Source organism: Streptomyces sp. NPDC006335, assembly GCF_040612795.1.
GTDB lineage: Bacteria > Actinomycetota > Actinomycetes > Streptomycetales > Streptomycetaceae > Streptomyces.
The window spans coordinates 287,093-343,911 of sequence record NZ_JBEXQX010000006.1; the positions used below are offsets into that span (position 1 = coordinate 287,093).

The window sequence follows — 56,819 nt, forward strand, 5'->3', positions numbered from 1 at the left end:
CACGATTCCCAACCCGTGGGACGGGGCGCACGAACTGCTGCGGCAGGGGACGTACTACGCCATGAAACGGCGTGCGGGCACGATCGGTGAACGCGGACTCGGCCGGGTGGTCGGGCAGCTCGCCGCGGCGGCGCCCGGAGTGCGGGTGCATCTCGTGGGGCACAGCTTCGGCGGGCGGCTGGTGTCGTTCGCGCTGCGCGGACTGCCGCAGGGGGTGCGGACGGTCAAGTCCGTCACGCTGCTCCAAGGAGCCTTCTCCCACTACGCGTTCGCCACCCGGCTGCCGCACGACGCGCGGGCGGGCGGGGTGCTCCAGGGACAGCAGAACCGTGTCGACGGGCCGCTCGTGTGCTGTTTCTCCCGCCATGACTCGGCGCTCGGCACCCTGTACCCGCTGGCCTCGCGCATGGCGGGGGACGCGCAGGGGGTCGCGGCCTTCGGCATCGGCCGGGTGCTGGGCGACAAGTGGGGCGCGATGGGATACGACGGGGTGCGGGCGGTGCCGGGCACCAAGGCCCTCACCCTCGCCGACGCCCTCGAAGCGAGGCTGCCCGCGAAGGGCTGTGTGAACGTCGACGCGGCGGCCGTCGTCAGACGCGGCGGACCGCCCGCGGGCGCGCACAGCGACATCTGCCACCGCGAGCTGGCCCGGCTGGTGCTGGCGGCGGGCCGTATCCACTGACCCGCCGCCAACAGCCGTACTCTCCGTCGGTGTTACCGGTGGGAGGTGAACTCCACCACCTGCTGGTAGGTCGGGCGGTTCTGCCAGCTGATGTTGTAGTGCTTGATGCCGCCCAGGGTGCGCTGCACGATCGAGTCGGCGCACCACTGGTCGCCCGCCGAGCACAGGTCGTCACCGGGGTAGACCTGGGCCGCGGTCTTGCCGGCCGCGGTCTTCAGGGTGCTGATGAGGATGTCCCGGCAGGCGGTGAGACTGCCGCCGCCGCAGTACTTGTCCGCCAGCGGCCCCTGCACGCTCTCACCGAGCACCGCGCGGACGTCCTTGTCGACGTAGCTCCACCAGCCGTACTGGAAGGAGCTGCCCGCGTGGGCGCCGGTGGGGCCGTGCGCGGCCGACGGGGACTCGTCGACGGGCAGGTTGGCCTGCATGGCGGTGTACAGGCCGGTGCCGAGGCCCGGTTCGAAGATGCCCTTGGCCAGCAGCGGCCACCACGCGTCCAGGATGCGGATCGCGTCGGCGTCGGCGTACTTCTTCGAACCGGCCGACGTCTCGGTGCGCTTGCCGCCTGCCGTCAGCCAGGTCTGGAGCTTGCTCACCGCGGCCGCGGCCGTGGAGTCGGTGACCGTGGAGCTGTTGACCACCTTGAGCAGGTCCGGGAGGACGTCCTCGGCACGCAGGTCGGCGAGGGAGGCGTCCGCCATGGCCTTCACCAGCGAGGCCCGGGTGACCCCGCCCGCGGCGACCAGTTTCTTGACCCGGTCCTCCAGCAGGTTGCCGCGGTGCACGGACCCATCGCCCCAGGACGCGGTCGTGTAGTCCTTGGCCTGCTTGTTGTTCCAGGAGATGTAGTAGTCCTGGTCGATGGAGTTGGGGTGCGCGGAGGCGGGGGTGTAGTCGGCGGTGTTGGTCGCCGGGTTCCAGTTCTTCCAGTCGTACGCCGACCGCGCCCACACCGGGAACTCCGCGTCGACGCCGGACGCGCGTACCGGGTTGTCCCCGCTGTTGTAGTACGCGGTGTGCGTGGAGTCGGCGTAGAACCAGTTGAAGGTGTAGTTGATGTGCTGCACCGCGCTCTGGAAGGTCTGCGGGCTCTTGACGTAGTCCGGGTCGTTCAGCATCTGGAAGCCGATGATCGAGTCGGCCTCGTGCATGAAGGAGGAGCGCAGGGTGGTGTAGGCGACCTTCTTGCCGCCGACGGTCGCCCGGTACTCGACGGGACCGTACTTCGTGCGCCAGACCCTCATCGTGTACGACCCCGCGGCGGTGCCGTCGGCCGTGGTCGGGGTCCAGGAGTTCTTCTGCTCGATCTTCTCCATGGCCGTGCAGGTGCCGTGGTACAGGTAGTGGTAGTCGTCCTGGCACAGTTCGACGGCGTAGGTGTCGATGATGTCCTGGCCGGAGGTGGTGGCGGACCACGAGTAGTCCTGGCCGCGGCCGAGTTCGACGTACATGCTCAGGCCCGCGAAGGAGGCACCGCGGGCGCTGAGGCCCGGGCCCTGGATCTCCTGGAGCATCAGGAGCTGGGGGGCGAAGTAGCCGGTCTGCGGACCGAAGACGGCGACGGGGTGACCGCTGGCCGTGTACTTCCCGCTGACGACAAGGGCGTTGGACATGCCGCGCTTGGCGGAGGTGAGGGCGTTCGCGGTCGCCTTGGCGGAGGCCGCGTTCGCGCTCTGGTCGGCGCCGGTGCCCGTGGGGTCGTGGACGAGTGGCTCGGTGGTCACCGAACCGGCGTCGGGCAGCGCCTGGCCCTGCGCGTTCGCGGGCTTGGCCGCGTACGGGAAGCTCTCGCCGTTGTGGACGGTCAGTACGGCCTCGGGGTCGTTGCGCTCCCGGAAGGACTCCCAGACCTCGGTGCCCTTCGTCACGCCGTACCGCTCCTGGGCGGCCATCAGCGAGATCGCGTTGTTGACCTCGCCGCCGCCCCCGGAGCCGAACAGGGCGCCGATGACGGAGGCCAGCGCGACCAGGTCGGTGAGCTTGAAGTGGTCGATGGTGCCGGCGTTGGTGACCGAGTCCTTGTGGCCGGTCAGGACGTACTCGCCGGGGAAGTAGCGGCCGCTGTCCGAGGCGTCGATGTAGGCGTTGATGCCGGCGAGGTAGGCGTTGGCGTCGGCGAGTGCCTGCTGGCCGCGGGCGCCGTTGGTCGCGACCGCGTTGTCGATCTGCGCCTGGAGGTCGGCCTCGCTGTAGGGCGCGTTGCGCCAGAACTGCTGCTCCAGGCCCTGGTTGGAGGGGGCGCCGCCCGCGAAGGCGGTCAGTTGGCCGCGGCCCACGTGCCGGAAGACGTCCATGAGCCACAGCCGGTCCTGGGCGGCCGCATAGCCCGCGCCGAACTCGGTGCCGTATCTGGTGGTACCGGTGATGTGCGGTACGCCCGTCTTCTTGTCACGGACGATCGTCACGTCGGTGCGGCCCGCGGGCTTCAGGGTGGAGGCCACTTGATCGGAGGGGACCCCGAACGACGCGTCGTTGAAGAAGGTGTTGATGGTGGAGTTGGTGAGGGTGGGGTACCCCTTGGCCAGGTTGGCGTAGGGGCCGAGCTGGTCCTCCGCGTGGTCGGGCTGGGTGCCGAAGGCCTGGTTGAGGAGGATCTGTGCGAGGGTCGCGTTGCCGTTCTGGCCCGGCGGCAGGATGTCGGAACACTGGCCGCCGCAGTAGTCGTTGGCCGCCGCGGTCTCGGCGGCCGAGGCCGTCTGGGCAAGCGGGGACAAAAGACCGGCAATCAGGACGCATATGGATGCGGACTTCAGGAACCCGGTGAGTCTGCCGGGAGTTCTCAGTCTGTCGAGTGCGGTGCGTGAGGTGCGCCGTGGCATGGCAGCTCCAACCGACGGGGGGTGTGGCCGGACGTTACCGCCGGTATCCCCGAGATTGAAGATGAACATGCGTCAAGTTTTGGCAGGGGTTCTCGAGCTTATGGGGGGCATCGGAAATCGGATGGAGCCAAATCGCTTGTCGATACGTCTATTCGGCAACGCCGCGCGAAGTCCGTGCGACGACGCCGAAGTGACCGAAGTACAGGTGCAGGTGTGACGGAGGTGCAGGGCGATGGCCGGTTTCCGGAGTCTGGCGAGACAGGTGCGGGATCCGCGGTGCGATCTGGCGCTTCGGCGCTACTCGCTGCGCAAGTGCCTTGAGCGGTTCGCCCCTTACGGGCACAGGGCGACCTGGGACCACTTGTGCTCCCGGGCGGGATTCGGTCCCGAGGACCGCTCCCCCGATCCGGCGCGGCTCGTGGCCGCACTGGAGGAGTTGGAGGAAGCGCGTTCGGTCTGGCTGGCCTATGAGGTCGAGTTCGCCGAGCGGCGCAAGAAGGAGAAGCACGACGGGTTGCGCAGGCCGGGCAGTGTGGACGACTGGCACCGGCTGACCTGGGGCGGCTTCGGTGTCGCCTGGTGCGACGATCCCCGGGTGCACCCCGACGATTCGCTGGCCGAGGTGCTGCGCAGGCTGATCTCCGCGCTGGAGCGCGAGCCGGGCGCGGTGTGCCCGGTGTGCGACGGGGAGCGGCTCGTCTGGAAGTACGAACTGGACCATGAACCCTCGACCGGCCCGGTCTGCGTGGACTGCGGAATCCTGGTGCCGCGGCCCGTGCTCACACCCGAGGCCCTGGCGGACGCCAGGCGCGGACGGTTGCTGATGTCGGCCTAGAGCGTACGAGCGCGCCGGGGGTGCGCCGGGGATGCCGCACCCCCTGTTTGGACGGGGTTGACCTGTCGGTGCCGCCTGGCACCATCGAGGAATGGTGCAGGTGTGTCTCAACGGCCCGCGCGGGGCCGCCGACGGTTCGGCGGTGCCGCTCACGCCCTCGGCGATGGCCGAGTCGGCGGCCGCGGCCGTGGCCGCGGGCGCCACGGACATCCATGTCCACCCCAAGACGCCGTGCGGGCGGGACAGTCTGTCGCCGCGGGTGGTCGCGGAGACGCTGGAGGCGATCCGTGCGCGGGTGTCGGTCCCGGTCGGTGTGACGACCGGTGCCTGGGCGGAACCGGACCCGGCGGCCCGGGTCGCCCGGGTCCGGAGCTGGACCGTGCTGCCCGACCACGCCTCGGTGAACTGGCACGAGCCGGGGGCCGAATCGCTCGCCGCTGCACTGATCGCCCTGGGCGTGGGCGTGGAGGCCGGCATCTGGTCCGGTACGGACGCGGCCGAGCGGTTCGCGGTGTCCCCGCTCGGGCCGAAGGTGCTGCGTGTCCTGGCGGAGGTGATGGACACCGAGGCACCGGAGGCCACCGCGCGCACCCTCCTCGCCGAGCTCGGTCCGGCCCACGGCCGCCCGGTGCTGCTGCACGGCGAGGACGCCGGCGCCTGGCCGGTGCTGCGGCTGGCCGGTCGGCTGGGTCTCGCGACGAGGGTCGGCCTGGAGGACATGCTGGTCCTGCCGGACGGCCGACGGGCCTCGTCCAACGCTCAGTTGGTGGCCGAGGCGCTGGTCCAGTACGGGTGGTCCCAGCGCTCGTCGTAGGGCAGGCCGAGGAGGTGGGCGCGGGTCGCGAGGTCGGGTTCGCCCTGGGCGCGGAGCCTGTCGGGGGCGTGGCTGGAGAGCCAGGTCCGCAGTTCGGGCACGGCCGCCTCCTCGCCGTGGAGGAACCAGCCGAACGGCGTCCGGTCGACGAGCAGTTCGCCCAGCCACCAGTCGACGCACCGCGCGAGGTGCGCGTCGGCGACCGGGCTCGGGTGCCAGCGGTCCAGCAGCGGGGTGACCGAGCGCAGGATGGAGGCACACAGCTCGAAGATCTCGAGGATCGAGTACGGCGGCTCCGGATCCGTGAGGACGTCCCGCCACCAGGCGAGCACGAAGGCCTCCACGGCGGCGGACTGCTCGGCGGGCCAGGCTCGCCAGTCGACGACGGCGAGCCCGTGGAAGCCGAGGCCGAGCGGCTCCATCTCCCCCGCCACCAGCGCCCGCGCACCCTGCGGCAGCAGTCGGCGCATCGCGGCGTCCTGGTCGTCGAAGTGATTCGACACCTGGAAGGTGTACTGCCGCACCACGTCCACCGGTATCCGGACGTACGGGGTGCGCAGATACGCGACCTCCTCGGGAAGGTCACAGACACTGCAGGCGGTCTCGCCGGGGCTGGCGAATCCGTTGAAGACGGTGTCGATGTCCGCGAGGGCGGTCTCAAGGGCGGTTGCGTGCATGGGAGTTGATCCCGTCAGGACTCCGGACGCGGTGTCGCCACCGGCCGAAGATCGCGACGCTACCAGGCACGGGCCGGCCCGAACCAGCGGTTTGCGGAGCCCGCCTGTCTTGACCTAGCGGCCTCCCGGCCGTTCCGCGAACAGCCGTGAGCCCGTCAGCCGCTCACCGAAGACGTCGTCCGGGTTGGACAGGACGCAGGTGTCGAGGGACAGGCAGCCGCAGCCGATGCAGTCGGTGAGGTGGTCGCGGAGGCGGTTCAACTGCTTGATGCGTTCGTCGAGTTCGGAGCGCCAGGCCTCGGAGAGGCGGGCCCAGTCCTCGCGGGTGGGGGTGCGCTCCTCGGGGAGTTCGGACAGGGCGTCGCGGATCGTGGCCAGCGGGATGCCGACGCGTTGGGCGGCCCGGACGAAGGCGACCCGGCGCAGCGCGTCACGGGAGTAGCGTCGCTGGTTGCCCGTGGTGCGACGGCTGGTGATCAAGCCCTTGGACTCGTAGAAGTGCAGGGCGGAGACGGCGGCGCCGCTGCGGGCGGCGAGCTGGCCGACCGTGAGTTCATGGATCTTCTCAGGAATCTGGGGCACCCCTCGAAGCCTACCCATGCCGTCACTGTCGCGGTCCGTTGACAGGGGCTTCCCGGCCGACCATGCTAAGCAGTCGCTTAGACATCATGTGCGAGGAGGCCGGGACATGGCAGGACCGAGGATCTTCACGGGCGCCGACGACCTGAAGGCGGCGGTGGGCGAGCAGCTCGGGTACACCGACTGGCTGGAGGTCGACCAGAAGCGCGTCGACCTGTTCGCGGACGCCACGGGTGACCACCAGTGGATCCACGTCGACCCCGAGAAGGCCGCCGCGGGTCCCTTCGGCACCACCATCGCGCACGGCTATCTCACCCTGTCCCTGCTGCCGCTGTTCGGACCGCAGCTCATCAAGGTCGAGGGCGTGAAGATGGGCGTCAACTACGGGACGAACAAGGTGCGGTTCCCCGCGCCGGTGCCCGTGGGCTCCCGTCTGCGCGCCACCGCGCGGATCACCGGCGTCGACGATGTGGCGGGGGGCGTCCAGGTCACCGTCGCCTTCAGCGTGGAGCGCGAGGGCGGCGACAAGCCGGTGTGCGTGGCGGAGTCGGTGTCCCGGTACTACCTGTAGGCGGTACTACCTGTAGGCGGTCACTTGGACGCCCCCACCATCCGCAGCACGAGGTCGGCGTCGAGCGCGCCGACCTCGTCGGGCGTCCAGGGGCCGTCGACGTTGAACCAGCGGGCCACGTCGATGCAGAGCGACATGACGGCGAGCGTGGTGCCCCGCACGTCGAGCACGTCGAACTCGCCGGAGGCCACGCCGTCCTCGATGATCCCGCGCACCTCGGCGTCGCACTGCCTGCGCAGGGCGAGGATCTCGGCGCGGGCGTCGGGGCCGAGGGAGTCGAGTTCGTACTGGACGACCCGGGCGGTGGTACGGCCGCCGGCGTGCCAGCGCACGAAGGAGCTCACCGCGTCCGCGAGCCGCTCGGTCGCGGTGCCCTCGCGGCGGGCCGCGACCTGGAGGATCTCCAGCGCCTTGGCGTGACCGATCCGGCTGATGCGGTGCAGCAGCTCTTCCTTGGTCTTGTAGTGGATGTAGAGCGCGGCGGGGCTCATCCCGGCCCGGCCCGCGATGTCCCGGGTCGTGGTGGCGTGATAGCCGCGCTCGGCGAACGCCTCCACCGCGGCTACGAGCAGCCGCCGCGCCGCGTCGGGCGTGACCTCGCCCCACGCCGACGTCTCGCCGTCGGCCGTCTCCTCCGCCGTACTCATCGCACGCCCCTCTCCACTGTTCAGAACCCCCACCATACCGCCGAACCTGAGCGAGCGCTTAGCTTCCCCGCTCAGGGGGGTGCGGGATGCGGGCCGCAGCGGGGCGAAGGGGGCGGTGGGGTGGGAGTTGTTCGGGGCGGGGCCGGGGAATCTGCTGCTCGGAAGTACGGCCGGGGTATTCGTTCGGAGCCGGGGCGAGGAATTCGCGCAGGCGGCGGCCCCGGCACTCCGCCCGGGACGGGTCTGTGGGGACCTCCCGGGACAAGGCCCTCAGGGATCCGATCGGAGCGGGCCGAGGCGGACTGCTCGGGTCGGGCCCGGGCGGGGCGTGGTCGACGGCCCCGGTTGCCGAGGCCGGCCGACCCTGGGCGCCGCCGACGTCGACCAGGCCCCGGATCACCTCTCGCCCGTCGAGGTCGGCCGGGCATGATCGAGGCAGCTCAAAGGCCGGGTGCAGCCGAGGGGTACGAAGCCGCTGGGCGTCGGACCTGGCAGACGACCGGGCCGGAACCTCACCCGCAGAACCGACCCACGGCCTGGGCCGGAACCTTGCCCACAGAACCGACCCACGGCCGAGCCCTCTCCCCGGCCGTTCCCGTCACAGCTTCTCGAAGGGGTCGTGTTCGGCGAGGAGTTTCTCCAGGCGGGCCTGGTCGACTCGGCTGACGATCTGGCCCGCCTCCTGGCGGTCGCGGATGACCTTGGCGAGGGTGAAGGCGGACGTGACCAGGTACAGGACGGCGATCGCCAGGAAACCCCGTACCCAGGCGTCGGCGTTCAGACGGAAGATGCCGACGGCCGTGGCGGCCATGGCCACGGCGAAGGAGGCGACGGCCTGGCCGTAGAAGGCGGCCGTGTTCTGCTGCTTGACCGGTGTGTCACTCATGGCCAGAGTCTCGGCCACGAGTGGCACGGGCCACATCCGCTCAGGTACTCAGACGGTACTCAGAACGCCGAGACCCCCGTCAGCGCCCGTCCGATCACCAGCTTCTGGATCTGGCTCGTGCCCTCGTAGAGGGTCATCACGCGGGCGTCGCGCAGCAGTTTGCCCGCCGGGTACTCGTCGATGTAGCCGTATCCGCCGAACACCTGCAAGGCGTTGTTCGCGGCGCGCACCGCCGCCTCCGAGGCGAACAGCTTGGCCTTGGAGGACTCGACGGCGAAGGGCTCGCCGCGGTCGATCAGGTCGGCGACCCGCCAGGTCAGCAGCCGGGCCGCGTCCACGTCGACGGCGATGTCGCTGATCAGCTCCTGGACGAGCTGGTGCCGCGCGATCGGCTTGCCGAACTGCTCGCGCTCGCCGGCGTACCGGACGGCCGCGTCCAGCGCGGCCTGGGCGATGCCCACACAGCCCGCCGCCACCGACATCCGCCCCTTGGCCAGCGCGGACATGGCGATGGAGAATCCCTTGCCCTCCTCGCCGACCATCGCGGAGGCGGGCACGCGCACGCCCTCCAGGACCAGTTCGGCGGTGGCCTGGCCGCGCAGCCCGAGCTTGCCGTGGATCGTGCGGCGCGTGAGCCCTGGGGTGTCGGTCGGTACGAGGAAGGCGGAGATCCCCTTGTGGCCGGGCGCGTCCGTCGAGCGGGCGAACAGCAGCACCACGTCGGCCCACGTGCCGTTCGTGATGAACATCTTGGTGCCGTCGATGACGTAGTCGTCACCGTCCCGCACCGCGCGCGTGGCGAGGTTGCCCGCGTCGGAGCCGGTGCCGGGCTCGGTGAGGCCGAAGCAACCGACGTACGCGCCGGAGGTGAGCCCTGGGAGCCAGCGCCGCTTCTGCTCCTCGTTCCCCCACGCGGCGACCGTCTTGGCGACGAGCCCCAGGGAGACGGACACGATCCCGCGCACGGACGAGTCGCCCCGCCCCAGCTCCTCGGTGACCAGGCAGTACGCCAGGTGGTCGCCGCCCGAGCCGCCGTACTCCTCGTCGATCGTCAGCCCTAGGAAGCCGACCTCGCCGAGCTTCTTGACGATGGACCGGTCCACCTCCTCGGCGCGGTCCCAGGCGATGACGTGGGGGGCGATCTCCCGGGTCACGAAGTCCCGCGCCAGTTGCCGGACGGCGGTCTGCTCCTCGCTGAGCCCCAGGTCGACCACGAGATCACCTCACTTGAGAAGGACAGCTTTAAATTAGCACTGCTAGTTTCTTGCTCGCAGCCCTACTATGTGCGCCATGGCCCGACCGCGCAAGCCCCTCCTCAGCACCGACCGCATCGTCGAGACGGCCCGCGCGCTCGTGGACGCGGAGGGCCTCGCGGCACTCTCCACGCGCCGGCTGGCGGCGGAACTCGGCGTCAGCGGCCCGTCCCTCTACAACCACTTCCGGACGAAGGACGAGATCCTGGAGGCGGTCGCCGACTCGGTGAGCGCCCAGGTCGACCTGTCGATGTTCGAGGACGGCCGGGCCTGGCGGACCGCCCTGCACGACTGGGCCCTTTCCTACCGCACCGCCCTGCGCGACCACCCCAACATCGTCCCGGTCCTGGCCCAGGGCCCCGGCCGCCGCCCCGCCGGGCTGCGCCTCGCCGACGCGGTCTACGGCGCGATGGTCGAGGCGGGCTGGCCGCCGGCGCAGGCCACGTCGATCGGCGCGCTGATGCGGTACTTCATCATGGGCTCGGCGCTCGGTTCGTTCGCCGGGGGCTTCGTGGACGACAAGAGCGCGTACGACCCGGCGGATTACCCCCATCTCGGCCAGGCGCACCTTCTCGCCGAGCGGCAGGAGAAGATCGACGAGCGGGCGTTCGAGACGGGCCTCAGGGCTCTGCTGGACGGTCTCGCGCAGCAGTACGAGCAGGTGGGACGGCCCGCGTAGCCATATTTCGGTGGGCACCGAAGCGTCCCTGCCGCATGCTGGAACGCATGACCAAGGACCCGCAGGCGCCCCGACTGGCGAGGCTCGCCGCCCTGATCGCCGACGACACCCGGGCCGCCTGTCTCCTGGCCCTCCTCGACGGCCGGGCCTGGACGGCGGGCGAGCTCGCCCGCCACGCGGGGGTCGCCGCGTCGACCCTGAGCGAGCACCTGGGCAAGCTGGTCGCGGGCGGGCTGCTGGTGGAGGAGCGCCAGGGCCGCCACCGGTATGTGCGCCTCGCCGACGCCCGGGTGGCCCACCTGGTGGAGGACCTGGCGGCACAGATCGCCCCGGAGGCGGGTCAACGTCCGCGGAACCTACGGGAGTCGAGCGCGGGGTCCGCGATGGCTCGGGGCCGCACATGCTACGACCACTTGGCGGGCCGCCTGGGCATCGCGGTGACGGACGCGTTGACGGCTCGTCGACTCCTGGTCCAGGACACGGGTTTCGCTCTCACGGACGCCGGCCTCACGTGGTTCGCGACCACCGGCATCCCCCTCGACCGCACAGGCCGCCGTCCCCTGGCCCGGGCCTGCCTCGACTGGACGGAACGCCGCCCGCACCTGGCGGGCGTGGCGGGAGCGGCCCTCTGCCGACACGCGCTGGACGCGGGCTGGTGCGTACGCATCGGTTCGGAGCGGGCGGTGAAGGTGACGGGGGCAGGTGAGCGGGCCCTGACCGACCTCTTGGGAATCGACGTGACCACGCTGCGATAGACGCGCCCCGCAAGACCGCCCCCTCCCCTCCCTGACCTCAGGAGCATGATGAACCCCCGCCGCACCGAACTCCTCGCAGCCGCCGCAGCCACCGTCACCGTCGTCCTGTGGGCCTCCGCCTTCGTCTCCATCCGCAGCGCGGGCGCCGCCTACTCCCCCGGGGCGCTGGCCCTCGGCCGGCTGCTCTCCGGCGCTCTCGCCCTGGGCGTGATCTGCCTGATACGCCGGGAAGGGCTCCCCCCACGCTCCGCCTGGCGCGGCATCGCGATCTCCGGCGTGCTGTGGTTCGGCTTCTACATGGTCGTCCTGAACTGGGGCGAACAGCAGGTGGACGCGGGCACCGCGGCCCTGGTCGTGAACATCGGCCCCCTTCTGATCGCCCTGCTCGGCGCGCGTCTGCTCGGAGACGCTATGCCACCGCGTCTGCTGGCCGGGATGGCGGTGTCCTTCGCCGGCGCTGTCACCGTGGGCCTGTCGATGTCGGACGACGGCGGCGCCTCGGTGCTCGGCGTGGTCCTGTGCCTGCTCGCGGCGATCGCCTACGCCGCCGGGGTGGTCGCGCAGAAGCCGGCCCTCGCCTCCGGGACCCCGTTGCAGGTGACGGCGTTCGGCTGCTTCGTGGGAGCCGTCGTCTGCCTCCCGTTCGCCGGGCAACTGGTGTCGGAGGCGGCCGAAGCCCCCGCCTCGGCGACCCTCAACATGGTCTACCTGGGCGTGTTCCCGACCGCTCTGGCCTTCACCACCTGGGCCTACGCCCTCGCCCGTACGACCGCCAGCCGCATGGGCGCGACCACGTACGCGGTCCCCGCGCTGGTCGTCCTGATGTCGTGGCTGGCGCTCGGCGAGGTTCCGGGACTGCTCACGCTCGCGGGAGGGGCGCTGTGCCTGGCGGGCGTGGCGGTGTCCCGCTCCCGCCGCGCCCGGGCTGCGGCTCCGGTGACGGCACCGGAGCCGCAGCCCGAGAAGACCTCAGACCCCGCGTGAACGCGCCCTGCCGGCGAGCACCTTGATGCAGAGCAGCGCGATCACCGAGAGCCCGATGATGTACCCGGACACCGCCATCGAGGTGCCGGTGGCCTCCAGCAGCAGCACCATGAGGAAGGGCGCGAGCCCTCCGCCGAGCACGGCGGCGATCTGATAGCCGAGGGAGGCGCCCGTGTACCGCATCTCGGGCGTGAACAGCTCGGCGAACAGGGCGGCCTGGGGGCCGTACATGATGCTCAGGAAGCACCCGGCGACGAACGTGCCGACCGCCAGCCACAGCAGCGACCCGGTGTCGATGAGCAGGAACATCGGTACGGCCCACAGGGCGATGCCGACCGCGCCGAGGGCGTAGATCCGGATGCGGCCGAGGCGGTCGGAGAGCGCGGCGGCGGCCGGGATCAGCACCAGCTGGGTGAGGCTGATGCAGAGCGAGACGGTGAGAACGGCACTGCGTTTCATGCCGAGTTCGCGGGTGGTGTAGTCGAGGACGCCGGTGATCAGGATGTAGAAGGTCGCGGTGTTCACGGCGAAGGAGCCGCCCGCGAGCAGGACCGTGCCGAGGTGGTGGCGGAGGATCGTGCGCAGCGGGGAGTTCTGCGCGGTCTTCTCCTGCTCGGCCAACTCCCGTTCCGCCTGCCGGAATTCGGGGGTCTCCTCGACCTTGGCGTGGATGTACCAGGCGAGCGCGAGGACGAACAGGCCGATCAGGAACGGGACGCGCCAGCCCCAGGCCGCGAAGGCGGTGTCCGTGGTGAACGCCCCGGCCAGCAGGAAGACCGTGTTGGCGGTCACCACGCCGATGGGGACGCCGAGTTGGACGACGCTGCCGTAGAGGCCGCGCTTGCCCTCGGGGGCGTACTCGGTGGCCAGCAGCATCGCGCCGCCCCACTGCGCGCCGACCGCGACGCCCTGTACGACGCGCAGGAGGACGAGCAGGATCGGGGCGGCGACGCCGATCGTGTCGTAGGTGGGCAGGAGGCCTATGCCGGTGGTGGCGATGCCCATGAGCGTGAGGGCGAGCACCAGCATGGGCTTGCGGCCGCGCTTGTCGCCGATCTGTCCGGCGACGACGCCACCGATCGGGCGGGCCAGGAAGCCGACGGCGAAGGTGGCGAAGGCGGCGAGGACGCCGGCGGTGGAGCTGCCCGCCGGGAAGTACAGATCGCCGAGGACGAGGGCGGCGGCTATGCCGAAGACGAAGTAGTCGTACCACTCGACGGCGGAGGCGAGCGCGGCCGCGGTCGCGACGCGACGGCGGTGGGGAGACGCCGGCGCGGCTACGGAAGTGGGGTGAGCGGAAGGAGCCGTGTCCATGTGGTGCACACTCCGGTGGGTGCGTGGGGACCTTGGCGGCTGAACATACTGACCGGACGGTATGGGGTCAACGGTTGTACGGGAAGGTTGCCCGGAGCACCTGTGGCGGGGCTCCGGGCGACCGTCGGTCAGAACACCACCAGTGCCCTGCCGCCCTTGCCCGCCAGCATGTTGTCGAACGCCGCCGGGATCCCGTCGAGTGCGATCCGCTCGGTCACCAGCATCCCGAGGTCCAGGCGGCCCGCCCGGACGTGCTCGGCGAGCACCGGGAGGTCCTCGGCCGGGTTCGCGTTGCCGTAGACGCAGCCCGCGAGGGTGCGGCCCCAGTGGAAGATCTCCAGGGCGTTGAAGGTGACCTGCTGGTCCTTGCCGCCGATGCCGACGACCGTCGTACGGCCGCCCCGGCGGGTGGAGTCCCAGGCCGTGCGGATGGTCGAGGCGCGGCCGACGCACTCGACGGCGACGTCGACGCCCTGCTTCCCGGTCAGGCCCCTGATCTCGCGGGCGGTGTTCTCGGAGGCGATCACGTAGTCGGTGGCCCCGGCGGCACGGGCCAACTCCTCCTTCTCCGGGGAGACATCGACCGCGACGATCCTCGACGCGCCCGCGATCCGGGCGGCCTGGAGCGCGGCGAGGCCCACTCCCCCGACCCCGTACACCGCGACCGTCTCGCCCTCCCGGACCCGGGCCGAGTGGTGGACGGCGCCGTAGCCGGTGAGGACCGCACAGCCCAGCAGGGCGGCGTCGGTGAGTGGGACGCCCTCGGGGAGGGGCAGGAGGCAGGACTGGGACACGACCGTCTCCTCGGCGAACGCGGCGACGTTCAGGCCGGGATGGAGGTCGGTGCCGTCGGCGCTGCGGGCGTAGACGTCGGCGGCGCCGTTGAGGGCGTTGGCGCACAGCCAGACCTCGCCGAGCACGCAGGCGTGGCAACTGCCGCAGGAGGGTGCCCAGTTGAGGACGACTTCGGCGCCGGGCGCCACGCTGGTGACCCCCTCGCCCACGGCGACGACCGTGCCCGCGCCCTCGTGGCCGAGGACGGCCGGGACGGGGACGCGCATGGTGCCGTTGGACAGGGACAGGTCGGAGTGGCAGACCCCGGCGGCGGCGAGGCGGACGCGGACCTGGCCGGGGCCGGGGTCCGGGAGGTCGATGTCGGTGACCTCCAGGGGAGCGCCCACGGCGGGAAGGACGGCGGCACGAACCACGGGAAGGCTCCTCAGAACTGGAGGGACTTGGTCTGGAGGTACTCGGCGAGACCGTGCGAGCCGAGCTCGCGGCCGACGCCGGACTGCTTGTAACCGCCGAACGGGGCAAGGGGGTTGAAGCGGCCGCCGTTGATGTCGACCTGCCCGGTGTCCATGCGGCGGGCGAAGGCCACCGCCTCCGCCTCGTCACCGGCCCAGACGGCGCCCGCGAGGCCGTAGACCGTGCCGTTGGCGATGCGCAGGGCGTCCTCCTCGTCCTCGTAGCGCAGGACGGACAGGACCGGTCCGAAGATCTCCTCCTGGGCGATCGTCATCTCGGGGGTCACGTCGGCGAAGACGGTCGGGGCGACGAAGTAGCCCTGCTCGCGCGGGGATTCGGGCCCGCCGGCGACCAGTCGGGCGCCCTCGGCCACCCCCTTCTCGATGTAACCGCGCACCCTCGCCTGCTGCTTGGCGTTGACGACGGGTCCGATGCGCTCTCCGTACTTCGCGGCGGCGCCGGCGGCGAGTTCGACGGCCTCGTCGTACTGGTCCGTGTGCACCAGCATCCGGGTCCAGGCACTGCATGTCTGGCCGGAGTTGGACATCACGTTGGCGACGCCGACGTTGACCGCCTTGGCGAGGTCGGCGCTCGGCAGGATGACGTTGGCGGACTTGCCGCCCAGTTCCAGGGCTACCTTCTTCAGTGCGGCACCGGCGGTGGCGCCGATCCGCCGACCGACCGCGGTGGAGCCGGTGAAGGAGACCAGGTCGACGTCCGGATGCTCGGCGAGCGCCTGTCCCGCGACCGGGCCGAGGCCGGTGACCAGGTTGAAGACACCGGCCGGGACGCCGGCCTCGTGGACCGCCTCGGCGAAGAGCTGGGCGACCAGCGGGGTGTCCTCGGCGGGCTTGAGGACGACCGTGCAGCCCGCGGCGAGGGCCGGGGCGACCTTGGCGACGATCTGGTGGAGCGGGTAGTTCCAGGGCGTGATCGCGGCGACCACTCCGATCGGCTCCTGGTGGACGGTGGAGTTGCCGACCTTCTCCTCGAAGGGGTGGGTCGCGGCGAGCTCCGCGTAGGAGGCGGCGACCGCGACGGGGACGGCGGCGTGGACGTTCTGCGAGAACTTCAGCGGCGAGCCGAGCTCGGCGGTGACCGTCTCGGCGATCTCGTCCTTGCGGGCGGCGAGGACGTCCCGGAGGGCGGCCAGGCGGGCTGCCCGCTCGGCCGGAGCGGTGGCGGCCCAGGCCGGGAGGGCGGTACGGGCGGCCCGTACCGCGAGGTCGACGTCCTCGGCGGTGCCGGCCGGTACCCGCGCGATGACCTGCTCGTCGGCCGGGTTCACGACCTCGATCACGTCCGGGCCGGTGGCCGGGCGCCACTCGCCGTCGATGTACATGCCGTCGTGCGCCTTCATGGTGCGTCCTCCCGGGCTGGGCCGTGACGTGCTTGTCGTCCGGCTCATAAACTAGCGGCGATAGTTTTCTGGCGCCAGAGCAGGGCCGGACCGGCGGAAGCCGAGCCCGACTCCCCTGTCGACGAAGGCCATGGTGCCCGTCGGTCACGGCCCTTTGCCGTCCCGCCACTGCGTGCCGCGGAAGAGCCGCGTCGCGATGTACGACGCCCCGCGCTCCGGCGCCGAGGAGCCGGCCTCGGCGAGGGCGACGTGGGCGTCCTCACTCGTCCAGGTCCGGCAGGTGGTCCGGGGACGGGCAGATGCGTTCGCCGTGCTGGTCGAAGACGAAGAGGTGGGAGATGTCGACGAGGAGGGGGATCTGCATGCCGCGGCGCAGGTCGATGTCCGGGGTGGTGCGGACGACCAGGTCTCCGGGGAGGCGGGGGTCGGCCGTCGGGGGCTCGGGGTCCGGCGGGTCCTCCAGGACCACGACGGGGCCGGCGCGGAGGGAGACCGCGCGTTCTCTCAGGCGGTCCAGGACCGTGCCCTCGCGGCGCCGGCGCCGGGGCGGGCGGACGGCGGGGCGCGGGGCCTCCAGGTCCGGGACGAAGGCGGGACGGGAGCCGGTGTTGAAGTGGACGAGGACCTCGTGGCCCTGGAACTCCACGTGCTCCACCAGACCGGTGATCGGCATCTCCCCGGGCCGCGCGGCAGTCCGCTGGGCGATGCGGATCGCCTCCGAGCGCAGGCCCACGATCACCTCACGGCCCTGCTGGACGCGGAGCAGCTGGTGGTCCAGGGAGAGGGGTTCGGGCAGCCGCAGGTACTGCTTGCCGAGGCTGATGGTCATCGCGCCGTCCAGCGGGGCCCGGACCACCCCGCGCAGCAGGTTGATGCGCGGGGTGCCGATGAAGGCGGCGACGAAGACGTTGCGGGGCAGCGCGTACACCGAGCGCGGAGAACCGACCTGCTGGAGGACTCCGCCGCGCAGGACGGCGACGCGGTCGCCGAGCGACATGGCCTCGGCCTGGTCGTGGGTGACGTAGACCGTGGTGACGCCCAACTCCCGGGTCAGTGCGGCTATTTCGGCCCGCAGGTGGTTGCGGAGCTTGGCGTCGAGGTTGGACAGCGGCTCGTCCATGAGGAAGGCGGAGGGGTGGCGGGAGATGGCCCGGCCCATCGCCACGCGCTGGCGTTCACCGCCGGAGAGCTGGGCCGGGTAGCGGTCGAGGAGGTCCTCGATGCCCAGCATGCGGGCGGTGGCGTCCACGCGGGCCCGGGGGTCCTCGCCGGGGGCCTCGATGCGCAGCGGGAAGCCTATGTTCCCGCGGCTGGTCATGTTCGGGTAGAGGGCGAAGTTCTGGAACACCATCGCCATTCGCCGCTCGGCGGGCAGCAGGTCGTTGGCGTACTCGCCGTCGAGCCTGAGCTCGCCCTCGGTGATCTCCTCCAGTCCGGCGATCATCCTGAGCACGGTGGATTTTCCGCAGCCGGAGGGGCCGAGCAGGACGAGGAACTCGCCGGGCGCGATGTCCAGCGAGAGCCGGTCCACCACCCGGTTGCCCCGCGTGTAGGTCTTGCTCACGTGGTGCAGAGATATGGCGCGTGTCATGACGGTGCCCCCGGGGGCTGGATCAGGCGCTGGTGCTCCGCGGTCAGAGGCCCCGTGCGGGTCGTACGGGGCTGTGAGTCACGGAAGTTAACGGAATGCACGCGGCCGGGGGAAGAGACCGGGCGGGATCGGGTGCTTCGGTCCAGCCTGCGAGATGACGGCCGGCCGGATCCAGCACGCCGACGCCGTCTCCGGAACGCCGTCAAGCCCTCCGGGACGCCCTCACGCCCTGCCGCCTCGCGCACCCCCAAGCCCTCCGAGACGCCCTCACGCCCTACCTCCTCAGCGCACCGTCACACCCTCCGGGACGCCCTCACGCCCTGCCGCCTCGCGCACCGTCACACCCTCCGGGACCCCCTCACGCCCCTCCGCTTCAGCGCACCGTCGTGCTCTCCGAGGCGCCCTGGCTCGCGGGCGGGCTCTCGCTCCTCGGCGGGACACCCTGACTCACTGGCGGGCCCACGCTCTCCGGCACTCCCTGGCTCACGGGCGGGCTCTCGCTCTTCGACGCCCCCTCGCTCCAGGCCAGGCCTTCATTCCTCGGCGCTGCCTCGCTCCCGGCCAGGGCCGCGCTCTTCGGCGCCCCCTGGCTCGCGGGCACGCCCTGACTCCCGGCCAAGCCCTCGGTGTTCGGCACCCCCTGACGCGCGGGCACGCTCCCGCTCCCGGTCGGCCCCTCGCTCTTCGGCGCGCCCCCACTCCCGGGCAGGGTCCCGGTCCCCGGAGCGGCCTGGCTCGGGGGCGTCCCCACGCTCTTCGGCGACGGCACGCTCTTCGGCGCCCGCGCCTCGCGGGTCCGGGTGAGGTGGGCGAAGACGACGACGTTGCTGGTGTAGCCCGTACGCCGGTTGAAGAGCCCGCCGCAGGTGATCACGCGGAGCTCCGGGCGCCGTGCCGGGCCGTAGACCTCCTTGTCGGGGAAGCCCGCCTTGTCGAAGATCTTCACGCGGTCCACGGTGTAGACGGCGGTACGGCCGTCCGCGCGCGCCGCCTCGATCACTTTGCCGGGCTTCACCTGGGCGAGCGCGGCGAAGACGGCGGGGCCGGTCCTGGTGTCGCGGTGGCCGACGGCGATCGCGGTACCGGACTCGCCGGGCGTGGCGCCGCCCCGGTACCAGCCCACGAGCTTCGGCTTGTCGACCGGCGGGGTGGCCAGCTCCCGGCCCTTGGTGAGCCCGAGGCCGGTGACCGGGGCGTCGATGCCCAGGGACGGGATGCGGAAGGCCGTCGGCCGGGACCGGGGCAGCGGGCGGGGTGGCGGTGTGCGGGTGGGCTTGGGGCGGGCGGAGGGGGCCGGTTCGCCGGCCGCCTCCGCTTCGGGACCGGCGGCCACCACGGTGTCCGGACCGTCGGGCCCGTCCGGAGCGGTCGACTCGTCGTCACCCGTACACCGGACCCCCACCGTCACCAGGACGACCGTGAGCAGGGCCGTCCTGGTGAGGCGGTAGGCGCGGGTCCGGTACCAGGGCCTGCGTCTGCGCCTACGCGGCGCCATTGGGCCGACGGCGGTTCATCCGGAAGTACGCGACACCGCCGACCGCCACCAGGCCGACGGCCCCCGCGGCGGTGACCGGCGCGAACGCGGCCGCGGTGTCGACGAGACCGCCGCCACCCGCGTGCACACCGCCCTTCGGGCCGCCGCCCTCGTTGTGACCCCAGCCGGCGCCCTGCTGGTCCTCGATCTGGTCGCCCGCCCGGCGCTCCCCGTCCCGCTTGCCGTCGTGGCAGTTGACGCGGAAGACCTTCTCCTTGGGGGCGCCCGCCACGATCCAGGTGAGCTTGTACTGTCCGTCCGCCACACCCAGCGGGTCGGTGTGACCGGCGCCCCCGGCGAGCTGGATGGTGCCGGCGACGGTGGCGGCGGTGGGCAGCGGGGGCTGGGGCGTGATGGTGTAGGCGATGGTCGTGAGGACGTCGAAGTTGACGGCGTCCAGGTAGAACTTGCAGACCCGCGGATCATCCTTCGAGACGCCAAAGGGCACGCCCACGTGGTGGATGCGGATGTCGCCGTTCTCGCCGGCGGCCGACGCCGTCGGCGCAGCCACCCAGGACGCGCCGGCCGCGGCGAGGGCGGTGAGGACGACCGTGGCGCCCGCTCGGACGCGGAAGGTACGTGGGAGTGTCAGGGTGGGCATGCGCGCTCCTCCGAATTCAGACGATTTCCATACAAATCGCTCTTTCGGCAGCACTCTCCTTCATGCGCGCGACGGTCGGCCGCATCGGTGCCCGGCGCGCCGTCAGATATCGCTCGTGCGGCGCAATCCCGGGCGCTCGGGCCGCTTGCCCGTGGCCGGACCGTCCCCTTCGGACCGCCCCGGCGACCGCAGCGCCACCCCGGCCGACAGCAGCAGCAAGGTCCCGAGCATCACGAACGGCGCGGCCACACCCACGAGTCCCGCGACCAGGCCCGCGGTGGCCGGTGCCGCGACCTGGCCGAGACGGTTGCCGGTCAGCCGCAGGGCGAGGGCGGTGGAGCGGGCGCCGTCGGGAGCCGCCTGGACGACGGTGGTCATGGACAGCGGCTGTCCCACGCCGAGACAGAAGCCCAGCATCGCGAGCATGACGGCCAGCGCCCACACCGGGACCGGCAGGGCGATGCCCGCGCACAGCAGGGCCGCCAGCAGACACGTCACGGTGAGGAGCAGCGCGCGCCCGAGCAGCCGTAGCAGCGGAGTGAGCACCAGGCGGCAGGCGATCGTGGCCGCCGCGCGCAGGCTCAGCAGCAGGCCGATCACCGAGGGGGCGATGCCCCGGTGCTCGCCGACCACCGGGAGGTACGCGGTGAGGATGTCCGTGGCGGACAGCACGGACAGACTCACGAAGATGCCCCCGGGCACGCCCCGGGACCGCAGGATGCGTCCGACGGGGACCCGATCGCTCTGTCCCTCACGGGAGTTGGCCGCCGTGTCGCGGTGCTCGATGCGCCACAGCGAGGTGCACGCGACCGCCGCACCGGCGCCCGAGACGAGCAGCGCGAGCGCGCTCGTGCCCGCCATGTCGGAGCCGCCGATCAGCGCGCCCGCCGCGACCGGGCCGATCAGTTGGCCGAGGGAGGCGCCGATGGTGAAGTGACCGAAGTTCCGGTCCTGTTCGTGCGGAGCGGACTGGCGGGCGACGAGGGACTGGGCGCCGATGACGAAGCAGAGGTGACCGAGGCCCATCACCCCGCTCCAGACGGCCATGGCCCAGAGGGTGTCCGCCATGCCGCTGAGCGCGCAGCCGCCGGATATCAGCACCACGCCGACTGGCAGCAGCGGCGCGCACCGCCCGTGGTCGGTACGGCGACCGAGCGGTACGGCGGCGAAGAGCGGGAGCAGGGCGTACACACCGGCGATGACACCGATCGCGCGCTCGTCCGCGCCCAGCGCGAGGGCCCGGTAGGAGACGGCGGGCCGTGCCATCGACACCGCCCCCTGCGCGAAGCTGAAGGCGATGACGAGGCGGAGCAGCCAGCCGCGGTTCTCACCGGGCGCCATGAGCGAGTCCTCCGTGGACGTGAGGAAGTGGATCAGATGATGCCGAAGAGGATGCCCGCGCCGAGGATCAACAGGCACGTGAGCGCGGCCCACTTGACCACGAACCTGGTGTGGTCGCCGAACTCCACCTTGGCCATGCCGACCAGGACGTACACGGCCGGGACGAGCGGGCTCGACATGTGCAGCGGCTGGCCGACGAGCGAGGCGCGGGCCATCTCCAGCGGGGAGACACCGTGTGCCGCGCCGGCCTCGGCGAGGACCGGGAGGACACCGAAGTAGAAGCCGTCGTTCGACATGAAGTAGGTCAGCGGGAGGCTCAGGACACCGGTGACCAGGGCCATGTGCGGACCCATGCCCTCGGGGATGACGTCGACCATCCAGCGGGCCATGTGGTCGACCATGCCGGTGCCCTGGAGGACGCCGGTGAAGACGGCGGCGGCGAAGACCATGCCGGAGACGTTGAGGACGTTGTCGGCGTGGGCGGCCAGGCGGGCCTTCTGGTCCGGGATGTGCGGGAAGTTCACGGTGAGCGCGAGCGCGGCGCCGAGCAGGAACAGCACCGGGATCGGCAGCCACTCCATGATCATGGAGGTGAGCAGGGTGGCCGTGAGCAGCGCGTTGAACCAGTACAGCTTGGGGCGCAGGGTGGGGCGGTTGGGGTCGAGGACCTGGAAGCGCTCGGCGTCGCCGGCCTCGTCGTCGGCGTCGGTGCCGGAGCCCGAACCGCCGGTGCCCAGCGCGCCCTTGGCCGTGCCGGATCCACCGGACCCGCCGGAACCCGCGCCGACCAGGACCGCCTCGGTCGCCTTCTCCTCGACGGGCTCCTCGACCAGGACGTCGCCCAGCGTCAGTGTGCCCAGCCGCTTGCGCTCACGCATGCCGAGGACGTACGAGAGGACGAAGACGCCGAGGAGGCCGACGGCGAGGGCCGGGATCATCGGGACGAAGATGTCGCTGGCGTCGAGCTTCAGCGCGGTCGCGGCGCGGGCTGTCGGACCGCCCCAGGGCAGTGTGTTCATCACGCCGTTGGCCATGGCGGCGACACCGGTCATCACGACCAGGCTCATCTTCAGGCGCTTGTACAGGGGGTACATCGCCGAGACGGTGATCATGAAGGTGGTCGAGCCGTCGCCGTCCAGCGAGACGATCGCGGCGAGGATCGCCGTGCCGACGACGATCCGCATCGGGTCGGCCTTCGCGAACTTCAGGATCCCCCGCACGACCGGGTCGAAGAGACCGACGTCGATCATCACGCCGAAGTAGACGATCGCGAACATGAGCATCGCCGCGGTGGGGGCGAGGCTGGTGACGCCTTCGATGACGTAGTCACCGAGCTTGGCGCCCTTCCCGACGAAGACGCAGAACAGGGCCGGGATCAGTACGAGCGCCGCGATCGGCGACATCTTCTTCATCATGATCAGGACCAGGAAGGTCGCGATCATGGCGAAGCCGAGGATGGTCAGCATGAGTGGATACCTAACGTTCGCCCTTGAACTCCCACCGGAGTCGGCAGTGCGATGACGTTAGGTCTCGTCAAGTGGCGTTAACAAGACGTTGACATGCGAGCAATAAGCGCAAAACTGCTGGTCACGGCTTTGCGCTGCTCACAGGGCCACTACGGCGGCCAGTTCCACGGGTACGCCGTTGAGGACCGCGTTGCCCGAGAGCGGGTCGAGCAGGCTGCCGTCGAGGAGCTGGTTGACGTTGACGCCGGGGTCCTTGGCCGCGTGGCCGAGCCGGGTGCCGGGCCGGTCGTGGCCCCAGCCGTGCGGCAGGCTGACCACGCCGGGGCGCACGCCGTCGGTGACCTCGGCCTCGGTGACCACCTCTCCCCCGGCGCCCTTGACCCGCACCGCGGCACCGTCCTTCAGGCCCAGCCGTTCGGCGTCCTCGGGGTGGATGTGCAGGGTGCAGCGGTTGGTGCCGCCGGTGAGGACGGGGACGTTGTGCATCCAGCTGTTGTTGGAGCGCAGATGCCGGCGGCCGACCAGGACGAGCCCGTCGGCTTGACGAACGAGGGCTTCCCGCAGCCGGGGCAGGTCGTCCGCGATGGGCTGCGGCAGCAGCTCGACCTTCCCGCTCCTGGTCTTCAGCGGCTGCGGCAGCCGGGATCGCAACGCTCCGAGGTCGATGCCGTGCGGATGCGCGAGCAGCTTCGTGAGGCTCAGCCCGTCCGGTCGTACGCCGAAGCCGTCGCCGTAGGGGCCGAGGCGGAGCATCATGTCGAGCCGCCGCTCGGGGCCGGTGTCGCCCTTCAACAGCGCCGCCAGCTCGTGCGGCTCCCGGCCGTGCACGGGCGAGTGGGCGTCCTTGACGGCCTTGCCGAGGGTCTGGCCGATGACGAGGTCGTCCACGGCGGACGGGTCGGCACCGTGCATGCCGGTCGCGGCGAGGACCAGCCGGGCGAGGATCTCGGTCTCCGCCATCCGGCCGGGCTCCAGCGGGACGGCGGGGCGGGTGTAGCGGACCTGGTTGCGCACGGCGAGGGTGTTGAAGGCGAAGTCGTGGTGCGGGCTCTGGGAGGGCGGGGGCGGCGGCAGCACGACGTGGGCGTGGCGCGAGGTCTCGTTCAGGTACGGGTCCACGCTGACCATGAAGTCGAGCGAGCCGAGGGCCTTGTCGAGCCGGTCACCGTCGGGGGCGGAGAGGACCGGGTTGGCGGCGACGGCGATCAGGGCCCGGATCGGCTCGCCCTCCGCGGTCGCGGTGTCGATCTCCTCGGCGAGCGCGGAGAGCGGCAACTCTCCCTTGGCCTCGGGGTGTTGGCTCACCCGGGAGTGCCAGCGCCCGAGCGCGAAGCCATGGCTGGGGCCCGCGGGCCGGGGCGTGCGGTCGGTGGCGGCCTGCGGGAAGAGCGCGCCGCCGGGCCGGTCGAGGTTGCCGGTGAGGATGTTGAGCACGTCGACGAGCCAGCTCGCCAGGGTGCCGTGCGGGACCGTGCAGCTGCCGATACGGCCGTATACGGCGGCCGTTGGAGCCGCGGCGAGTTCGCGGGCGAGGGTGCGGATGGTGTCGGCGTCGACGTCACAGGGCTCGGCGACGGCCTCGGGGGTGAAGTCGCGCAGGGACGACCGGAGTTCGTCGATCCCCTGCAGGAGAGAGGTCACCCCCCCCGTGTCCACGAGGTCTTCCTCGAAGAGCGTGTACGCCGTCGCCGCGAGGAGAAGCGCGTCCGTGCCGGGCCGGACGGCGATGTGCCGGTCGGCGAGCCTGGCGGTGCGGGTACGGCGGGGGTCGATGACGGTGAGGGTGCCGCCGCGGGCCTTGAGCGCCTTGAGCCTGCCGGGGAAGTCGGGGGCGGTGCACAGACTCCCGTTGGATTCCAGGGGGTTGGCGCCGATGAGGAGCAGGTGGTCGGTGAGGTCGAGGTCGGGCACGGGGATGGCGTTGGCGTCGCCGAACAGCAGTCCGCTGGAGACGTGCTTGGGCATCTGGTCGACCGTGGAGGCGGTGAAGACGCTGCGGGTGCCGAGGCCGGCGAGCAGGACCGGCGGGTAGAGGGCGCCGGCCATGGTGTGGACGTTGGGATTGCCGAGGACGACTCCGACGGCGTTCGCCCCCTGCCGGTCGACGACCGCCCGGATCCCGGCGGCGACCGCGTCGAAGGCCTCCTCCCAGGTGGCCTCGCGCAGCTCCCCGTCCCGGCGCACGAGGGGGGTGCACAGCCGGTCGGGGTCCCCGTCGACGGCGCCGAAGGCGGCGCCCTTCGGGCAGATGAACCCCTTGCTGAACACGTCGTCGCGGTCCCCGCGGGCGCCGGTGACCCGGGTCCCCTCGACGGTGAGTGTCAGACCACAGGTGGCCTCGCACAGGGGGCAGATGCGCAGAGCGGTGCGGGACACGGGTCCTCCCGGGGCAGCGGTGCCTGTCGCGGTGAGCATACCGACCAGTAGGGATGGAAGGGAGGGGCTGTGGACGGTCGGTCAGTCCAGAACCCTCGCCAGGTAGGCGCGCAGCATCTCCCTGGCCTCCTGGATGATCCGCTCGTCCCCCTCAGGCTCCATCCGGAAGGCCAGGTGGACCAGGGTGTCGGCGGTCTCCACGGCGATGAGGAAGGTGCGGCGCAGGTCGTCGTCCGGTTCGCGGGAGAGGTAACCGGAGAGGAGGTCGGTGAGGCGGTCGGCGACGCGGTGGTTGGGTTCGGCGTGCCGGGCGCCCACGGGGATCTGGTTGCCGAAGTCGACGAGGGAGAAGCCGGGGGCGGTGCGCTTCATGGCGAGGTACTCGTCGAGGACGACGTCCATCGCCGTACGCCAGCCTCCTTCCTCGCCCGACTCCCTGAGCCGTTCGGTGACGCCGCCCGTGAAGCGCTCCAGGTTGCGCTGGGCCAGGGCGTCGGCCATCTGCCGCTTGTTGCCGAAGAAGCGGTAGACCGAGCCGATGGGCACGCCGGCGCGCGCGGCGACGGCGCGGGTGCTGAGGGCGTCGTAACCGACCTCGTCGAGCAGGTCGGCGCAGGCGTCGAGGATTCTGGTCAGCCGTTCGGCACTGCGCCGCTGCACGGGGGCGCGGCGAAGCGAGGTCGCTTGGGGCACGGGCTTCATGATGCCTTTCCGCCGTGGTCAGGTGAACCCCGCCACCTGGTACGGGGCCGGGGACCCACGGCACTCATCGGCTACCGCCGCTGCACGGCACGGGGTGCGCTTGCGGGACTGTGACGCCGGTGGGTGTGCCGACCTGCGAGGTCGGGGGGTGACTGCGGGTGCGCGGCACGAGGCGCGCCTCCCGGGCCGTGGCGCCAGTGCGCGGGACGACCTGCGAGGTCGGGGGGCGACTGCGGGTGCACGACACGAGAGGCGCCTCCAGCGCCGTGGCGCCACTGCGCACGCCGACCCGCAGAGTCGAGGCGTCACCGCCCACACCCCTCGCAAGCCGCGAGCCCAGGGCCGCACCCTCGACGCGCATGCCGACCTGCGGGGTCGTGACGTCACCGCCGGAACGGACAGCGGGGCGCGATCCCGAGGCTGTGGCACCGGCGTCGGCGTCGACCTGAGCGGCCGGGTGCCAACCGGCGGAGGGGCGCGCTCCCGGGACCGAGCCCCCGGCATGTACGCCGACCTGCGCAGCCCCGACGCCACCCCCCGAGCTCGCCACGGACCGCGAGCCCGAGACGTCGCCGCTCGCCCTCACCGTGAACTGCGCTCGTGACGCACGGCCGCTCGCGCTCGCCGTGTGCTGCGACGGTGACGCACCATCCCCCGCACCCAGGGCGAGCTGGGAGCCCGGAATGGCGTCCACGCTCGCCATGGCCCCCGACTCCGACCCCGCACCCCCCATCGCCTGCGGCTTCGACGCCGTCACGTCCGCCGTGCTCTCGACCGGGGTGCCGTCGACGGCCCAGACCGTGCCGTCGTCGGCGTAGAGGCGGGCGGTGACCTTGTGGGTGCCCTGGGGGACGTACGCGGCCGGGAGGCGGCAGGACGGGGTGCGCAGGGTGGTGACGGGGCGGTCGTCCACGAAGAGGACGGCGAATCCGCGGCCGGAGACCGCCTTCGCCTTCGTCGTGGCGGGCGAGAAGGCGAAGTTCTGGACGGTCAGCCGCACGCTCCAGCCGTCGGCGGCGTCCGGCTGCACCACTATGCCGACGTCGGGGGCGTTCTCCTGGTCGACCTCCCGGTAGTGCCGCCCCTCGTGATCGGTGTCGTCGAGGACCTTGCCCACCGGTGAGACCGACTGTCCGTCCTTGTGTTTCCGTGCCCCATCGGCGCCACAGCTCACGGATCCGGTCACCAGCAGGACACAGACCGCGAGCAGGGCAAGGAGTCCCCGCGTCCACGACATGCCGGGGAGCGTAGAACACCGGTACGACAACGCGAATCCCCCTGGGGTCTGGTTCTCCTTGTCCTCCCTGAGGAGGTCACGGCCGGGAGATCGGTTCCAGGGGACGACCCCTTGCGCCGGGGAAAACGCAATCCTACGGTGTTCCATAGGAATCAGAACGCAAGGGAGCGATCATGAGCGGGGACGCAGCGATCACGCGCGGCGACGCACGCAAGACCGCCGAGGGCCTGACCCACCTCTCCGGATTCGGCAACGAGCACGCCTCGGAGGCCGTCCCGGGCGCCCTCCCCCAGGGCCGCAACGCCCCGCAGCGCGCCCCCCTCGGCCTGTACGCGGAGCAGCTCAGCGGTACGGCGTTCACCGAGCCGCGCGCCCACAACCGCCGCTCCTGGCTGTACCGGATCCGCCCGTCGGCCGCGCACCCGGCGTTCACCCACACCCACAACGGCCGGATCCGTACGGCCCCGTTCACCGAGTCGGTCCCGGACCCGAACCGGCTGCGCTGGGACCCGCTGCCGGAGCCCCCCGAGGGCACCGACTTCCTCGCCGGCCTGTGGACCCTCGGCGGCAACGGCGACGTCACCCAGCGCACCGGCATGGCCGTGCACCTCTACCACGCCACCGACTCCATGGACCGCGTCTTCAGCGACGCCGACGGCGAGTTGCTGATCGTCCCGGAGCGCGGCGGGCTGCTGCTGCGCACGGAGTTCGGGCTGCTTCATGTGGAGCCAGGACATGTGGCGCTGATCCCTCGCGGGGTGCGCTTCCGTGTGGAGCTGCTCGACGAGTCGGCCCGGGGTTATGTGTGCGAGAACTATGGCGCTCCCTTCCAGCTCCCCGACCTCGGCCCGATCGGCGCCAACGGCCTCGCCAACGCCCGTGACTTCCTCGCCCCCGTCGCCGCGTACGAGGACGTCGAGGGGCCGGTGGAGGTGGTCAACAAGTTCTGCGGCAACCTCTGGACGGCGACCTACGACCACTCCCCGCTCGACGTCGTCGCCTGGCACGGCAACCACGTGCCGTACGTCTACGACCTGCGCCGCTTCAACGTCATCGGCTCCATCTCCTACGACCACCCCGACCCGTCGATCTTCACCGTGCTGACGTCCCCGTCGGACACCCCCGGGCTGGCCGGCGTCGACTTCGTCGTGTTCGCACCGCGCTGGCTGGTCGGCGAGGACACCTTCCGGCCGCCGTACTTCCACCGGAACGTGATGAGCGAGTACATGGGCCTGATCGAGGGCGCCTACGACGCGAAGACCGCCGGGAAGGGGGGATTCGTACCGGGCGGCGGCTCGCTGCACAACATGATGTCGGCGCACGGACCCGACAAGGAGACCTTCGACCGGGCGAGCGCGGCCGAGCTCAAGCCGCAGAAGGTCGACGACGGCCTCGCGTTCATGTTCGAGACGCGCTGGCCGGTGACGCTCACCGCGCACGCGGCCCGGGCGGACCACCTCCAGTCGCACTACGACGACGTGTGGCGGGGCCTGGAACGCCACTTCCGCCCGTCGCGCTGAGCCGACCGTTGCACTGACCGATCCGCGAAAGGTACGGATAGCCCGTGACCTCCTTCGCTCCGGACTCGATCGTCCTGAACCGCAAGCTGCCGCTCTGGTACCAGGTGTCGCAGTCCCTGCGTGCCTCGATACTCGGCCGCTCCCCCCAGGACCCGCTGCGCCTGCCCACCGAGGAACAGCTCGCGGGGCACTACGGCGTGAGTGTGCTGACCATGCGGCAGGCACTGAAGGAGCTGGAGGACGAGGGGCTGATCACCCGGCACCGCCGCCGGGGCACCTTCATCGAGCCGGACGCCCGCCGGGGCAGCCCGGTCCGGCTGCTCGGCTCGGTGGACGCGATCGTGGCCCAGCAGTCCGGTATGACCACCGAGCTGCTGGAACACGGCAAGTCCGCCGTGCCGTCCGAACTCGCCGAGCACTTCCCCGAATTGGACGAGGTGACGGCGTACCACCGGCTGCGCAGCGACGAGCGGACCGGCGAGCCGACCAACCACGCGCGCAACTACGTCCGCCCCGAACTGGCCGCCCGCATCGACCCGTCCGACCTGGTGCGCTGGCCGATGACGAAGGTGCTGCGGGATGTCGTCGGAGCGGACATCAGCCGCATCACGGACACCGTGGAGGCGCGCCTCGCGGACCCCGAGACGGCCCGGCTGCTCCAAGTCCCGCTGCTCAGCCCGATCCTGCACTACACCGGTCTGGCGTACGACTCCGAGGGCCGCGTGCTGGACGCGGCGGTGATCCACTACCGGGGTGACCGCTTCTCCTTCACGGTCACCCTGGACGCCACGTGAGCCCACCGGCCCCGGCTGCCTGTCGGCGAAAGGTCGTACGATGCCCAGCGTGACGCACGACGACGCTCCGCCACTGGCGGACCTCATGCCGTGGTCCGTCGCACCGCCACGGCTGGGCCGAGGGTGGCCGACGGGCCCCGACGCGGCGTCCCTGAGAGCGCGCTGGGACGCCCTGCTGAAGGCCGAGGGGCCCGACCGGGAGGCCCTGTTCGAGCCCACCCGCTCCCGCACCCTGCGCTCGGCGGTCGGACAGCTTCCGGGGCGTACGGGCGGCACGGAACGGCTCGCCCGTGCCACCGGTCCCTGCCCGGAGCCGGTACGGGTCCTGCACGCGCCCTTCGACGAACAGTGGCTGATCCCGGACCACCGGCTGATCGACGCGGCCCGGCCCGAGCTGTGGCGGGTGGCGGACGAGGACCAGGTGTTCGTGGTGGAGACACCCACGGACGGGCAGGGCCCCCGACTCCTCGCCACCTCGCTGCTCCCCCTGCTCCGCCCGGGCCGCGTCCGCCCGCTGTACCGCCGCCCCGGCGGCACCGAACCGAACCTGGCCCCCGGGCTCCTGGAGTACCTGCGCACGCGGCTCGGGGTCCCGGTGGAGCCCTTGGACGTCCTCGCCTGGATCCTCACGGTGGTCCGCCCGGACCTCACCGTCCCGCTCACCGACGACCCCGAACTGTGGTCCCGTGGCGTCGAGTCGGGCCACCGCACTCTGTGGCTGATGCGCCGCCACGGCGACCGCCCGAAGCTCCCCGGCGGCCGACGCCCCTACGTCCGCGCGCCCCTGCCCTCCCGTCCCCTGACCCTGGACTACGACCGCGACGAGGAGGCCCTGCTGCTGGACGACGGCCGCGTCTCCCCCGTACCGCCGGAGGCCTGGGACTTCGAGGCGGGCGGAGTGCGGGTGCTGGAGCAGTGGTTCGCGGCTCGTGTCGCGGAACCGGAGCCGGGCACGCTGTCCGCGATCCGCCCGGCGACCTGGCCGCAGGCGTGGACGTCGGAGCTGCTGGAGCTGATCACCGTGCTGGCACTGCTGGCCGACCTCCAGCCGCTCCAGGACGAGTTGACCTCACAGGTCACGGCGGCCGAACTGCGCGCGGCGGGGGTGTTGCCGGTGCCGGAGAGCACGCGGAAGCCGGCGTCGGTCTTCGATCACCACGAGGAGGGCCCAGAAGGCCAGTTCGCGCTCCTGTAACTCCCTTGGGGGCGCGGGGAACTGCGCGACCAGCCACAAACGCACCCGCGCCCGGCCCGCAGACAGTCACCCCCGCGGCGCGAACCCGTCCAGCACCCGCCCCAGCATCCGCTCGAACACCGCGTCCAGATCAATGGGCCCGGCGTCCTCCGCGAACGACGCCGCCAGCCGCGGATACGCTCCCGACGCCACCTGAGCGCCCAGATACGCGATCCGCACGGCGTTCTCCTGCTCCTCCGTCCACGGCAGCGACCGCACCCGCTCGGCCGTGGAGAGCTCGTTCGAGACGTACGTGGTCACGCACCCGTTGAGCATCGCGACCAGCTCGATCTTCGTGCCGTAGGGGGCGTCCAGCGGGTCGAGACAGGCCAGGCAGTGCTCCAGGTAGCGCAGGGCGTTGGGGCTGAAGCCGTACACCCCCGACATCAGCCGCACCATCCAGGCGTGCCGGTGCATGAGCGCCTTGGTCTGGCGGGCGTTGCGGAGCATGTCGGCCCGCCAGTCCCCGGTGGGCTCGAACAGCTCGTGCTCCCCGCTGACCGCGTCCACCATCAGCTCGTACAGGTCCTCCTTGCGGGGGACGTAGTTGTACAGCGACATCGTCCCGCAGCCGATCTCGGCCGCGACATGGCGCATCGACACCGCGTCCAGCCCTCCGGCGTCGGCCAGCCGCACCGCGGCCGCCGCGATGTCCGCCCTGGTGAACGCGGGTTTCGGCCCGCGCCCCGTCCGCTCGGGACGGGCCCAGATCACTTCGGGTACGGCCGCTCGGCCCGCCATCGATCATCACCTCGACCACCATCCTAGTTACGTACAGCGTACGTAGTGCGCTATGGTCACACCATGACTTCTACGTACGCTGTACTTAGTGAAGGTCTGGAGAAGCGGTTCGGGGAGGTCCATGCCCTGCGCGGGCTGGATCTCGCGGTCGCTCCGGGCACGGTCTGCGGCATCCTCGGCCCCAACGGCGCGGGCAAGACCACGGCCCTACGGCTGCTGACCACCTTGCTGCGGCCGGACGCCGGCTCCGCGCGGGTCGCCGGGCACGACCTCGTCCGGGAACCGGAGGCGGTGCGGCGCGCCATCGCCGTCACCGGGCAGTACGCGTCGGTCGACGGGGACCTCACCGGACGGCAGAACCTCCGGCTGTTCGCCCGGCTGCACCGGGTCCGGGGGCCGGCCGAGCGGGCCGCCGAGCTGCTGGACCGCTTCGGGCTGACCGGGTCCGCCGACCGGGCCGCGTCCACCTACTCGGGCGGGATGCGCCGCCGTCTGGACCTGGCGGCGAGCCTGATCCGCCGCCCCGAGATCCTCTTCCTCGACGAGCCCACCACCGGTCTCGACCCGGCCAGTCGCACCCTCGTCCGGGACGCCGTGCGCGATCTCGCGGCGGACGGCACGACCGTGCTGCTGACCACGCAGTACCTGGAGGAGGCCGATCAACTCGCCCATGACATCGCCCTGGTGGACAAGGGCCGGGTCGCGCACACGGGTTCGCCCGCCCAGCTCAAGGCGCTGATCGGGGCCCACGTCGAGATCGTCGTCGCGGACGCGGGCGCGCTGGGCAGGGCGGCCGGTGTGCTGGACCAACTCACCGGCGGGGAGCCGTCGTTCGACCACGACCGGAACGCGGTCGGCGCGGTCACCCGGGACACCACGCTCACGCTCCCGCGGCTGGTGCGTGAACTGGACGCGGCGGGCGTGCCGTTGCTCGACGCGAGCATCCGCCCGCCGACCCTCGACGACGTCTTCCTGCGACTCACCAAGGAGCCTGCGGTATGAGCACGCTGGCCTACGACGGCACCGCGATGCTGGGCCGTCAGCTACGACGGGTCCGGAACAACCCGGGACTGCTGATCCTGACCCAGACCATGCCGATCACCATGCTGCTGTTCTTCGGCTACGTCTTCGGCAGCGCGCTGGCGATGCCGGGCGGGGAGTACCGGTCCTTCCTGGTGCCGGGCCTGCTGGTGGCGACGGCGGCGAACGGGATCATGACCGGGATGTTCCAGGCGGCCCAGGACGTCCACCGTGGCGTGACGGACCGGCTGCGCACCCTGCCGATCAGCCGGGCGGCCGTGCCGCTGGGCCAATCGGTCGCGGACGTGGTGGTGACCGCCGCCGGCATGGTGCCGTTCCTACTGGTGGGGCTCGCGGTGGGCTGGCGGATCGAGGGGTCCGCGCTCCGGGCGGTGGGCGCCGTGGCGCTGTTGCTGCTGTTCCGGTTCGCGACGACCTGGATCGGGATCTTCCTCGGTCTGCTCACCGGCAGCGAGGAGGCCGCGGGCCAGCTCGGCGGGGCGACGTTCGTCCTGCCGCTGCTGTCCAACGCCTACATCCCGACCGAGGGGCTGCCCGGGTGGCTGCGCGCCCTCGCCGAGTGGAACCCGATCAGCGCGGTGACGACGGCCCTGCGGGACCTGTTCGGCAACGCCCCCGTGCCGAAGGGGGCCGCCTGGCCGGTGGCACATCCGATCGCCGGGTCACTGATGTGGTGTGCGGCGCTGATCGCGGTCTTCGTACCGCTCGCGGTGCGCAGATACGCGCACGGCGAGGACTGAACACCTCTTGCCGGGAGGGGAGTTCAAGCCCTTCCGGGGCCCGGGCCGACCTCGGAGGCGTGCATGCCAAAGGTGTTGCGTACGGGGAGGCCGAGCCGGGGGACGGGTCCCACGCTCGGCCGACTCACCTGGATCGTGCTGCATGCCGTGGGGATGACGGACAGGATCGCAGCACGAACCGGGCGACGAGGGCTCAGTGCCCGCCGAACAGCGAACGGCGCAGTCGGCGCAGCGGCGCGAACAGCGAGACCCGGCGAACCCGAGCACCCCTGTCACTGCGCTCCTGCTTGGCGGTGTCACGCGCGGTCAGCTCGCGCATCAGTGACGTCGCCTCGGCCGCCTCGCGCTGCGGGACGGCAGGTCCCGAAAGCACCGAGAGATGGCGGTCGAGACGCGAACTGGTCGCGCTGCTCCCGCAGGTGATCGCAGGGACCCTCGCCCTGCGCACTGTTATCTGTTCCATGTCACTCCCCACCCGTACGAGTCCACCCGGCCCGGGCAGGGTAACCCTATCGCCCCGTCGGGGCACACGTGTATCGGCGTCACAGGATTCACCTTCCCCGTAAGGGCGTTGACGACCCCTCCATGATTACTCTCCGAATCCAACAGATTTCAGGGCGAGTTGGACAACCGGCTGGGTAGTGGGCTGTGGTGATCCCCCGTCGGGCTCGACCGTCACAGCGAGTGATGTCGCGGACTTGTCGAGTCCGCCGACGACCAAGGGCGTGTCGGCGGCGAAGAGCCCCAGGGAGCGCGGTTGCTCGTCGGGGCGCATGAGCCACAGTTGGCGCACGCGGCCGCTCGGGGGCGCGTCGTACCCGCTCAGGGTGACGACCGCGCGCCCCTCGGATGCGGAAGCGATCACTCCGATCGTCCGGCCCTGGGCGTCCTGCCCCCGGGTCGCGAGCGCGTCCCCGGCCTGGAGAACGTGGGCGATCTCACTGGCCTGGGCCTTCTGCGCGTCCAGTTCGTCCTGGGTCCGGTTGGCCTGGACGGCGAACAGGGAGGCGACGACGAGGGCCGCGGCCGCGGTGGCCGTCGCGAACGGCGCGAACAGGGGACGCCGCCTGCGCTGCCTGGGCGGCGGCTGGGCACCCCAGACGTGCGGCGGCAACTGCGACCTGCGCGCGCGGGCCGGCTCCGGCCGCGCGCGGGCCGGCTCGGGCCGTGCGGCGGACTCCTGCGGGATGGTGCGTACGGCGGCCAGCACCCGGTCGCGCATCGCGCTCGGCGGCGGGGCGGCGGCCGACCAGGCGAGCCGTACCGCGTCCTCGGACAACGTGCGCACTTCCGCCGCACAACTGTCGCAGTCCTTGAGGTGCCGCTCGAAGCGGGCCCGCTCGGGGGGCTCCAGCGCGTCGAGGGCGTACGGGGCCGCGAGGGAGTGCAGATCTTCCCGGCGGAAGAGGCTCATGCCGCACCTCCCAGGCACTCCCGCAAGCGGGTCAGTCCGTCACGCATCCGCGTCTTCACCGTCCCCAGCGGCAGCGAGAGCCGCTCGGCCACTTCACGGTACGTGTAGCCGTCGTAGTAGGCGAGGGTGACGGACTGGCGCTGGAGTTCGGTCAGCCGCTCCAGGCACCGGCGCACCCACTCGCGTTCCAGGCCCGCCTCGACCTCCTCGGTCACCTGGTCGAAGGCGGTGTGGTGAGCCCGGCGCGCCTCGCGCTGCTCGCGTTCACCGGCGGCGCGGGCACTGCGCACCCGGTCGACGGCGCGGCGGTGCGCGAGGGTGAGGATCCAGGACAGCGCGCTGCCCCGGCGGGGGTCGAACCGCGCGGCGGACCGCCAGGTCTCCAGCAGCACCTCCTGCGACACCTCCTCCGACTGCGCCGGATCACGCACCACGCGTCGTACGAGCCCGAACACCGGCCCGGCGACCAGCCCGTAGAGCTCCTCGAACGCCTGCTGGTCCCCACCCGCCACGAGCAACAGAAGCTCGTCCGCCTCCAACTCGCCGCCCCCTCCCGCAAAGCCGCACCTGGGCCGTCCCGTCCCTTGAGGTATTCGCAACGAACACACCTCCGGATGGGGTTACGGATCAGACGGCCGAAAACGCGGGTCGAGCAGCAGAAAAGAAGTTTTGAGATTCGACCAATCCGGCCCGTCCACCGCTCCGAATCACCGAGCGTCAGGCAAGTTGGACTGAGGACGGACGGCATGACACCTATCTCCATGGGCGGCTCGGGACGCAGGAGTCTCGCGACCCTCGTATGTGGCGCGCTGGCCGCCGGGGGGCTCGCAGCCGCCGGCGTGGCCACGCTGGAACCGGGGGCGGCCTCCGCCTCCAGTCACCGGGAGGCCCCGCTGATCTCGGGTGACCCCCAGTACGACAACACCGACGTGTACGCGTTCGTCAGCCCCGACAAGCCGGACTCGACGACGATCATCGCCAACTGGATCCCCTTCGAGGACCCGTCGGGCGGCCCGAACTTCTACCAGTTCGCCGAGGACGCCCAGTACGACATCCACATCGACAACAACGGTGACGGACAGGGCGATCTGCTGTACCGCTTCACCTTCAAGACGCACATCAAGAACAAGAAGACGTTCCTGTACAACACGGGCGCGGTCGAGAGCCTCGACGACCCGGACCTGAACGTCACGCAGACGTACGACATCGAGCTCTTCCGGCTGAAGCACCAGAAGGTCGAGTACAAGACGAAGGTCGCCGACGACATCCCGGTGGCGCCGTCGAACGTCGGCAAGGCGTCCATGCCGAACTACGAGAAGCTGCGCGACCAGGCGGTCTACAAGCTCCCCGGTGACGCGACGGCGTTCGCCGGCCAGGCCGACGACCCGTTCTTCCTGGACCTGCGCGTCTTCGACCTGCTGTACGGCGGGAACCTCACCGAGGTCGGCAACGACACGCTCAAGGGCTACAACGTCAACTCGATCGCCCTCCAGGTCCCGACGGACATGATCACCGAGTCCTCGCACCAGCCGGTCGTGGGCATCTGGTCGACGACTCAGCGCAGGAACGCGCAGGGGTACTACTCCCAGGTCTCGCGCCTCGGCAACCCGCTCGTCAACGAGGTCGTCAACCCGCTGAAGGACAAGGACAAGTTCAACGCGTCCTCGCCGTGGGAGGACGGGCAGTTCCTGAAGAACGTGACCAACCCCGAACTCCCCAAGCTCATCGAGGCGATCTACAAGATCCCGGCCCCGAAGGAGCCCCGCAACGACCTCGTCGACGTCTTCCTCAAGGGTGTGAAGGGGCTGAACCAGCCGCCCCACGTGCGGCCCGCGGAGGAGCTGCGCCTCAACACGTCCATCAAGCCCACCGATTCTCCGAAGCGGCTCGGTGTGCTTGATGGCGACAACGCCGGGTTCCCGAACGGGCGCCGACTGACCGACGACGTGATCGACGCGTCGCTCCAGGTCGTCGAGGGTGAGCTGGTCGGGTCCAAGAACGACCTCGGTGACGCGGTCGACAAGAACGACAAGGACTTCGAGAAGTCGTTCCCGTACGTCGCGCTGCCGACCGAGGGTTCGCGCGGTCCGCTCGCCAAGGGCACGTCCGGCGGGAACGACGTCCGCAACCAGCTCGGGGACGCGCTGTCGCCGGCCGGTGCCTCCGGGTCGGACAACATGGGGCTGATCGCCGGGTCCGCGGGTGCGGGTGCGGCCGGGATCGTGCTCATCGGGGCGGCGCTGGTGTGGTGGCGCCGAATGCGGAGGCGTGCCTACTGAGGTTGGCGGTGCCTACGGGGGTGCCTCGATCTGCCGTCTGGCGGGCGCGGGTTCGCTGTGGCTGGTCGCGCAGTTCCCCGCGCCCCCAAGGGCCCTCGACGCACCCCCCTGTAACTGGCGCGGCCTGCGCGTACTCATCCCCCACGGTGCAGGCCGCGCCGCAGTACACGATCGATCACGAACGAATCAGGAGAGGGCATGTCCGGGTCTACGACCGACAGCGCACCCGAGAGCGAGCACGACGGATCGTCGGAGACCGTGGAGCCCTCTGCTCAGGCCGATGACGAGAAGGTCGCCGCCGTGCGGCGGGTCTCCGAGGCCGGGCGGCGCTGGCGGGCCGCCCAACTCGCCGGGTGCGCGGCTTTGTTGGCCGTCGCGCTGACGGGTGGGTCGATCGCCTTCGGGGCGCTGCGGGACGGCGGCACGGCCACCGTCGCCAGTGCGTCGTCGGCGGTGTCGCCCGGGCTCATGGCGAGTGGCGACCTCGACGCGAGCATCAGGGCGATCCAGGCCCATCTGCGCGGCCAGCCCAAGGACTTCGGCGGCTGGGCCACCCTCGGTCTCGCCTATGTCGAGCAGGCACGGACCAAGGGTGACCCCTCGCGGTACCCGCAGGCCGAGCAAGCTCTGCGGAAATCACTGGAGTTGAGGGCCGACAACGACCAGGGGCTCGCCGGTCTCGCCGCGCTCGCCGCGGCCCGGCACGACTTCAAGGGCTCCCTGACCTACGCCGACAAGACCCTGAAGCAGAACCCGTACGACGAGCGCGCCCTGTCCTCCCGGATCGACGCCCTCGTCGAACTCGGCCGCTACGACGAGGCGTCGAAGGCCGCCGACCTCGCGGACGCACGGCGGCCCGGCATCCCGGTGTTCACCCGCTACGCCTACGTCCACGAACTCCGCGGCGACGTCCGCACCGCCCGGACCGTCCTGGAGCGGGCCCTGTCGAGCGCGACCACTCCGGGCGACATCGCCTACGTGGCCACCGCGCTGGGCCAACTCGCCTGGAACCAGGGCGACCACGACACGGCACTGACCGACTACGCCCGCGCCCTCGCCGCCGACGACGCCTACCTCCCCGCCCTGGAGGGCAGGGCCCGGGCCCAGGCCGCGAGCGGCGACCGGGCCGCCGCCATCAAGGGCATGGAGGCCGTCGTGGCCCGGTATCCGCTGCCCGGGCCGCTCGTCGCGCTCGGGGAGCTGTACGAGGACCGGGGCGGGGACGGCGACAAGGCGAAGGCCCAGGACCAGTACGCCCTGGTGGACGCCTGGACGGCCCTCGCCCGGGCCAACGGCGTCAACGCCGACCTCGACACCGCGATGGCCGCCGCCGACCACGGGGACAAGGCCGCCGCCCTGCGCGCCGCCCGCGCCGAGTGGGCCCGCCGGCACACCGTGCACACCGCGGACGCCCTCGCCTGGGCCCTGCACGTGAACGGCCGGGACAGGGAGGCCCTGCCGTACGCCCGCCGGGCCACCGCCACCGGCTACCGCAACGCCTCCTTCCTCTACCACCGCGGGATCGTCGAACTCGCCGCCGGCGACCCGAAGGTGGGCCGGAGCCACCTCTCCTCCGCCCTGAAGCTCAACCCCGGTTTCTCCCCCCTCGGCGCCCGCGAGGCCCGCAAGGCTCTCAAGGAGGCGTCCAAGTGAAGCCCCGCCGTCTGTTCGCGTCCCTCACGGCCGTCCTGACGGCGGCCTGTGCGCTCGCGCTGCTCCCTTCCGGCAGCGCGAGCGCCCACCCCCTCGGCAACTTCACCGTCAACCGCTACGACGGTCTCGTCGCCGCCCCCGGCCGGCTCCGCGTCGACCACGTCGAGGACCTCGCCGAGATCCCGGCCACCCAGGCCGAGCCCGACATCAGGAAGCTCGGCATGACCGAGTGGGCCGACCGGCGCTGCCAAAAGGCCGCCGAGGGTGCCGAGGTCACCGTCGACGGCCGTACGGTCGTCCTCGCCGCGCAGAGCAGCCACGCGCGCGTGCGGCCCGGTCAGGCCGGGCTCGACACCCTGCGCGTGGAGTGCCGGCTGACCGCCCCGCTGCCCGAGGACGCCACCGTCACGCTCGCCTTCCACAGCGCGGGCACCGACTCCGGGCCCGGCTGGCGCGAGATCACCGCGCGCGGCGACCGGATGACGCTCGCCGCCTCGGACGTGCCCGAGAAGTCGGTGTCGGACGAACTGACCACGTACCCGCAGGAGTTGCTCTCCTCGCCCGCCGACACCGTGACCGCCGCCCTGCAGGTGCGGCCCGGTGGAGCGGCCCTCGCCGAGGAGCGGTCGGACGCCCCCGCCGCCTCCGTGCTGCCCCGGGGCGCCGACCGCTGGACCCGCGCCCTGGACTCCCTGGTCGCCCGGCACGACCTCACCGTCGGCTTCGCGGCGCTCGCCCTGCTCATCGCGGTCGTCCTCGGCGCGATGCACGCGCTGGCCCCGGGGCACGGCAAGACCCTGATGGCCGCGGTGGCCGCCGCCCGTGGTGGCAGGGCCCGGATGAAGGACGTCCTGCCGCTGGCCGCCTCCGTGACCGTCACCCACACCTTGGGCGTGGTCGCCCTGGGCCTCCTGGTCGCGGCCGGCTCGGCGGCGGCCCCCTCGGTGATCGCGTGGCTGGGCATCGCGAGCGGGGTGATGGTGACCGCGGCGGGCGTCACCCTGCTGCGCCGGGCCCTGCGCACCCGCGCGCATCAGCATCAGCACGGGCCCACGCACACGCATGAGGCGGCTACCGCCGACCGGACCGAGGAACGCGCGCTGGTCCTGGTCGCCGCGCACACGCGGACGGCGTCGGCGTCGGCGGAGACGCACGCGCACACACAGACGGCGTCGGCGTCGGCGTCGGCGGAGACGCACGCGCACCCCCACACGCCCGGCCACACGCACGACCACGGTCACGATCACAGCCACGACCACGACCACGACCACGACCACGACCACCGGCATGATCACGCGCACGGCCACTCCCACGATCACGGGCACCCGCACCCGCACCCGCACCCGCACCCCCTCGACCACTCCCACACCCTCGAACACACCCACGGCGGCTTCACCCACACCCACGCCGTAGCCCCCACCCTCCGCGGCACGATCCTGCTCGGCTTCGCCGGCGGGCTCGTGCCCAGCCCCTCCGCCGTCGTCGTGCTCGTCGGTGCCGCCGCGCTCGGACAGGCCTGGTTCGGGCTGCTGCTCGTCGTGGCGTACGGGGTCGGGCTGGCCCTGACCCTGACCGCGGCCGGATTCGCCGTCGTCAGGCTGGGCAGTGGAGTCACACGACTGCTGGACAGGCGCCCCCGCCTGGCCGCGAGCCCGATGACCGCGCTGGTGCGCAGGACCGCGCCCCTGATGTCGGCGTTCGTCGTGGTGGCTCTCGGGGCAGGATTGGTGCTCAAGGGGGCGGCATCCGCACTCGGCTGAGCTACTTTTGTACAGAAATCATGTGCAACATCACGCGGAGTGGAGATTTCGCCCGGATGCGAATGGGGGACGCCCGTGTCCGAAGAACCGGGCAGTGAACGAGTGATCGCCGGCCGCTACCGCCTCCTGTCCCCGCTCGGCGAGGGCGGCATGGGAACGGTGTGGCGCGCCCGTGACGAGGTGCTGTACCGCGAGGTCGCCGTCAAGGAGGTGCGCGCGCCGCACGGACTGCCGGCACACGAGGTCGAGCGGCTGTACGCCCGCCTCGAACGCGAGGCGTGGGCGGCGGCCCGGGTCGCCAACCGCAATGTGGTGACGGTGTACGACGTGGCCACCGAGGACGGCCGCCCGTGGATCGTCATGGAGCTGGTGCGCGGCATCTCGCTCGCCGAACTCCTGGACGCGGAGGGCCCGCTCAGCCCCCAGCGGACGGCGCACATCGGCGCCGAGGTGCTCTCCGCGCTGCGGGCCGCGCACGAGGCCGGGGTGCTGCACCGGGATGTGAAGCCCGCGAACGTCCTGCTGTCGAACGACGGCCGCGTGGTGCTCACCGACTTCGGCATCGCCCAGGTCGAGGGCAGTTCGGCGCTCACCATGACCGGCGAGGTCATCGGCTCCCCCGAGTTCCTGGCCCCGGAGCGGGCGCTGGGCCGCACTCCGGGCCCGGAGTCCGACCTGTGGTCGCTGGGTGTGCTGCTGTACGCCGCCGTCGAGGGCAACTCCCCCTTCCGGCAGAACACCCCGCTCAGCACCCTGCGCGCGATCGTGGACGAGGAGCTGCCGCCGCCGTACCGGGCCGGTCCGCTCGCGCCGGTGATCGAGGGGCTGCTGCGCAAGGATCCGGCGGAGCGGCTGCCGGCCGACCGGGCCGAGCAGGAACTGCGGATCATCGGGGCGGGAGGCACGCCCCGGGCCGATGCCGTGCAGGCGGGGCCGTACGCCCCGACCGTCGCGGCGCCCTTCCCGCAGGAGCCGCCGACGGCCCCGTACCGGCCGGCGCCCACTCCCCCCTCCACCCCCGTCGCGGCCTCCGGGCCCCCGGAGCGCAACCGTCGCGCGACGGCCGTCCTGGTCGCGGGTGTACTGGCGTTGGCGCTGGCGATCGCGGGGCTGACGTACGCGCTGCTGAACCAGGACAACGGCGACAAGGGCGGGGAGACGGCCAAGGACACCGCCCCGGCGGTGAGTTCACCCGCGCCGACCGGGACCGACGAGACCGGCGAGACCGGTGAGGACACCCCGACCCCGAGTCCGAGCAAGAGCACCACGAGCGCGCCTCCGCCGCAGTCGGTGGACGTCTCGTTGTCGGGTTCGAACACCGACTACGAAGGCACCTGCCCGCCGGACAGGTCCGCGGCCCCCACCTTCACGGTCACGCTGACGGTCGGGCGGCTCCCGGCGACGGTGACCTACCGCTGGGTGTCGGAGAACGGCTCGGTGAACGGCAGTTGGAAGACGCTCACGTTCCCGGCCGGTGGTGACAGGACGCAGGAGGACCGGCGGTTCGTCACCACGCAGGACGACAGCGGGACCTTCCAGGACACCATCAGCGTGGAGGTCCGCGACCCGGTCGAGAAGACGTCCGAGGCGGTCCCCTTCTCGCTGACGTGTGTGGCGGAGACCCCGACCGGCGGCACCGGCGAGGCCTCCCCCACTGCGTCCCCGTGAGAGGAGATCAGGCCGCGCTGTTCAGGACCGGGAGGTAGCCGCCGGACTGGCCGGCCGCGGTCGGGTGGTAGGACTCGCCGATGTTGAGCAGGTTGAGGCTGTGCAGCCAGGCACTGCCGGAGCACAGTTCGTGGCCGGTGAAGGCGGAGCGGACGTCGCCCCAGGCGAAGCCGTGGTCGGCGGCGCGCTTGGCGATCGCGGTGTCGAGGTAGTCGGCGGCGTCGTTGATCGCCTTCCGCTTGGTCTCGGAGAGGCCGAGGCAGGTGGTGCCGAGCTTGTAGAAGCGGGGGTAGCCGAAGACGACCACGTGGGCGTTGGGGGCCCTGCCGCTGATCTGCGAGTAGACGATGTCGAGTTGGCCCGGGAGGGTCGAGTCGACGTACGCCTTCGCGGTGTTGATCCGGGACAGGCAGGAGCTGTCGGACTGGAGCACACAGGTCGTCATGACGTCGGCGAATCCGGCGTCGTTGCCTCCGATGCTGATGGTGACGAGGGCGGTGGCGGAGCTGAGCGGGGTCAGCTGGTTCGCCAGAACATCACCCGTACGGGCGCCCGAGCACGCGGTGAACGCGAACGACGAGGGTGAGTGGGCGGCTGCCCAGAGGTAGGGGTAGGCCTTCGTGCTGCGCTTGCAGTCGCCGCTGGAACTGATGTAGCTGCCCGCGCCGACACCCGAGGAATAGGAGTCCCCCAGGGCCACATAGGGGCCCTCGGCGGCGTGGGCGGTGCCTGTCCCGGTGAGGACTGCGGCGAGGGCGAGGAGGAGTGAGCCGACGTACGCGGCAAATCGGGAACGTCTCATGGAACCTCCCTTTAGCAGGATCTCTGCCGTATCCGTCGTAGCAACGACACGGGGCGACGGGAAGTGTCCATGCCAAAATCGCCCATCATTTCGTGGACATGACAGGTTTGTTGACTCCTCCTCAACTCCCTTGTTCTACCCCCGTAGACGGCCCAGCCTTTACCTCAGCCCGGAGCGGAACGCGACGCTCCCGGTCGTGTGCGCGATCCCGCGCGCACCCCCCACGGACCCGCGCCCGACCCAGGCGCGGGTCGCCCATGAGGAGGACTCCCTCGTAATGGCACAGCTGCGTAGCAAGAAGTTCCGGTTCGCCGCCATAACCACCCTGGCGACCACCGCCCTCGTCGGCGGGCTCACCGCCCTGCCCGCCGAGGCCGCTCCGGCCGAGGGCACGGTCCTCGCCTCCGGCTCCCCCACGGCCGTCAAGGACAGCTACATCGTCACGCTCAAGAAGCACGCGGGCTTCACGTCCTCGTCCAGCGAGGGCAAGGGGCTCATCAAGGGGTACGGCGGGACGGTCAAGAAGACCTTCGGTTCCGCGCTCAACGGCTACACCGCCACGCTCTCCGCGACCGAGGCGAAGAGACTCGCCGCGGACCCGTCGGTGGCCTCCGTGGAGCAGAACCAGACCGTCCACCTCGCCGACACCACGCAGTCCTCCGCCCCGTGGGGCCTGGACCGCGTCGACCAGGCCGCGCTCCCGCTCTCCGGCACCTACACCTACCCGGACACCGCGGGCAGCGGAGTCACGGCGTACGTCATCGACACCGGCGTCCGCATCACCCACAGCCAGATCAGCGGCCGCGCCTCCTACGGCTACGACGCCGTCGACGGCGACACCACCGCCTCCGACGGCAACGGCCACGGCACCCATGTGGCCACCACGATCGCGGGCTCCACCTACGGTGTCGCCAAGAAGGCGAAGGTCGTGGCGGTGCGCGTGCTCGACAACGCCGGCTCCGGCACCACCGCCGGCGTCATCGCGGGCATCGACTGGGTCACCGCCAACCACTCCGGTCCCTCGGTCGCCAACCTGTCGCTCGGCGGCGGCGCGTCCAGCACCCTGGACACCGCGGTCAGGAACTCCATCGCGAGCGGCGTCACCTACGCCGTCGCGGCCGGCAACAGCAGCGCCAACGCCTCCTCGTACTCCCCGGCCCGTGTCACCGAGGCGATCACCGTCGGCGCCACCACCAGCACCGACGCCCGGGCCAGTTACTCCAACTACGGCTCGGTCCTGGACGTCTTCGCCCCCGGCTCCTCCATCACGGCGGGCTGGTACACCAGCGACACCGCGACGAACACCATCTCCGGTACCTCGATGGCGACCCCGCACGTCGCGGGCGCGGCCGCGGTCTACCTCGCCGGCCACACCTCGGCCACCCCGGCCCAGGTCGCCACGGCGCTCGTGAACGGTGCCACGTCCAACGTGGTCACCAGCCCCGGCACCGGCTCGCCCAACAAGCTCCTGAAGATCGTGCGGTAGTACCCGAACAGGTGGCCCCCGGAGTCGTCTCACACCTCCGGGGGCCACGCCCATGTCCAAGTCCGTACCAGTCGGTCTTGACGGCCCCCACGGCACTGCGCGACATTGAAGCCCGGCATCCGGCGCTTTCTGGGGGGAAACGTCGCCCATGCACACCACAGACATCCGGAGATCTGCCCGTGCGTCGGACAGAGACCTGACACCACTGCTCGCGGGCGCCGCGACCGCCGTGGGGGGATTCGGCGCACTGCTCGCGCTCACCGGCTCCGACTCACCGCTGCGCGCCCCGCTCACGCTCTTCTTCCTGCTGGTGGCGCCCGCCGCCGGTATCGCCGCCGCGCTGCGCGGCTTCGATCCGTTCGCCCGGACGCTGGCCGCACTGGCCGGTTCGGTCGTCCTCAACATGCTGGTGGCGCAGGGCATGCTGGCCACGCACCGCTGGTCGGCGCGCGGCGGCGTCATGGCGGTGGCCGTGATCAGCGCCCTCATCCTCCTGCTGGTGCTGCTGCGGCGGCGCCGTACGGCGAAGGGTCAGGACGTCTGACGTGGACATCAGCGTGTACCGCCCCGGCGAGCTGAGCGCGGCCGACCGGGTGGCGTGGACCGCTCTGCAGTCCAAGGCCCATCTTCAGGGCACGCCGGATCTGGCGAACCCTTTCCTGTCCCCCGAGTTCGCGCTCGCGGTGGGCCGGTGCAGGCGGGGCGTGCGGATCGCCGTCGTACGGGAACAGGGCGAGCCCGCCGCGTTCCTCCCCTTCCAGAGGACCGCCGCCGGTGTCGGCCGGGCCGTCGGCCTCGGTGTCTCGGACGCCCAGGGACTGGTGCACCGGCCCGGATTCACCTGGGACGCGCGGGAGCTGCTGCGCGCCTGCGGGCTGGCCGTCTGGGAGTTCGACCATCTGGTGGCGGGGCAGGGCCCGTTCGAGGCGGAGGCCTCCGGCAGGTTCCCCTCTCCGGTCATGGACGTCGAGCAGGGCTACGAGACCTATCTGGCCGGGCTGCGGGAGCGCTCGCCGAAGTTCACCCGCACCACCCTCGCCAAGGAGCGCAGACTGGCCCGCACGGCGAGCGGGGTGCGTTACGTCCACGACGAGCGCGACCCGGCCGCCCTGCGGTCCCTGATGCGCTGGAAGTCCGCCCAGTACCGCAGGACCGGCCGCAGCGACCGTTTCGCGCACGAGTGGATCGCGCGACTGGTGGAGCAGCTCTTCCACACCCGCTCGGAGTCGTTCGCCGGGATCCTCTCGGTGCTGTACGCCGACGGGAAGCCGGTCGCCGCCCACTTCGGGCTGCGCACGGAACGGGTGCTCGCGTGCTGGTTCCCGGCGTACGACCCGGACTACGCGAAGTACTCCCCGGGTCTGGTCCTGCATCTGCGGATGGCCGAGGCGGCCGCCGCCGACGGCGTCGCCTACCTCGATCTGGGCCGGGGACAGAAGGAGTACAAGGACTCCCTGAAGACACGGGAACTGACCGTGTCGGAGGGGTGGGTGACCCGCCGGCACCCGGTCGCGGTCGGACACCGCGTCCGCCGGGTTCCGGTGCGGGCACTGCGCAACGCCGTGGTGGCACGTCCGGAGCTGTTCGAACCCGCGGACAGGCTGCTGAAGAAAATGGGAAAGATCCGCTCCGGCGGGACTGTAACGGTCAAACCAACAAAAACGTGAGACGTCGTTCCAGGTCTTGCCATACAGGTTCAAACGTCAATACCGTCATACATCACACCCGCACCGTCCCGTCATCGAGCGGCTCTAGGGGAGGGCTCAAGGACCGCGACGGGGGGCGCGGGGCGCGGTAGGGGGGTGCCGTGCTCGGTGACCGCAGTTTGTGACCGAGTCGTGCCGCGCGACCGGCCGTCGTCTCTTCGAACAAGCACGTCTTCGGAACAAGCACGACACGACGGCGGTCGGCCAGCTTTGCCAGCTCACCCGGCAGGTACGGAGACGTCCTCCGGCATGCCGTGAGTGAGAACCCCCCTTTCGAACCGGAGCAACAAACCGGACCGCCCAGGGGCGGGCGGTCCACCGGACGAGAGGGAACAAGACTCATGAGTTCAGTTCTGCGCCCGGCGGCTGCCGGCCAGGATGTGCCGACAGCCAGCCAGTACCGGCCCATCTCCACCCACCTGGCCATCACGCCACCGGTGAGTGTGGTCATACCCGCCATGAACGAGGCGGAGAACCTTCCGTACGTCTTCAAGACCCTGCCCGACTGGATCCACGAAGTGGTCCTGGTGGACGGCAACTCCACGGACGACACCGTCGCGGTGGCCCGCGAGCTGTGGCCCGAGGTCAAGGTCGTGAAGCAGCACGGCAGGGGCAAGGGGGACGCCCTGATCACCGGGTTCGAGGCCTGCACCGGTGACATCGTCGTCATGATCGACGCGGACGGCTCCGCCGACGGCAACGAGATCGTCTCCTACGTCTCCGCCCTGGTCTCGGGCGCGGACTTCGCCAAGGGGTCCCGCTTCGCCAACGGCGGCGGCACCGACGACATGACCTTCATCCGCAAGCTCGGCAACTGGGCGCTGTGCACCATCGTCAACCGCAAGTTCGGCGCCCGCTACACGGATCTCTGCTACGGGTACAACGCCTTCTGGCGGCACTGCCTCGACAAGATCGACCTCGACTGCACGGGCTTCGAGGTGGAGACCCTGATGAACATCCGGGTGGTCAAGGCGGGCCTGAAGGTGCAGGAGATACCGAGCTACGAGTACCTCCGCATCCACGGCGCGAGCAATCTGCGGGCCGTGCGGGACGGGTTCCGGGTGCTCAAGGTGATCCTCGGGGAGCGGTCCAACCGGCGTGCGCTGCGCCGCCGTACCCACCACTCGCCGATGCTCGACTCGCGCCGGGGAGAGGTGTCTTGACCGGTCCCGACGTCTCCGTCGTGATCTGCGTGTACACCGAGGACCGCTGGGAGGACATCCTCGCGGCGGTCGCCTCGGTGCGGACGCAGTCGTACCCGGCCCGGGAGACGCTGCTGGTCGTCGACCACAATCCGGCGCTCCTGGACCGGCTGACCAAGGAGTACAAGGAGGTCGAGGAGGTCCGCGTGTTCGCCAACGCGGGCCCCCGCGGCCTGTCCGCGGGCCGCAACACCGGGATCGCCGCCTCGCGCGGCGAGGTGATCGCCTTCCTGGACGACGACGCCGTCGCCGAGCGCGACTGGCTGCGGCACTTCGCCGCCGCCTACGACGACCCGAAGGTCATGGCGGTCGGCGGCCGCACGGTGCCGATCTGGGCGTCGGGGCGCCGTCCGGCCTGGTTCCCGGAGGAGTTCGACTGGGTGGTGGGCTGCACCTACAAGGGCCTCCCGTCCGGCCTGGTCCGGGTGCGCAACGTCCTCGGCGGCAACGCCTCCTTCCGTCGCGGCGCCTTCGACGCGGCGGGCGGTTTCGCCACCGGCATCGGGCGGGACGGCGACAAGCGCCCGCTGGGCTGCGAGGAGACCGAGCTGTGCATCCGGCTGAGCCGGGCCAGGCCGGACGCGGTCCTGCTGATCGACGACCGGGCGGTGATCCACCACCGGGTGCCCGAGGCGCGTGAGCACTTCGGGTACTTCCGCACGCGCGCCTACGCGGAGGGTCTGTCCAAGGCGCTGGTGGCCCGAAGTGTCGGCGCCGACAAGGGGCTTGAGTCCGAACGCCGGTACGCCACGAGGGTGCTGCCGTCCGGGGTGGTCCGCGGGCTGCGGGACGCCGCGCTGGCCAGGCCTGGCGGTGCGGGCCGGGCGGGCGCGATCGTCGCGGGGGTGTTCACGGCGGCCGGCGGGTATGTGGTCGGCACGCTGCGGGCGCGGCGCGGCGGGGCCACGTTCTCGGTCGCGGAGATACAGGCGGAGATACAGGGGGACGCAGATGGCTGAGCCGCCCGTACCGATCCTCATGTACCACGCGGTCGCCACCGACCCGAACGACGCCACCCGCGCGCTGTCGGTGACCCCGGAGGCCTTCGCCCAACAGATGCATCTGGTCGGCGAGTTGGGGCTCACGCCGGTCAGGACCACCGACCTCGCGGCCCGTTGGCGCGACGGCCGACCCCTGCCCGAGCGGCCCGTCCTGATCACGTTCGACGACGGCTACGAGGGCGTCCACCGGCACGCCCTGCCCGTGCTCGCCAAGCACGGCTTCACGGCCACGGTGTTCGTCACCACCGGCTGGCTCCGGGGGCCGTACGACACCGGCGGCGGCCTGGACACCATGCTGGACTGGGACCAGGTCCGCGAACTCGCCGCGACGGGCGTCGAGATCGGCGGCCACACCCACACGCACCCGCAGCTCGACCAGCTCGACGACACCGCACTGCGGCACGAGCTGATCCACTCCCGGGAGATCGTCACCGACGAGCTCGGCACCGCGCCCGTCTCGCTCGCCTACCCGTACGGCTACTCCAGCCGCCGGGTGCGCGAGACGGTGCGCGAGACGGGATACGGCCAGGCGCTCGCCGTGAACAACGGCCTCGCGCGGCGCCGCCAGGGGCCGTACGCGCTCACCCGCCTCACCGTGCGCCGCAGCACCACGGCCGAGGAGTTCGAGCGGCTCGTCCAGGGCCGGGCGATCGCCCGGGACTTCGCCAGGGACCGTGCCCTCACCAAGGGGTACGCGTTGGTCCGAAGAGCACGACAGGTCCGCCGGAAGGTCTCCCGTTCCCGTGTCTGACACGACGACCACGACCGAGCCCGAGTCGACCGCGGCCAAGGCGAGCGAGCAGCCGGGGCGCCGTCTTCGGCTGCCCGGCCTCGGCAGGGGCAGGGGCGGCGGTGGCAGCCAGCTCTTCCGCAACGCCTACGCCCTGATGCTCAACACCGGCATCTCGGCGGTGCTGGGCCTCGGCTTCTGGCTCGCGGCCGCCCGCTACTACTCCGAGTCGGCGGTCGGCCAGGGCTCCGCCGCGATCGCCGCGATGAAACTCCTCGCGGGCCTGACCGCGGTGACCCTGACCGGGGCCCTGGCCCGCTTCATCCCGGTCGCGGGCCGGGCCACCGGGCGCCTCATCGCCCGTACGTACGCGGGCAGTTCGGTGATCGTGGCGGTCGCCGCGGTCGTGTTCCTGCTCACCCTGGACGTGTGGGGGCCGTCGTACCGCTTCCTGCACGGGCCGGTGAACGGCCTCGGCTTCGTCGCCGCCGTCGTCGCCTGGAACGTGCTCACCCTCCAGGACGGCGTGCTGACCGGGCTGCGCAGCGCGCTGTGGGTGCCGGTCGGCAACACCGTGTTCTCCGCCGTGAAGCTGGGGCTGCTGGTCGCGTTCGCGGTGGCGATCCCGACGGCCGGGGTCTTCGTGTCGTGGGTCGCGGCGATCGCCGTCTCGGTGCTGCCGCTGGGCTGGATGGTGTTCCGGCGCCTGGCGCCGCGCCATGTGAAGGCGACCGAGGAGCACGCGAAGCCGCCCTCCCTCAGGGAGATCGGGCGGTTCCTCGCGGGCGACTACACCGGCTCGCTGTTCTCGCTCGCCGTGGTCTACCTGGTCCCGGTGATCGTGGCGTCCCAGGTCAGTTCCCAGGACAACGCGTACTTCTACATCACCACGACGATCGGCGGCACCTGCAACCTGCTCGCCATCAACATGGGCGCCTCCCTGACCGTCGAGGGCTCGCACGACCCGGGCCGCCTGGCCGCCAACACCCGTGCCGCGCTGAAGCGGATGGCGCGGATCATGCTGCCGGTGGCCGGGATCCTGTTCTTCGGGGCGCCCTGGATCCTCGGCGTGTTCGGATCGGGCTACGCGGACGCGGCCACCCCGCTGCTGCGCTGGTTCGCCGTCGGCGCGGTGCTCCGGGTCGTCATGGAGACGTACTTCGCGGTGCTGCGCGCGCAGAGCCGCACCTCCGGACTCGCCTGGCTCCAGGGCCTGTTGTGCGCCATGGTGCTCGGTCTGACGCTGCTGCTCCTGCCCCGCATGGGGCTGACCGGAGCGGGCGTCGCCGAGATCTCCTCGCTCGCGGTGATCGTCGCGATCGCCGCGCCCAGGCTGTACCGAACGATCCGGCACGCACCGGCCGCCGAGGTGCCGGCGGGCGCCGCTCCCGACGGGGACCTCGCCGACCTCGGGGCGCGTGAGGTACCGGCCACCGGCCGTACCCGCCGCCCCGGCTGGGCGCTCGACCAGGATACCCTCGCGCTGGGCATCCACGTCGACTTCGACCACCAGGAACGTCGTCCCGACGTACGGCCGGGGCCCGGCACCCCGCCCACCGGCACACCCGTGACCGGCGTGCGCCGCGACCGGCCGACGTGGGCGCTGCGGAAGCCGCCCGAGTTCGGACTGCCCGTGGAAGAGCGGGAACCGGGCTCGGAGTCCTCCGTGGGGCCGTCCGAGACCGAGGTGGACGCGCCGTTCGAGGTGGCCTTCGACGCGGGCAAGGAGATCGTCGTACGGGAGGAGCCGGCCGTACCCGAAGAGCCCGCCGTACCGCAGGCGGCACCGCCGCCCGCGTCCCTCTCCTTGCGGGAGCGGCTCCAGCCGACCTGGCTCGGGGTGTTCCTGGGCTGTCTGCTGACCGCGGCGCTGCTCCTGTACTGGGTGCCGGCGCTCGGCCTGGGCGAGGCCGACCTGGACCGGATGGGCGGGCTCGGGCTGATCTCGGTCCTGCCGCTGCCCACGCTGGCCGGCGCGGCCCTGCTGGTCGTGGTCTTCGCGTCGCTGCTGTGGCTGGGCCGCGAGCACAAGGCGCTGCTGCTGGTCACGCTGGTGGCGACCGTGTTCTCGCTGCACGCGCTGCCCGCGGTGATCGAGGCCGAGCCGCGGTTCGCGACGGCCTGGCAGCACCTGGGGTTCATCGACTACATCGACCGGACCGGTTCCGCGGTGCCCGACCTGGACGCCCGCTGGAGCTGGCCGGGCTTCTTCGCGGTCGCCGCGTTCGTGGCGCAGGCCTGCGGGGTCACGGACCTCACCGAGGTCATCCGCTGGTGGCCGACGGCGATCCAACTCGCCTACCTGGTCCCGATGTTCCTCCTCGTACGGCACATGCGGGCGAGCTGGCGGGCCAAGTGGACCGGCATCTGGATCTTCGTCCTCAGCGGCTGGGTCGGCCAGGACTACTTCTCCCCGCAGGGCTTCACCTATCTGCTGTACCTGGTGTTCGTGGCGGTCCTGCTCGTGTGGTTCCGCGCCCCGCGCGTGATCTGGACGAAGCGGCGGCCCGGCGAGGCGGAGGTCGAACCGACCGACCGCCGCCAACGGGCCGCCTTGTTGGCGGTGTTGATCGGGTTGTTCGCGGCCAGCGTGCCCGCCCACCAGCTCACCCCGTTCGTGATGCTCGGCGTGCTGGCGGCGCTCGTGCTGTTCGGCCGCAGCGAACTGCGCGGCCTGCCCGTCCTGTTCGCCGTCATGGTGACCGCCTGGATCGGCTGGATGGCCGAGCCGTACTGGTCGGGCCACTTCGACGACCTGTTCGGCGGGGTCGGGGGCGTCGGCGGGAACGTCTCCTCGTCGGTCTCCGGCCGTATCGAGGGCGGCAGTTCGACCCACAAGCTGGTCCTGTACGTGCGCGTCCTGCTGGCCGGCGGGGTCATGGCGCTGGCCTGCTACGGCTGGTGGCGGCGGCGCGAGCACAAGTACCGGGAAGTCGCGCTGCTCGTCCTCACCTTCGTGCCGTTCCTCGGCTTCGGCATGCAGTCGTACGGCGGCGAGATGGCCTTGCGGGTCTTCATGTTCGCCCTGCCGGGTGCCGGCCTGCTCGCCGCGCTGGCGCTCTTCCCGCGCACCGGCGTCACCGCGAAGGAGCGCGAGAGGGACCGGGTCAGTCTCGCCCCGGTGGCCGCGCTGATGGCGGGTCTGCTGCTCGTCGGCGGCTTCCTGGTGGCCCGTTGGGGCAACGAGCCGTTCGAGCGGATCCAGCCCGGCGAGGTCGCCGCCATGGACTACGTGTACGCGCACGACGAACCGACGGTCCGAGTGCTGTGGCTGTCCAACGACACGGTGAACAACGTGACCCCGGCGATGCCGTGGGGCGCGAAGGACATGGAGAAGGTGTCGTACGTGCCCACGCTCGCGCCGACCGACCCGGTGCTGGTGTCCGGGCTGGTCAAGGCGCTGAAGGACGCGGGCCCGCACTCGTATCTGATGGTCAACGTCAGCCAGGTCACCTATCTGCGCCTCGACGTGGGCTATTCGCGGACGTGGGAGCCGCGGCTGCTCGACAACCTCGACAGCCGCAAGGAGCTCAAGCGGGTCCTCACCAACGACGACGTGACCATGTACGCCCTGCGGGACCAGCCCACGGGGAAGGTCCCGAAGGCCGATCCGGGGCCGATCGGGCCGCAGGTGACCTGGACACCGTGGTCGGTGGTGGGGGCGCTGGCCGCGCTGGCGCTGATCCTGCTGCTGTCGGTCCGTGAGGTGGTGCGGGTCGCGGTGCGGCCGGGTGTGCGGCAACTGCGGTGGTTGCAGAGCAGCTTCTGGTTCGCGCTGCCGCTCCTCGCGGTGTTCCTGGCGGCTCTGGTGCAGCGGTTCCTGACGATGAAGTAAGGCTCCACGCAGGTCAAGTGGCTCAGCGGGTGAGCCACTTGACCTCGTAGGCCTGCATGTCGAACCGCTTGCCGTCGATGTCGGCGCTGATCCGCCGGTTCAGGGTGTTCACCACGAGGACCGTCCTGTCGGTGGCGAGGACCCGGACGTTGGGCACGTCGTCGGCGGCGACGGAGACGTTCTCGAAGGTGCTGCCCGGCGCGAAGGCCTTGCCGAACCGGCTGACGAGATCGAACATCGGCAGCTTCCTGCCCCCGCCGCTGCCGTTCGTCGGCGTCCACAGACACCCCGCGCAGTCGGTGCCCTTCTCGTTCTCCGGGTTCCAGTAGAACGCGGACGTGGTGCCGCCCCGGGCCAGCGCGATCATCCCGGCGGCCTGCACGGCGACCCGGCGGTTCTCGGACCAGCCCTCGCGTTCGTCCCGGCTGTCGGCGGGCTCGACGTAGTACTCGGCCCACCACAGCGGCAGGTCGCCGGTCCGCTGTCGCACCCACCGGCTCACGGCCGTGAACTTGTCGGTGGCCGCGAACTCGTTCGGGAGCATCTCGTCGTCGTTGGTGTAGCTGGAGCCGTCGACGACCACGAAGTCGGCGCCGGCCTTGTTCCTGTTCCAGTAGTCGAAGGCGTCGAGGATCCGCTGGTCCATCGCGCCCCAGGGGCCCTTGAAGGTCGCGGAGGCGTCCGTGGAGCGCGGGTCGACGCTGTCCATGACGAGGTACGGGCCGCCGACCATGATGTCGGGGTTCACCTTCTTGAGCGCCTTGTAGACCAGGTTGTACAGCTGGGTGTAGCCCTCGTAGTCCCAGCGGGCCTCGGCGTTGTTCCAGAAGCCCTTGAACTCGTTCCAGACGATGAAGTGGCGTACGTCCGGGTAGCGCTTGGCGACGGTCGCGGCGAGCGCGGCGTAGTCCTCGAAGTGCGCGGGCTCCGGCGCGGTCTCCAGCGACGCCTTGCTCCAGTCGGTGTTGCCGACGCCCGCCTCGCCGCCCTTCATCCAGTCCGGCGCGCAGCAAAGGGTGATGGTCGGGGTGGAGCCGGAGGCGCGGATGAAGTCGACGCGCCGGTCCAGATCCTCGAAGTCGTAACGTCCCTTGACCGGCTCGGGGTTGTCGGCGCCCCAGCCCATGATGTGCTGGTTCTGCGGGAGCCCGCCGGCGTCCTTGATGCGCTGTTCCACCCGCTTGACGGCCGTGGAGCTGCCCTCGTCGGCGCTGAACTGGGTGTGGGTGAAGCCCCAGCCGACGTCCGGGGTGTCCGCGTCCGGCGTGGTCGTGGGAGTGCCGTGGACCTTGTCGCCGTTGCGCGAGGTGCCGTCGGTGCCGGCGCCGCTGCCCGGAAGCGTGTTGAGGAGGGTCACGACCAGCGCCAGGGCCGCCGCGCCCACACCGAGCAGAGCGGTGAGCCGCCACCGCCGTGCCCCCGAGTTCCACTCATGACGTCCCATCGAGGGCAACGGTATCCGCGAACACCCCTGTGCGGGCAGATGCCGGAGATGCACAGCTCTGTAACAGGACGTTGGGGATTGAGTGGAAGCACGGGACACGCGCGACACGACCGGCGCACCACGGAAACCGGGTGCGTGGGCAGGACTCGTGCCGGATCATGGGCGCCATGTCTGCGAACCCACACGACGCGCTGCCGATCCGGCTCAACGTCGACGACAGCGACTCGCCGTCCGACGTCGTCGACGCGCTGTTCCTCGGCCGCTTCGCGACGGGCGAGCAGCCGTACTCCCACGCGGCCAACATCGACCGGGTGCGCTCCGGGGTCACGCTCCTGCCGCCGGGCGCCCGGGTGCTGCGCGTCGCCCGCGACGACGACCGCAGCGCCACGCTCGCCGAGGGCGACGGCTGGACCCTGCTGGTCTCCCGCTGGAACCGCGGCGCCGACGTCACCGTCACGGCGACCGACGCCGAGCTGGCCAAGAAGGTCCTCGACCAGGCCACCGAGGGCGCGGCGGACGAGCCGGAACCCCAGCCGGAGAACGTGACGATGGGGTTCTGGTACGTCTCCCCCCGGCGCGGCCCGCACCGCACGACCCGGCAGATCTCCGCGGGCACCTGGGACGAGGTCCGGGAGAACTACACGGCGCCGGTCGCGGACGCGATGGACCGCCTGATGAAGACGACCCCTCAGGACATCGCGGGCCGGCTGCTCCTGCTCCACGGCCCGCCGGGCACCGGCAAGACCTCCGCCCTGCGCACGCTGGCCCGCTCCTGGCGGGACTGGTGCCAGGTGGACTGCGTCCTGGACCCCGAGCGGCTGTTCTCCGACGTCGGCTATCTGATGGACATCGCGATCGGCGAGGAGGACTCGACGGGCAAGGGCCGCTGGCGGCTGCTGCTCCTGGAGGACTGCGACGAGCTGATCCGCGGCGAGGCGAAGCACACCGCGGGCCAGGCCCTGTCGCGGCTGCTGAACCTGACCGACGGGCTGCTGGGCCAGGGCCGCAACGTCCTGGTCGGCGTCACGACCAACGAGGACCTGGAGCGCCTGCACCCCGCCGTGGTCCGCCCCGGCCGCTGTCTGGCCCGTATCGAGGTGGGCCCGCTGACCCGCCGCGAGGCGGCGGGCTGGCTCGGCACCGAGGAGGGCGTGGGCCGCGAGGGAGCCACCCTGGCGGAGCTGTACGCGCTGCGCCGGGGGACGTCACCGACGGCGGTGCCGGAGCCGCGGCCCGGGACGGACGCGGGCCTGTACCTGTAGTGCTTTGATGGGTGTATGACCCTGTTCGTCGGCACGTCGGGGTGGCAGTACAAGGACTGGCGGGGCGTCCTCTACCCCGACGGTGTCCCCGTGCGGCTCTGGCTGGAGGAGTACACGGCGCACTTCCCGACGGTGGAGATCAACAACGCGTTCTACCGGCTGCCGTCCCGGGAGACCTTCGAGGCGTGGCGGCAGCGGGTGCCGGAGGACTTCGTGGTGGCGGTGAAGGCGAGCCGGTACCTGACCCACATCAAGCGGCTGAAGGACCCGGAAGAGCCGGTGCACCGCCTGATGAGCCACGCGGAGGGGCTGGGCCCGCGTCTGGGCCCGGTGCTCCTCCAGCTCCCCCCGACCCTGCGTGCCGACACCGGCCTGCTGGACGCCTGCCTGGCCCGTTTCCCCGCCTCGACGCGGGTCGCGGTCGAACCCCGCCACGTGTCCTGGTGGACGCCCGAGACCCGCAAGGTCCTGGAGACCCGCGGCGCGGCCCTGTGCTGGGCCGACGTGCGGGCCCGTCCGGTGGCCCCGCTCTGGCGCACCGCCGACTGGGGGTACGTCCGCTTCCACGAGGGCCGGGCACAGCAATGGCCGCATTACGGCAGACGGTCCCTGGAGACCTGGGCCGAGCGGATCCGGGACACCTGGGCCGGGGACGAGGACGTGTACGTGTACTTCAACAACGACCCGAACGGTGCCGCCGTGCGGAACGCGAAGACCTTCGCCGCCCTGCCTCAGCTCGCCCCGTAGGCCGCCCGCAGCGCGTCCCGTACGGCCGCCAGGGCGTCGCCCTCCGTCAGCCCGAGCCGGCGCACGCGCTCGGCATAGGCCTGAGCAGCCGACGCCGCCTCCCGTTCGGCGGCCGAGCCGGCGGCGGCCACGAATGTGCCGTTGCGCCCCCGCGTCTCGATCACCCCGTCGCCCTCCAGCGCCCGGTACGCCTTGGCGACGGTGTTCGCGGCGAGCCCGAGCGACTCGGCCAGCCCCCGCACGGTCGGCAGCCGGTACCCCACCGGCAGCACCCCCGCCCGCGCCTGCTCGGAGATCTGCACCCGCACCTGCTCGTACGGCGGTGCGCTGTCATCGATGTGGATCTTCAAGGTCACGAGCCGATTGTCCCGCACCCGCCGGAAAATGAGAGGCAACCGTGCGACGCCCCCACATAACGTGGGCCTCCATGACCGTGATCGTGCGCGACCTTCGCCCCCAGGACCCGGCCGACGTCGAGGACTTCACCCACGCCCGCCATCTGGCTCTCCCGTTCGTGATGTGGACCCCGGCCGGCGTTCTGCACCGCCTCGTCCACACCCATCCGGACGCGCGCTACCGCTCCCTCGTGGCCGAGGAGGACGGCGAGGTGATCGGCACGGCCCAGCTCGGCCTCGCCCACGACAGCCCGGAGCCGGGCCAGGGCTATCTGAACATCTACGTACGCCCGGACCGCACCCGGCGCGGTGCCGGCGCCCTCCTCGTCCGCAGCGCCGAGGAGCACCTGGCGGCCCACGGGGCGACCAAGCTGTTCTCCTGGGTGCTGGACGAGCCGCAGAGCCGTGTGTTCG

The 56,819-nt window shown here is 71.5% G+C and carries 49 protein-coding genes and 1 pseudogene (2 of these 50 running past the window's edge); 26 read left to right on the forward strand and 24 right to left on the reverse strand.

The features are described from left to right. Positions 1-682: the 3' portion of a serine-threonine protein kinase gene (locus ABZ098_RS19945; RefSeq protein ID WP_356592841.1), read on the forward strand. Its footprint begins 635 nt before the window's first position; the window shows 682 of its 1,317 coding nt (coding positions 636-1,317); its start codon lies off the left edge, out of view; its stop codon occupies positions 680-682. 32 nt (positions 683-714) lie between these two features. On the opposite strand, the gene ABZ098_RS19950 is transcribed toward ABZ098_RS19945, so the two are convergent. After that, entirely contained in the window at positions 715-3,501 is a 2,787-nt protein-coding gene (locus ABZ098_RS19950) for a penicillin acylase family protein (RefSeq protein ID WP_356592842.1), read from the reverse strand. Positions 3,502-3,733: 232 nt separating this feature from the next. Between ABZ098_RS19950 and ABZ098_RS19955 the strand changes: the two genes are divergently transcribed. Next, positions 3,734-4,336 (forward strand): hypothetical protein, encoded by a 603-nt coding sequence (locus ABZ098_RS19955; RefSeq protein WP_031043581.1) that lies wholly within the window; start codon positions 3,734-3,736, stop codon positions 4,334-4,336. Between the two features lie 91 nt (positions 4,337-4,427). After that, on the forward strand, positions 4,428-5,150 hold the full coding sequence (locus tag ABZ098_RS19960; RefSeq protein WP_356592844.1) for a 3-keto-5-aminohexanoate cleavage protein: 723 nt from the start codon (positions 4,428-4,430) through the stop codon (positions 5,148-5,150). Here ABZ098_RS19960 and ABZ098_RS19965 read toward each other — a convergent pair. Both ABZ098_RS19965 and soxR read right to left on the reverse strand, forming a co-directional pair. Next, complete coding sequence (locus ABZ098_RS19965) at positions 5,096-5,827, reverse strand: hypothetical protein (RefSeq protein WP_356592846.1); 732 nt, start codon at positions 5,825-5,827, stop codon at positions 5,096-5,098. The genes ABZ098_RS19960 and ABZ098_RS19965 overlap by 55 nt on opposite strands. A 114-nt stretch (positions 5,828-5,941) precedes the next feature. Beyond that, positions 5,942-6,409 carry a redox-sensitive transcriptional activator SoxR gene (soxR, locus tag ABZ098_RS19970; RefSeq protein ID WP_356592848.1) on the reverse strand — a complete coding sequence of 156 codons (468 nt, stop codon included), beginning with the start codon at positions 6,407-6,409 and terminating at the stop codon, positions 5,942-5,944. Positions 6,410-6,515: 106 nt separating this feature from the next. Here soxR and ABZ098_RS19975 point away from each other — a divergent pair, with 106 nt between their 5' ends. Further along, positions 6,516-6,977 (forward strand): MaoC family dehydratase, encoded by a 462-nt coding sequence (locus ABZ098_RS19975; RefSeq protein ID WP_356592850.1) that lies wholly within the window; start codon positions 6,516-6,518, stop codon positions 6,975-6,977. Positions 6,978-6,997: 20 nt separating this feature from the next. Here ABZ098_RS19975 and ABZ098_RS19980 read toward each other — a convergent pair whose 3' ends face one another. The 3 genes from ABZ098_RS19980 to ABZ098_RS19990 all read right to left on the reverse strand — a co-directional run bounded on the left by ABZ098_RS19980 (position 6,998) and on the right by ABZ098_RS19990 (position 9,724). Then, positions 6,998-7,624: a TetR/AcrR family transcriptional regulator gene (locus tag ABZ098_RS19980; protein WP_356592852.1), complete on the reverse strand. Its 627-nt coding sequence runs from the start codon at positions 7,622-7,624 to the stop codon at positions 6,998-7,000. Between the two features lie 598 nt (positions 7,625-8,222). Continuing rightward, on the reverse strand, positions 8,223-8,510 hold the full coding sequence (locus ABZ098_RS19985; protein ID WP_020117785.1) for a YiaA/YiaB family inner membrane protein: 288 nt from the start codon (positions 8,508-8,510) through the stop codon (positions 8,223-8,225). 59 nt (positions 8,511-8,569) lie between these two features. Then, a complete protein-coding gene (locus ABZ098_RS19990; RefSeq protein WP_356592854.1) occupies positions 8,570-9,724 on the reverse strand; it encodes an acyl-CoA dehydrogenase family protein in 1,155 nt (384 codons plus the stop codon). 76 nt (positions 9,725-9,800) lie between these two features. Between ABZ098_RS19990 and ABZ098_RS19995 the strand changes: the two genes are divergently transcribed. Genes ABZ098_RS19995 through ABZ098_RS20005 form a run of 3 tightly spaced genes read left to right on the forward strand, consistent with a single transcriptional unit; the run spans position 9,801 to position 12,181 of the window. Then, positions 9,801-10,442 carry a TetR/AcrR family transcriptional regulator gene (locus tag ABZ098_RS19995; RefSeq protein WP_356592856.1) on the forward strand — a complete coding sequence of 214 codons (642 nt, stop codon included), beginning with the start codon at positions 9,801-9,803 and terminating at the stop codon, positions 10,440-10,442. A gap of 35 nt (positions 10,443-10,477) precedes the next feature. Continuing rightward, positions 10,478-11,197 carry a winged helix-turn-helix domain-containing protein gene (locus ABZ098_RS20000; protein ID WP_356592858.1) on the forward strand — a complete coding sequence of 240 codons (720 nt, stop codon included), beginning with the start codon at positions 10,478-10,480 and terminating at the stop codon, positions 11,195-11,197. A gap of 48 nt (positions 11,198-11,245) precedes the next feature. Continuing rightward, positions 11,246-12,181: a DMT family transporter gene (locus ABZ098_RS20005; protein ID WP_356593074.1), complete on the forward strand. Its 936-nt coding sequence runs from the start codon at positions 11,246-11,248 to the stop codon at positions 12,179-12,181. Here the strand turns inward: ABZ098_RS20005 and ABZ098_RS20010 are convergent. From ABZ098_RS20010 to ABZ098_RS20060, 11 genes and pseudogenes are all read right to left on the reverse strand, one after another. Continuing rightward, positions 12,167-13,495 (reverse strand): MFS transporter, encoded by a 1,329-nt coding sequence (locus tag ABZ098_RS20010; RefSeq protein ID WP_356592860.1) that lies wholly within the window; start codon positions 13,493-13,495, stop codon positions 12,167-12,169. The genes ABZ098_RS20005 and ABZ098_RS20010 overlap by 15 nt on opposite strands. A gap of 128 nt (positions 13,496-13,623) precedes the next feature. Beyond that, the gene (locus ABZ098_RS20015) at positions 13,624-14,703 is read right to left on the reverse strand and encodes a Zn-dependent alcohol dehydrogenase (protein WP_356592862.1); all 1,080 of its coding nucleotides are present in this window, start codon (positions 14,701-14,703) and stop codon (positions 13,624-13,626) included. Positions 14,704-14,714: 11 nt separating this feature from the next. Continuing rightward, complete coding sequence (locus ABZ098_RS20020) at positions 14,715-16,103, reverse strand: aldehyde dehydrogenase family protein (RefSeq protein WP_356592864.1); 1,389 nt, start codon at positions 16,101-16,103, stop codon at positions 14,715-14,717. A 259-nt stretch (positions 16,104-16,362) separates the two neighbouring features. Further along, entirely contained in the window at positions 16,363-17,694 is a 1,332-nt protein-coding gene (locus tag ABZ098_RS20025; protein WP_356592866.1) for an ABC transporter ATP-binding protein, read from the reverse strand. A gap of 790 nt (positions 17,695-18,484) precedes the next feature. Then, positions 18,485-19,189 (reverse strand): annotated as a pseudogene (locus tag ABZ098_RS20030) (class F sortase); the annotation flags it as partial. After that, positions 19,176-19,829: a hypothetical protein gene (locus ABZ098_RS20035; RefSeq protein WP_356592868.1), complete on the reverse strand. Its 654-nt coding sequence runs from the start codon at positions 19,827-19,829 to the stop codon at positions 19,176-19,178. The pseudogene ABZ098_RS20030 and the gene ABZ098_RS20035, both read right to left, overlap by 14 nt. A 102-nt stretch (positions 19,830-19,931) precedes the next feature. After that, complete coding sequence (locus ABZ098_RS20040; RefSeq protein ID WP_356592870.1) at positions 19,932-21,170, reverse strand: MFS transporter; 1,239 nt, start codon at positions 21,168-21,170, stop codon at positions 19,932-19,934. A gap of 32 nt (positions 21,171-21,202) precedes the next feature. Continuing rightward, a complete protein-coding gene (locus ABZ098_RS20045; protein WP_356592872.1) occupies positions 21,203-22,636 on the reverse strand; it encodes a citrate:proton symporter in 1,434 nt (477 codons plus the stop codon). A gap of 138 nt (positions 22,637-22,774) precedes the next feature. Further along, complete coding sequence (locus tag ABZ098_RS20050) at positions 22,775-25,012, reverse strand: molybdopterin oxidoreductase family protein (protein ID WP_356592874.1); 2,238 nt, start codon at positions 25,010-25,012, stop codon at positions 22,775-22,777. Positions 25,013-25,093: 81 nt separating this feature from the next. Further along, positions 25,094-25,714: a TetR/AcrR family transcriptional regulator gene (locus ABZ098_RS20055; protein ID WP_356592876.1), complete on the reverse strand. Its 621-nt coding sequence runs from the start codon at positions 25,712-25,714 to the stop codon at positions 25,094-25,096. A 64-nt stretch (positions 25,715-25,778) separates the two neighbouring features. Continuing rightward, on the reverse strand, positions 25,779-26,951 hold the full coding sequence (locus ABZ098_RS20060; protein ID WP_356592878.1) for a hypothetical protein: 1,173 nt from the start codon (positions 26,949-26,951) through the stop codon (positions 25,779-25,781). Between the two features lie 173 nt (positions 26,952-27,124). On the opposite strand from ABZ098_RS20060, the gene hmgA reads away from it, so the two are divergent. The 3 genes from hmgA to ABZ098_RS20075 are packed head-to-tail and all read left to right on the forward strand — an operon-like array spanning position 27,125 to position 30,460. After that, positions 27,125-28,471, forward strand: coding sequence for a homogentisate 1,2-dioxygenase (hmgA, locus tag ABZ098_RS20065; protein ID WP_356592881.1), 1,347 nt, complete (start codon positions 27,125-27,127; stop codon positions 28,469-28,471). Positions 28,472-28,515: 44 nt separating this feature from the next. Further along, positions 28,516-29,265 carry a GntR family transcriptional regulator gene (locus tag ABZ098_RS20070; RefSeq protein ID WP_356592882.1) on the forward strand — a complete coding sequence of 250 codons (750 nt, stop codon included), beginning with the start codon at positions 28,516-28,518 and terminating at the stop codon, positions 29,263-29,265. A gap of 40 nt (positions 29,266-29,305) precedes the next feature. After that, positions 29,306-30,460 carry a type ISP restriction/modification enzyme gene (locus tag ABZ098_RS20075; RefSeq protein WP_356592884.1) on the forward strand — a complete coding sequence of 385 codons (1,155 nt, stop codon included), beginning with the start codon at positions 29,306-29,308 and terminating at the stop codon, positions 30,458-30,460. 66 nt (positions 30,461-30,526) lie between these two features. On the opposite strand, the gene ABZ098_RS20080 is transcribed toward ABZ098_RS20075, so the two are convergent. Further along, on the reverse strand, positions 30,527-31,240 hold the full coding sequence (locus tag ABZ098_RS20080) for a TetR/AcrR family transcriptional regulator (protein ID WP_356592886.1): 714 nt from the start codon (positions 31,238-31,240) through the stop codon (positions 30,527-30,529). Between the two features lie 63 nt (positions 31,241-31,303). Between ABZ098_RS20080 and ABZ098_RS20085 the strand changes: the two genes are divergently transcribed. Further along, on the forward strand, positions 31,304-32,242 hold the full coding sequence (locus ABZ098_RS20085; RefSeq protein WP_356592888.1) for an ATP-binding cassette domain-containing protein: 939 nt from the start codon (positions 31,304-31,306) through the stop codon (positions 32,240-32,242). Then, on the forward strand, positions 32,239-33,021 hold the full coding sequence (locus tag ABZ098_RS20090) for an ABC transporter permease (protein WP_356592890.1): 783 nt from the start codon (positions 32,239-32,241) through the stop codon (positions 33,019-33,021). The genes ABZ098_RS20085 and ABZ098_RS20090 overlap by 4 nt, the downstream gene beginning before the upstream one ends. Before the next feature lie 193 nt (positions 33,022-33,214). Here ABZ098_RS20090 and ABZ098_RS20095 read toward each other — a convergent pair whose 3' ends face one another. From ABZ098_RS20095 to ABZ098_RS20105, 3 genes are all read right to left on the reverse strand, one after another. Continuing rightward, the gene (locus tag ABZ098_RS20095) at positions 33,215-33,484 is read right to left on the reverse strand and encodes a hypothetical protein (RefSeq protein ID WP_356592892.1); all 270 of its coding nucleotides are present in this window, start codon (positions 33,482-33,484) and stop codon (positions 33,215-33,217) included. Between the two features lie 126 nt (positions 33,485-33,610). Then, positions 33,611-34,435, reverse strand: coding sequence for an anti-sigma factor (locus ABZ098_RS20100; RefSeq protein ID WP_356592894.1), 825 nt, complete (start codon positions 34,433-34,435; stop codon positions 33,611-33,613). Continuing rightward, positions 34,432-34,974 (reverse strand): sigma-70 family RNA polymerase sigma factor, encoded by a 543-nt coding sequence (locus tag ABZ098_RS20105; RefSeq protein WP_356592895.1) that lies wholly within the window; start codon positions 34,972-34,974, stop codon positions 34,432-34,434. The genes ABZ098_RS20100 and ABZ098_RS20105 overlap by 4 nt, the downstream gene beginning before the upstream one ends. A 207-nt stretch (positions 34,975-35,181) precedes the next feature. On the opposite strand from ABZ098_RS20105, the gene ABZ098_RS20110 reads away from it, so the two are divergent. The 4 genes from ABZ098_RS20110 (at position 35,182) to ABZ098_RS20125 (ending at position 41,795) form a co-directional block, all read left to right on the forward strand. Further along, the gene (locus ABZ098_RS20110; protein ID WP_356592897.1) at positions 35,182-36,714 is read left to right on the forward strand and encodes a DUF4331 domain-containing protein; all 1,533 of its coding nucleotides are present in this window, start codon (positions 35,182-35,184) and stop codon (positions 36,712-36,714) included. A 198-nt stretch (positions 36,715-36,912) separates the two neighbouring features. Further along, a complete protein-coding gene (locus ABZ098_RS20115; RefSeq protein ID WP_356592899.1) occupies positions 36,913-38,367 on the forward strand; it encodes a tetratricopeptide repeat protein in 1,455 nt (484 codons plus the stop codon). Next, positions 38,364-40,127 (forward strand): sulfite exporter TauE/SafE family protein, encoded by a 1,764-nt coding sequence (locus ABZ098_RS20120; protein ID WP_356592901.1) that lies wholly within the window; start codon positions 38,364-38,366, stop codon positions 40,125-40,127. The genes ABZ098_RS20115 and ABZ098_RS20120 overlap by 4 nt, the downstream gene beginning before the upstream one ends. A 75-nt stretch (positions 40,128-40,202) precedes the next feature. Beyond that, a complete protein-coding gene (locus ABZ098_RS20125; RefSeq protein ID WP_356592903.1) occupies positions 40,203-41,795 on the forward strand; it encodes a protein kinase in 1,593 nt (530 codons plus the stop codon). 7 nt (positions 41,796-41,802) lie between these two features. On the opposite strand, the gene ABZ098_RS20130 is transcribed toward ABZ098_RS20125, so the two are convergent. Next, positions 41,803-42,597, reverse strand: coding sequence for an SGNH/GDSL hydrolase family protein (locus tag ABZ098_RS20130; protein WP_356592904.1), 795 nt, complete (start codon positions 42,595-42,597; stop codon positions 41,803-41,805). A 277-nt stretch (positions 42,598-42,874) separates the two neighbouring features. Between ABZ098_RS20130 and ABZ098_RS20135 the strand changes: the two genes are divergently transcribed. From ABZ098_RS20135 to ABZ098_RS20165, 7 genes are all read left to right on the forward strand, one after another. Next, the gene (locus ABZ098_RS20135; protein ID WP_356592906.1) at positions 42,875-44,083 is read left to right on the forward strand and encodes a S8 family peptidase; all 1,209 of its coding nucleotides are present in this window, start codon (positions 42,875-42,877) and stop codon (positions 44,081-44,083) included. A gap of 148 nt (positions 44,084-44,231) precedes the next feature. Beyond that, positions 44,232-44,627 carry a hypothetical protein gene (locus ABZ098_RS20140; RefSeq protein WP_356592908.1) on the forward strand — a complete coding sequence of 132 codons (396 nt, stop codon included), beginning with the start codon at positions 44,232-44,234 and terminating at the stop codon, positions 44,625-44,627. Between the two features lies 1 nt (position 44,628). Next, entirely contained in the window at positions 44,629-45,750 is a 1,122-nt protein-coding gene (locus ABZ098_RS20145; protein ID WP_356592910.1) for a GNAT family N-acetyltransferase, read from the forward strand. Between the two features lie 380 nt (positions 45,751-46,130). Continuing rightward, the gene (locus ABZ098_RS20150; RefSeq protein ID WP_356592912.1) at positions 46,131-46,952 is read left to right on the forward strand and encodes a glycosyltransferase family 2 protein; all 822 of its coding nucleotides are present in this window, start codon (positions 46,131-46,133) and stop codon (positions 46,950-46,952) included. Further along, positions 46,949-47,950 carry a glycosyltransferase family 2 protein gene (locus ABZ098_RS20155; RefSeq protein ID WP_356592914.1) on the forward strand — a complete coding sequence of 334 codons (1,002 nt, stop codon included), beginning with the start codon at positions 46,949-46,951 and terminating at the stop codon, positions 47,948-47,950. Before ABZ098_RS20150 ends, ABZ098_RS20155 begins: the two co-directional genes overlap by 4 nt. Next, positions 47,943-48,743, forward strand: a complete 801-nt coding sequence (locus ABZ098_RS20160; protein WP_356592916.1) for a polysaccharide deacetylase family protein — start codon at positions 47,943-47,945, stop codon at positions 48,741-48,743. Before ABZ098_RS20155 ends, ABZ098_RS20160 begins: the two co-directional genes overlap by 8 nt. Beyond that, positions 48,736-52,557 carry a polysaccharide biosynthesis C-terminal domain-containing protein gene (locus ABZ098_RS20165; RefSeq protein ID WP_356592918.1) on the forward strand — a complete coding sequence of 1,274 codons (3,822 nt, stop codon included), beginning with the start codon at positions 48,736-48,738 and terminating at the stop codon, positions 52,555-52,557. The genes ABZ098_RS20160 and ABZ098_RS20165 overlap by 8 nt, the downstream gene beginning before the upstream one ends. Before the next feature lie 22 nt (positions 52,558-52,579). Here the strand turns inward: ABZ098_RS20165 and ABZ098_RS20170 are convergent, their stop codons facing one another. Next, complete coding sequence (locus ABZ098_RS20170) at positions 52,580-54,001, reverse strand: xylan 1,4-beta-xylosidase (RefSeq protein WP_356592920.1); 1,422 nt, start codon at positions 53,999-54,001, stop codon at positions 52,580-52,582. Positions 54,002-54,168: 167 nt separating this feature from the next. Between ABZ098_RS20170 and ABZ098_RS20175 the strand changes: the two genes are divergently transcribed. Both ABZ098_RS20175 and ABZ098_RS20180 read left to right on the forward strand, forming a co-directional pair. Then, positions 54,169-55,263 carry a DUF5925 domain-containing protein gene (locus tag ABZ098_RS20175; RefSeq protein ID WP_356592922.1) on the forward strand — a complete coding sequence of 365 codons (1,095 nt, stop codon included), beginning with the start codon at positions 54,169-54,171 and terminating at the stop codon, positions 55,261-55,263. 15 nt (positions 55,264-55,278) lie between these two features. Continuing rightward, positions 55,279-56,010, forward strand: a complete 732-nt coding sequence (locus ABZ098_RS20180) for a DUF72 domain-containing protein (RefSeq protein ID WP_356592924.1) — start codon at positions 55,279-55,281, stop codon at positions 56,008-56,010. Here the strand turns inward: ABZ098_RS20180 and ABZ098_RS20185 are convergent. Continuing rightward, entirely contained in the window at positions 55,995-56,366 is a 372-nt protein-coding gene (locus ABZ098_RS20185) for a GntR family transcriptional regulator (RefSeq protein ID WP_356592926.1), read from the reverse strand. The genes ABZ098_RS20180 and ABZ098_RS20185 overlap by 16 nt on opposite strands. Before the next feature lie 71 nt (positions 56,367-56,437). Here ABZ098_RS20185 and ABZ098_RS20190 point away from each other — a divergent pair, with 71 nt between their 5' ends. Next, positions 56,438-56,819 carry the 5' portion of a GNAT family N-acetyltransferase gene (locus ABZ098_RS20190; RefSeq protein WP_356592928.1) on the forward strand. Its footprint extends 548 nt past the window's final position, so only the first 382 of its 930 coding nucleotides appear in the window; it begins with the start codon at positions 56,438-56,440; its stop codon lies off the right edge, out of view.

Excerpts from the sequence above, each read along its gene's own strand:
- ABZ098_RS20110 (WP_356592897.1), top strand. The coding sequence starts at position 35,182 with ATGACACCTATCTCCATGGGCGGCTCGGGACGCAGGAGTCTCGCGACC.
- ABZ098_RS19975 (WP_356592850.1), top strand. The coding sequence starts at position 6,516 with ATGGCAGGACCGAGGATCTTCACGGGCGCCGACGACCTGAAGGCGGCG.
- ABZ098_RS19965 (WP_356592846.1), bottom strand. The coding sequence starts at position 5,827 with ATGCACGCAACCGCCCTTGAGACCGCCCTCGCGGACATCGACACCGTC.
- ABZ098_RS19950 (WP_356592842.1), bottom strand. The coding sequence starts at position 3,501 with ATGCCACGGCGCACCTCACGCACCGCACTCGACAGACTGAGAACTCCC.
- ABZ098_RS20135 (WP_356592906.1), top strand. The coding sequence starts at position 42,875 with ATGGCACAGCTGCGTAGCAAGAAGTTCCGGTTCGCCGCCATAACCACC.
- ABZ098_RS19980 (WP_356592852.1), bottom strand. The coding sequence starts at position 7,624 with ATGAGTACGGCGGAGGAGACGGCCGACGGCGAGACGTCGGCGTGGGGC.
- ABZ098_RS20085 (WP_356592888.1), top strand. The coding sequence starts at position 31,304 with ATGACTTCTACGTACGCTGTACTTAGTGAAGGTCTGGAGAAGCGGTTC.
- ABZ098_RS20010 (WP_356592860.1), bottom strand. The coding sequence starts at position 13,495 with ATGGACACGGCTCCTTCCGCTCACCCCACTTCCGTAGCCGCGCCGGCG.
- ABZ098_RS20180 (WP_356592924.1), top strand. The coding sequence starts at position 55,279 with ATGACCCTGTTCGTCGGCACGTCGGGGTGGCAGTACAAGGACTGGCGG.
- ABZ098_RS20055 (WP_356592876.1), bottom strand. The coding sequence starts at position 25,714 with ATGAAGCCCGTGCCCCAAGCGACCTCGCTTCGCCGCGCCCCCGTGCAG.
- ABZ098_RS20130 (WP_356592904.1), bottom strand. The coding sequence starts at position 42,597 with ATGAGACGTTCCCGATTTGCCGCGTACGTCGGCTCACTCCTCCTCGCC.
- ABZ098_RS19985 (WP_020117785.1), bottom strand. The coding sequence starts at position 8,510 with ATGAGTGACACACCGGTCAAGCAGCAGAACACGGCCGCCTTCTACGGC.
- ABZ098_RS20040 (WP_356592870.1), bottom strand. The coding sequence starts at position 21,170 with ATGGCGCCCGGTGAGAACCGCGGCTGGCTGCTCCGCCTCGTCATCGCC.
- ABZ098_RS20115 (WP_356592899.1), top strand. The coding sequence starts at position 36,913 with ATGTCCGGGTCTACGACCGACAGCGCACCCGAGAGCGAGCACGACGGA.
- ABZ098_RS20100 (WP_356592894.1), bottom strand. The coding sequence starts at position 34,435 with ATGAGCCTCTTCCGCCGGGAAGATCTGCACTCCCTCGCGGCCCCGTAC.
- ABZ098_RS20035 (WP_356592868.1), bottom strand. The coding sequence starts at position 19,829 with ATGCCCACCCTGACACTCCCACGTACCTTCCGCGTCCGAGCGGGCGCC.
- ABZ098_RS20075 (WP_356592884.1), top strand. The coding sequence starts at position 29,306 with ATGCCCAGCGTGACGCACGACGACGCTCCGCCACTGGCGGACCTCATG.
- hmgA (WP_356592881.1), top strand. The coding sequence starts at position 27,125 with ATGAGCGGGGACGCAGCGATCACGCGCGGCGACGCACGCAAGACCGCC.
- ABZ098_RS20150 (WP_356592912.1), top strand. The coding sequence starts at position 46,131 with ATGAGTTCAGTTCTGCGCCCGGCGGCTGCCGGCCAGGATGTGCCGACA.
- ABZ098_RS20090 (WP_356592890.1), top strand. The coding sequence starts at position 32,239 with ATGAGCACGCTGGCCTACGACGGCACCGCGATGCTGGGCCGTCAGCTA.
- ABZ098_RS20020 (WP_356592864.1), bottom strand. The coding sequence starts at position 16,103 with ATGAAGGCGCACGACGGCATGTACATCGACGGCGAGTGGCGCCCGGCC.
- ABZ098_RS20170 (WP_356592920.1), bottom strand. The coding sequence starts at position 54,001 with ATGGGACGTCATGAGTGGAACTCGGGGGCACGGCGGTGGCGGCTCACC.
- ABZ098_RS20025 (WP_356592866.1), bottom strand. The coding sequence starts at position 17,694 with ATGACACGCGCCATATCTCTGCACCACGTGAGCAAGACCTACACGCGG.
- ABZ098_RS20005 (WP_356593074.1), top strand. The coding sequence starts at position 11,246 with ATGAACCCCCGCCGCACCGAACTCCTCGCAGCCGCCGCAGCCACCGTC.
- ABZ098_RS20045 (WP_356592872.1), bottom strand. The coding sequence starts at position 22,636 with ATGCTGACCATCCTCGGCTTCGCCATGATCGCGACCTTCCTGGTCCTG.
- ABZ098_RS20060 (WP_356592878.1), bottom strand. The coding sequence starts at position 26,951 with ATGTCGTGGACGCGGGGACTCCTTGCCCTGCTCGCGGTCTGTGTCCTG.
- ABZ098_RS20140 (WP_356592908.1), top strand. The coding sequence starts at position 44,232 with ATGCACACCACAGACATCCGGAGATCTGCCCGTGCGTCGGACAGAGAC.
- ABZ098_RS19960 (WP_356592844.1), top strand. The coding sequence starts at position 4,428 with ATGGTGCAGGTGTGTCTCAACGGCCCGCGCGGGGCCGCCGACGGTTCG.
- ABZ098_RS20000 (WP_356592858.1), top strand. The coding sequence starts at position 10,478 with ATGCTGGAACGCATGACCAAGGACCCGCAGGCGCCCCGACTGGCGAGG.
- ABZ098_RS19995 (WP_356592856.1), top strand. The coding sequence starts at position 9,801 with ATGGCCCGACCGCGCAAGCCCCTCCTCAGCACCGACCGCATCGTCGAG.
- ABZ098_RS20160 (WP_356592916.1), top strand. The coding sequence starts at position 47,943 with ATGGCTGAGCCGCCCGTACCGATCCTCATGTACCACGCGGTCGCCACC.
- ABZ098_RS20095 (WP_356592892.1), bottom strand. The coding sequence starts at position 33,484 with ATGGAACAGATAACAGTGCGCAGGGCGAGGGTCCCTGCGATCACCTGC.
- ABZ098_RS19955 (WP_031043581.1), top strand. The coding sequence starts at position 3,734 with ATGGCCGGTTTCCGGAGTCTGGCGAGACAGGTGCGGGATCCGCGGTGC.
- ABZ098_RS20080 (WP_356592886.1), bottom strand. The coding sequence starts at position 31,240 with ATGGCGGGCCGAGCGGCCGTACCCGAAGTGATCTGGGCCCGTCCCGAG.
- ABZ098_RS20175 (WP_356592922.1), top strand. The coding sequence starts at position 54,169 with ATGTCTGCGAACCCACACGACGCGCTGCCGATCCGGCTCAACGTCGAC.